Source organism: Clostridium vitabionis (assembly GCF_015351765.1).
In the GTDB taxonomy this organism is placed as follows: domain Bacteria; phylum Bacillota; class Clostridia; order Lachnospirales; family Lachnospiraceae; genus Clostridium_R; species Clostridium_R vitabionis.
The window spans coordinates 57,672-114,997 of record NZ_JADKQA010000004.1; the positions used below are offsets into that span (position 1 = coordinate 57,672).

Consider the following 57,326-nt stretch of genomic DNA (forward strand, 5'->3'; position numbering starts at 1 on the left):
CCCGAGATCAACCTCCGGGAGGTCAGCGCCCCCGGCTCCTACTGGGAAAATGGGCACTGGGTGGAGATCCCGGCGATGTCCGTCAAGAGAACCTACGATTTCCCCGAGGTCGGGGAGAAGGATATGTACCTCCTGCACCACGAGGAGATCGAGGCGCTCGGCGCACACATGCCGGAGGTGAAGCGCATCCGCTTCTTCATGACCTTCGGCCAGAGCTATCTCACCCACATGAAGTGCCTGGAGGATGTGGGCATGCTGTCCACAACGCCGGTGAATTTTGAGGGGCATGAGATCGTGCCGATCCAGTTCCTCAAGGCCCTGCTCCCTGATCCCGCGACCCTGGGCAGGAGAACCGTGGGAAAGACGAACATTGGCTGTATCTTCACCGGGGAAAAGGACGGGAAGCCGAAGAAGCTCTACATCTATAATGTCTGCGACCACCAGGCGTGCTACCGGGAGGTGGGCTCCCAGGCGATCTCCTATACGACCGGCGTTCCGGCGATGATCGGCGCCATGATGGTGGTGACGGGAAAATGGCAGAAGCCGGGCGTCTACACCACGGACGAATTTGACCCGGATCCGTACATGGAGGCGCTGAACCGGTGGGGACTTCCCTGGACGGTGGAGGAAGACCCGCAGGTGGTGGAATGAGCGGCGCCGTCCGGGATCCGCGCCCTGCCGGCGGAGCGGCCTCCGAAGGGCCGGGGGCGCTGTGCCCTGCCGGCGGCGGGCTTAAGGCGCCGCGACCGATCAGCGGCCCTTTCGGAGGACTTAAGGATCCGCGTTCCCTCGGCGGCGTTCCCACGCCGGCGTATGTGATCGATGAGGCGGGAATCGAAGAAAACTGCCGGATTCTCCGCGGGGTCATGGAGGAGGCCGGCTGCCGGATCCTCCTTGCGCAGAAGGCATTTTCCGCATTTGCCTGCTACCCGCTGATCGGGCAGTACCTCTCCGGCACGACGGCGAGCGGCCTCTACGAGGCGCGTCTCGGGCGGGAGGAAATGCATAAGGAGAACCATGTCTTCTCCCCGGCTTATCGGGAAGACCAGTTTGACGAGATCGCCGGCCTGTGCGACCATATCGTGTTCAATTCCGTGCGGCAGCTTACGCATTTCGCCCCGCGGTGCGCGGGGGCGTCCATCGGGCTCCGGGTGAACCCGGAGTGCTCGACGCAGGATCATGCGATCTATGACCCCTGCGCGCCGGGAAGCCGGATGGGCGTGACCCGGGATGCGCTGGAGAAGGCGGTGGCGGGCGGATTTTCCCTCGGGCAGGTGGACGGCCTCCATTTTCATACGCTCTGCGAGCAGGGGGCTGACGCCCTGGAGACGACGCTTCAGGCGGTGGAGGAGAAGTTTCAGCCGCTCCTTCGCCGGGTCCGCTGGGTGAACTTCGGCGGCGGTCACCATATCACCCGGGAGGGCTACGATATTCCGCTGCTCATCCGCTGCATCCGGCGGATGCGGGACAGATACGGGGTCACGGTGTATTTAGAGCCCGGGGAGGCGGTCGCGCTGAATGCCGGGTATCTCGTGACGACGGTTATGGATTTTGTGGAAAATGGCGGGGTTACAACCGCGATTCTGGACACTTCGGCAGCCTGCCACATGCCGGATGTGCTGGAGATGCCCTACCGGCCGCCGCTCTTTGGCGCCGGGGAGGCCGGGGAGAAGGCATATACCTACCGGCTCTCCAGCTTGACCTGCCTCGCGGGCGATGTGATTGGGGACTACAGCTTCGATTCGCCGCTCGAGATCGGCAGCCGGCTGATTTTCGGCGATATGGCCATCTACTCTATGGTCAAGAACAACACATTTAACGGGATTCCGCTGCCGTCCATCTGGCTGGCGGAGAAGTCTGGGGCGCTCAGGGAAATCCGCGCCTTCGGCTATGAGGACTTTAAAGGGAGGCTTTCCTGATGGCGGAGAACGGGATGACCCGGCGGATGCCGGGCGAATACGAGCCGCACCTGGGGACGCTGATGATCTGGCCGGTGCGGCCGGGAAGCTGGCCCTACGGCGGGCGGGATGCCAAGCCGGCCTTTGTGGAGATCATGCGGGAAATCCTCCGGGGTGAGCGGCTCTGGCTGCTCGCGGATCGTGAACACCTCGCGGAGGCGGAGCGGATGGCGCCGCCGGGAACGGAGATCCTCCCGATTCCCACCGATGACGCCTGGGCGCGGGATGTCGGCCCGACCTTTGTCCTCGATGATCAGGGGAGGCCGCTCGGCATCGACTGGGCGTTCAACGCCTGGGGAGGAGAGGAGGACGGCCTCTACGCCGACTGGGCGCAGGATGATCTTGCCGCGTCCGCTTTCTGCCGGGCGGCAGGATTCCCCTGCGAGGATGCCCATCCCTTTGTGCTTGAGGGCGGCTCCATCCACAGTGATGGCGAGGGGACGATCCTCACGACAGAAGCCTGCCTTTTGAGCGCCGGGAGAAACCCGGGGCTTTCGAAGCAGGAGATCGAGCGGGAGCTTCTGCGCCGCCTGGGCGCGGACAAGGTGATCTGGCTGCCCCGGGGCATTTACCGGGATGAGACCAATGAGCACGTGGACAATGTCTGTGCCTTCACCGCGCCGGGCGAGGCGGTTCTCGCCTGGACGGATGATCCGGACGATCCGCAGTACGCGCTGAGCCGCGCGGATCTGGAGGTTCTGGAGCGGGAGCGGGACGCCCGGGGAAGGAAGCTCAGGGTGAGGCTTCTCCCGATTCCCTCCCGGCCGGTGACGGTGCGGGAGGAGGATCTGGCCGGCTACGAATTTGCCCCCGGAGAGGATGTCCGGGAGGCCGGGGAGAGGCTCGCGGCGAGCTATGTGAATTTTTACATCGCGAACGGGAGTGTCCTGGTTCCGCAGTTCGGCGATCCGAATGACGCGAAGGCGCTGGAGATCCTCGGTGGGTGCTTTCCGGGGCGGCGGATCTGCCCGATTCCGGCCCGGGCGATTCTTCTCGGCGGCGGCAATATCCACTGCATCACCCAGCAGATTCCCCGGGGAAGGAGAGCAAGATGAGAAAAGTGACGGTTTCGGCAGTTCAGATGGCCTGCGCCCCGTCCGTGGAGGAAAATCTCCGGACGGCGGACCGGCTGGTCCGGCAGGCGGCAGCGGCGGGGGCGGAGGTGATTCTCCTCCCGGAGCTCTTTGAGCGGCCGTATTTCTGCCAAGAGCGGCAGTATGGCTACTATGATTTCGCAAAGCCCGTGCGGGAAAATGACGCCGTGAGGCATTTCCTCCCGGTTTCGGCGGAGCTCCACACGGTTCTCCCGGTCAGCTTCTATGAGCAGGACGGCACAGTGCTCTACAACAGCTGCGCGGTGCTGGACGACGGAAAGCTTCTGGGGGTCTACCGGAAGACGCACATCCCGGACGACCACTGCTATCAGGAGAAGTTTTATTTTACCCCGGGTAATACCGGTTTCCGGGTTTTTGAGACATCGAAGGGGAAGATCGGCGTCGGGATCTGCTGGGACCAGTGGTTCCCGGAGACCGCCAGGGCGCTTGCCCTGAACGGTGCCGAGCTGCTCTTTTATCCGACGGCGATCGGCTCCGAGCCGATCCTCCAGGTGGATTCCATGCCGCACTGGCGGCGGGTGATGCAGGGGCATGCGGCGGCGAACCTGATGCCGGTGATCGCGGCGAACCGCTTCGGGCCGGAGATCGTCAAGCCCTGCCCCGAGAACGGCGGGCAGACGTCCGCGCTGACATTCTACGGGTCGAGCTTTATCACGGACAATACCGGGAAAATTCTTGCCTCTGCCGGGCGCATCGGGGAAGAAGCTCTTACCGCGTCCTTCGATCTGGACGAGCTCCGGGAGGAGCGGCTTTCCTGGGGGCTCTTCCGTGACCGGCGGCCGGAGTGCTATCATGATCTTGTCCGGTAATATCCGGGATAAAAGTGATCTTGTCCGGCAATATCCGGGATAAAAGTGATCATGTCCGGCAAATATCCGGGGTGACGAGGAGAGATCAGGGGGAGTTATGATCGGTTCGGGGATTGGCAGCTTTCGGAAGATATGCGCGGCGGGATTTCTGGCGGCAGCGGGGATTCTTATGGCACTGCCCGGGCTCTGTGCCTGCGCAGGGGCTGGGGATGCCGCGGCGGTGGCGGCATCCGCGGGGGCTGCGGAGACCGCGGGGGCTGCGGAGACTACCGCGGCTGGGGAGACTACCCGGCCGGTGATCCGGATTTCCTCGGAGACCGGCGGAAGTTTTGCGTCCCCTGCCGGCGCCGGCGCGGATACCGCTTCTGAGGGATCCGCTTCCTCCGCTGATGCGCCGGTGGGCAGCGCAGGCGCAGCTGGCGCCGGGTCTGACACTGCTACGCGGGAGGTTCTCCTCACCTTTGTGGGGGACTGCACGCTCGGCGGCGATCCGACGATCGGCTCCGGGGAGCTGTTCTCCTCCTTGTATACCAGGTACGGTCCGGACTATTTCTTCCGGAATGTGCGGGACGTCTTTGCCGCCGATGACCTCACGATGATCAATCTCGAGGGGACGTTTACCAGGGAGGAGACGCGGGCGGACAAAAAATATTGTTTCCGCGCCGATCCTTCGTGCGTGGATGTCCTGACCGGGAGTTCCGTTGAGCTCTGCAATCTGGCGAACAACCACAGCAGGGACTACGGGCCGAAGAGCTACCGGGATACAGTGAATGCCCTGGACGGGGCAAGGATCCGGTGGGTCCGCGATGAGGATGTCTGCCTTGTCGAGGCGGGCGGCGTAAAGGTCGGCATCGCCGGCATTTATGAGCTTCCCCGGCATATGGATGCGGACAGCATTGTCCAGGAGGACATCAAAAAGCTGAGGGAGCAGGGCGCGGAATTGGTCTGTGTGGAATTCCACTGGGGGATCGAAGGGGAAGACGTTCCTGACAGGAACCAGGTCGCCCTCGCCCACAGCGCCATCGAGGGCGGGGCGGATCTCGTGGTCGGCGCGCACCCGCATGTCCTGCAGGGGATGGAGATCTACCGGGGCAAGCCGGTTGTCTACAGTATGGGGAATTTCTGCTTCGGCGGGAACCGAAACCCGAAGGACAAGGACACGATGATTTACCAGCTCCGCGTCCGCTTGGACGGTTCTGGGCAGGTCGTGTCCCAGATGGAAAATGTGATCCCCTGCCGGATCTCCTCGTCGGGGAAAAGCAATGATATGCAGCCGGTGATCCTCACCGGGGACGAGGCGGAGTGGGTGCTCCGGAAGATCCGGGAACGGTCGGACCTGCTGGCGAAGACGTATGGGACGGGCGGTTCCGGACCGGGTTGGGAGTAACAGGAAAATGAGAAATACAAGGGATTCCGGCGGAGGCCGGAGAAAGGACGGAAAAATGAAGATTTCTGCGGTGAAGCTTTTTGCGGATGGGTACATGACCCAGCCATTTGCCTTCGGCGGCGAGGAGGGGCCGGCGGCGTTTGACCCGTCTGTCCGCTACCGCTCGGCGCTCACCAACTACGTGATTGACACCGGGGATGAAGTGATCCTTGTCGATACCGGCATGCCGGATGCTTTCCCGGAGCAGGTGCCGGATGAGAAGACGCCGATCTATATGGGCAGAAAGGCGGATCTCTATGTCGATGCCCTGAAAAAGGCGGGATATACGCCGGAGCAGGTTTCCCGGATCCTGATTACGCACAAGCACGCGGATCATACCGGCGCGCTGGGGGCTTTTCCGAACGCGAAGATTCTCTGCTCGGCGGAGGAAGCAAAGGCGGATGAACTGAAAAATCTGCCCAATGTTGTCCCGGTGGAATTTACCGACGGCCCGTTCGATGTGTTCCCGGCTTCCCAGACGATTGCCCCGGGCATCCACTATATCTTTGCCCCGGGCCATACGAAGGGGAACAGCATCGTCATCGTGGAGGACGGCGGCCTCTTTTACATGATTCATGGAGATATCACCTACACGGATGAAGCACTTTATCAGAACAAGCTCTCCATGGTCTTTGAGGATATCGCGGCGGCGAGGGATACGCTCGACAAGGTCCGCGCATTTATCCGTAAGCATCCGACGGTCTATGTATCGACGCACACGCCGCTCGGCTATGAGAACCTGGAGGCAAAGCGGGTGGTCGACCTGGATCACATGCCGGAGCCGATTCCGCCGAAGGCGGTGGAGGCAAAGCAGGCCACCGGAAAATACGTCTGCCCGGTGTGCGGCTATGTCTATGATCCGGCGGTTGGAGACCCGGAGCACGGCATCCCGGCGGGATGTGCCTTTGCGGATCTTCCGGAGGACTGGAAATGTCCGCGCTGCGGGCAGCCGAAGCAGGCGTTTGTGAAGGCATGAGTTTCCGCTGAAAATATTATCCCGCAGAGGTTGTCACGCCTCTGCGGGATAATTGTCTGTGGGGGCGGCAGTTCCCCTGCGGGAGGACTGCCTGTGGGCGCTTTCCCTCTCCGCGGCGGCCTTACTGCTTGCGGGCAGGGACAATCTCAATCCAGTAGCCGTCCGGGTCTTCGATGAAATAAATGCCCATCGCGGGATTTTCGAAGCAGATGCAGCCCATTTCCTTGTGGCGGGCATGCGCCGCATCCATGTCTTCCACGGCCATGGCAAGGTGAAATTCATCTTCCCCGAGGTCATATGGCTTGGTGCGGTCTTTCAGCCAGGTAAGTTCCAGCTCGAAGCCGGTTTTTCCGTCACCGAGGTAGGCCAGCGTGAAGTCATCCGTCCGTTTATAGCGGACCGGCGTTAAACCGAGGGCATCCCGGTAGAAGGCGATGCTCCGGTCAAGGTCGAGGACATTGAAGTTAAAGTGGGCAAATTGAAAGGACATGGCAGTTCTCCCTCCTGAAGGCTGTGCGTTTGCGGTTGTCTGCTTATTGTACCACAATTCCGGTACCCGGTAGCGGAAATCCAGGTCACGGGTTTTCGCTGTCCGTCACGATCAGAAATTTTTCAAACCGTCCGGCAGCACCGTAGAGTGCCTGGGATTTCAGCGAGGTGAGGAAGATTTTCCGCGCCGGAACCTCGGACGGGAGCGGGCACTGCCGGAGGGTAGCGCTGATCGCCTGGCTTCGGGGAACGATGGCATAGCCGAAGTGGTAATCAACCAGTGTGCGGATGTCGTCATCCCCCGGTGCCCGGTAGCGGAAATCCAGGGTGATCTGCTGTTCTTTGGCAAGATTTTCCAGGGCCCGGTCCATGACCGAGCCCTTTTTGTAGCCGATCAGCGGGAGGTGGCTTAAGCTCTCCCAGGAATCCGGAACTACCGTCTCGGAAATCAGTTTTCTGGAAATGATTTCCCGGGGCTCATCCCCGCTGAACAGCGGGGTCAGGAAGACCAGGGGCTCCGCCTGGATCATTACCTGCCGGAGCTCGGGATCGTCACTCTCCGAGCAGATGAGAAGATCATATAAGCCGGCCTTCAACCCGCGGACAAGCTCCGGCGTGTCGTTGGTCTGAAAGGAAAAGTGCAGATGGAGATTTTCGGATAATTGCATAAACTGCTGCATCTTTTGAGGAAAGTAGTGATGCATCAGCGGGGGAATGCAGCCGATCCGTAGCTCATGTTCGTGATTTTCGGCGAGGCGCCTCATGTGAATCCGCGCCTCATCCACATCTCTGAGGATGATGTTCGCGTGCTCTAGGAAAGCTTCTCCTTCCCTGGTGATCTTCAATTGCTGATGGGCGTGGATAAACAGGGGAACGCCGAGATCCTTCTCCAGGTTTCGGATGGCTGTGCTGAGGCTGGACTGCGCGATAAAGAGCTCCTCCGCCGCCTGCCGGAGATTGCCGGTTCTGGCGATGGCCTGAAAATAGATCACCTGATTTAAAGTCATGGAAAATATCCCTTTCTTCGATAAAAACGAACAAATGATCAGCTGTTAGAGACAGGATCATCTGACCTGACATCATGGCTTGGTGTAAGGGAAAGCCTGGTTATATTGTTAGGAATAGCAGAACAAATTTTATAATTATTGTATTTGAACTATCATAACACAGTTTTTATACTAAAGCTATCAGTGAATTGCTTCTGGATGCTGACTTTTGAGAGGGAAGAAGGGGAAAATGATGATGGAGACAATGAACAGACCGGTTGTGATCGGCACTGTGGGGGCCGGCTATGCGGCGCATCTGCACGGCAACGGATACCGCAGGGTGAGCGGCGTGCCGTTCCGGCTGAAGACAGTCTGCGATGTGAAGACGGATCTGGCGGAGCAGATAAAAGAAGCGTATGGCTACGAAAAGGTGACCGATGATTTTGAGGAAATGCTCGCCGACCCGGAGATTGATGTGATTGACATCGTCACGCCGCCATTTCTCCATATTCCGATGGCGATCCGGGCAATTCAGGCGGGAAAACATGTGATCTGTGAAAAACCGCTGACGGGATATTTCGGCCGCCCCGGGGAGGAGAATGTCGGCAGGACGACAAAGAAATCGGTCATGTACGCGGAGTGTGTAAAACAGATGGATGAACTTCGTGAGGCCCTTACGCACAGCGGCAGGAAGTTCCTCTATGCCGAAAATTTTGTTTATGCCACTCCTGTCCGCAAGGCGGCGGAGATCATCCGCGCGAAAAAATCCAAGATTCTTTTTATGAAGGGCGAGGAGAGCCTCAAGGGATCAAGTTCCCCGGTTGCGGGAAAATGGAATAAGACCGGCGGCGGAATCCTGGTCCGGACAGGGACGCACCCGCTGAGCGGCATGCTCTGGCTCAAGCAGCAGGAAGCCGTGGCGAGAGGGGAGGAGATCTCCGTGCGCAGTGTGACGGCGGATGTCGGCGTGACCACGGCCTGCCTGAATGCGTATGAGCACCGGCACATTGCGGCGAGGCCGGAGGACGTCGAGGACTATGCGGCGGTGACCGTGACATTTTCCGATGGGACAAAGTGCCTGACGATCGCCAGCGATACCGTGCTCGGCGGCTCGAAGAACTATATCGAGGTCTATGCCAACGACAACGCGCTCATCTGCAACATCACGCCGAATGACCTGCTGAACACGTACTTTCTGGATGAGGACGGCCTGGACGATGTCTATATTTCCGAGATGCTTCCCAGAAAACTCGGGTGGAATAAGGCATTTGTCAATGATGAGATCATCCGCGGCTATATGGGGGAAATGCAGGATTTCCTGGAGACCATCGCCTTTGACCGGACACCGTCTTCCGGATTCGATATCGCGTACCAGACGACAAAAATCATGTATGCGGCGTATGTCTCCGCGGAGGAAGGCAGGAGAGTCAATTTTACCGGCTGAAAGTAAATGCCAGAAAGTTCTGTAAAACTCCAAACCTACGCAGACAGGGCTGTAAGGAAACCGGAAAAATGGTTCCTTACAGCCCTGATATTTTTTGCCTTTAGCTCCAGCTTTCCGGCATCTCAGATTATCCCGATCGTCCGCAGGAGGACGATCCAGCAGAAGATGGTTCCGACGGAGAGCACCGTGCTCAGGACAACCAGCTGCCCGGACAGCTCCCCGTCGCCGCCGAGATTCCGGGCCATGGGGTAGGAGGCGGCAGCCACCGGCGTCGCGAAGAGGATCAGCACAATGAAGGTCTCGACCTGGCTGAATCCGAGCGCATGTGCGACGAAGACCGCAATCGGAGGAATGAAGACGAGGCGCGCGAGAAGCACCGGAACCAGATACCGGAGATTCTTGCCGATCGCGTTAAAGTGCAGCGTGCCGCCGAGCGTGATGATGGCGATCGGGGTAGCCAGGGAAGAGAGCTTGCTGACCGGATTCAGGATGCAGGTGGGTACCGGGATGTGAAGCAGCAGGAAAATGGATCCGCAGATGGCGCCGGAGATCAGCGGGGTGGTCAGAACATCGATGATCAGTTTTCCGGGATGAACGTCTCCGCCGTGGAAATATTCCAGGATGATGACGCTCATCACGTTGTAGATCGGGATGACAAATGCCAGGATAACCGCGCCGAGTTTTGAGCCTTCCTGGCCGAAGACAGCCTCGGCCATGGGGACGCCGAACAGCAGATAGTTGCTGCGGAAGACTGCCTGGATGATCGATCCGCATTTCGGCCGGTCGCTGACCAGCCGGGGAACGATGAGGCAGCTGATTCCCATCACGGTGTAGACGGCGGCGACACAGTAGACGGCAAAGCGGGTATCGAAGCCATCTTCCACACGGATATTGTAAAAGTTATAGAACATCATGCAGGGGAAAAACAGCTTGAAGGTGAAGGTGTTCAGTTTATTGAAGAAGTCCTCGGAGGCCAGACGGCGCTCCCGGGAGATGTATCCGATGCCGAGATAGATAATGTATGGGACACAGGCGTTCAGGGCGATAATCAGAGTGGCTAACATGTGGGGGCCTTTCTATGGCGGAGCCTCAGGAAACACCCCCTATTCTAGCATAAAGGGGCGTAATGCGGTAGAATGATATCCAGATGTGCGCCATTTTCCCGCGGACGAGGCGGGCCGCGCGCCGCGCGGAAGATGTGTGGGTCCGAGCGCCTGCGGCGCCTGGCCGCATGCGGGGGAGAATCCGCAAGGCCGTCCGCGGGCGGCCGGTCTGCGGGCTCTCTTGCCCGCATGTTCTGAACAGAAACAGGAAAGGAGCTGTCGCATGAGCTACCGCTTTTGTTTTGGCCCTTCGGGGGCTGGGAAGACCAGGCTGCTGCAGTCCCGGATGCTGGAGCGGGCGGAGGACGCCCTCCGTGCATTTGCCCGGGGCGGGGAAAATGGGGAAGCGGCGGCTTTTCCGCACTTCCTCTACGTGATTCCCGAGCAGTACTCCATGCAGACCCAGATGGATCTGGTCACCCGGAGCGCGTCCCGGGGGATCATGAATGTGGACGTGCTGAGCTTCGCCCGCATGGCGTACCGGATCTTCGGGGAGACCGGCGCGGATGAGCGTTCGGTGCTCTCCGGCGTGGGCAGGGGCCTTCTTGTCCGCCGCGCCGCGGCAAAGCACAAAAAAGACCTTCATGTCCTGGCGGACCGCATTGACCGGGTCGGGTATATCAGCAGCATCCAGGCCATCCTGACGGAGTTTATGCAGTACCAGCTGTCGCCGGAGGATGTCGGGGAAATGGCGGATTTTGCGGCAGCGAATGGCCAGCGCGCGCTGGAAGCCCGCCTCCGGGACCTGATCGTGATCTACCGCGGATTTCTGGAGGAGGAGAAGGATCGCTTCATGACCGGGGAGGAGCGGCTGGGTATCCTCGCGGAGCAGATCCCCAAGTCGGAGACGGTGCGGGACAGCGTTGTGGTGATCGACGGCTTTACCGACTTCACGCCGGTGCAGTACCGCGTGATTGCCTCGCTCCTCCTCAGCGCGAAGGAGGTTGTGATCAGCCTTACCTTCGGGGAGGACGGAGGACCGGAGCCCGCGGAGATCCGTGCGGACAGCCGCCCGGCGGAGCAGGAGCTGTTTTCACTCTCCCGGCTCACCGCGGCGAAGATTATGCGTCTCGCGGAAGAACTCCGGGTTCCCCACTCGGCGGAGCCGGACATTGTCCCCGCGGGGGATGTGCCCGGGCGCTTTCAGGGCAATTCTGCCCTGGCCTTCCTGGAGAAATCCCTGTTTCGCTTCCCGACAGCGGAGTACCGCGGGAAAGCGGCGGGCGCGGTGGCCGTGTGGAGTGCGAAGGATCCGGAGGCGGAGGTCCGCCGGATGTGCGCGCTCATCAGCCGGATGGCGAAGGAGGAAGGCTATGCCTACCGGGATTTCGGCGTCATCGTGGGGGATCTTGACCAATATCAGAACCTGGTCTGGACGGTGGCTGCGGAATACGGCCTTCCGGTTTATATCGACACGACGAGGCAGATCATCCACAATCCGGTGATTGAGGCGGTTCGGAGCGCGCTGTCGATCGCCGCCGGCGATTTCTCCTACGAGATGGTCTTCCGGTATCTCCGGAGCGGCCTTTCTGGGCTTGCCCCCCGGGACGTCGACATTCTGGAAAATTACTGCCTGGAGCACGGGATTTCCTCCCGTTCCCGCTGGGCGGCGCCATTTGCGAACGAGGAGATGGAGGTGTTCCGGAAGCAGTTTCTGGAGGAAATCGAGCCGATCCGGCTTACCGGGAAGCACACCGCCGGGGAGAGGACGGAGGCGCTCTATGCCTTTCTCGTCCACATCGGGGCGGAGGAAAAAATCAGGGCCTTTGCCGAGGCGTTCGAGCAGGCGGGAGATACCGTGCGGGCGCAGGAATTTGACCAGATCTACCGCGCTGTCGTGAATCTCATGGACCAGATCTTCGACCTCACCGGGGCTGAGGAGATCGGGGCAGCGGAGTATCTGGAGCTCATGGAGGCGGGCCTTTCCGAGATCAGCCTAGGCACGGTGCCGCGCCTGGCGGACCGGATTCTGGTCGGCGATGTGCAGCGGACCCGCATGAATGAGGTGAAGGTGCTCTTTTTCCTCGGGGCAAATGACGGGAATGTGCCGAAAAATACCTCCCAGGGCGGGTTTATCTCCGACCTGGAGCGGGAATTCCTTCTGACGTTCCGGGACGAGCTCGCCCCGACGCCGAGACAGAAAATGTACATGCAGCGCCTGCACATTTACCTGAACCTCACCCGCTGCACAGACCGGCTGTACGTGTCCTATGCCGCGTCGGACACCGATGGGTCGGCGCTCCGCCCGTCCTACATGATCGGCCTTCTTCTCCGGATGTTCCCGGATATCCGCGAGGAAAAACCGGAGGAGCTGCCGGTGACAGAGCAGATCGCGGGAAGCGCGGACGCGCACCGGGTGCTGGCGGGACAGATCCGGTCATACGCCGACGGTGCCATGAAGGCGGGCTCGGAGGAAGAGCGGGAGTTCCTCACGCTCTACGGTGTCCTCGCGGCGGACGATCTCGCGAAGGGGCCGGCGGAGGCGCCGAAAATGACCGTCTGGCGGATGCGGAAGGCGGCATTTCTCCGCTACGATCCCAAGCCCATTACAGGGGAAACTGTGGAGAAGCTGTATCACGGGAATCTCTACGGCTCTGTGTCGTCCATGGAGACGGCTGCCCAGTGCTATCTCCGCTATTTCCTCCAGCGCGGGCTCGGGCTCACGGAGCGGAGGCTGTTCACCTTTGAGAGCAGTGACCGGGGAACCGTGATGCACGACAGCGTGAAGAAGTTCGGAGAGCTTCTCCGCGAGCGCCATCTCCGCTGGCAGGACATCAGCGACAGTGAGGGGAAGGCGCTCGTCCGCGAGGCGCTGGCCGGGGCGGTCAATGGCTACCGGGGGGATCTTCTCACCGTGAGCAGCCGGAGACGGGCGCAGACCGTGCGGATGGAGAGGCTTCTGGAGCGGACAGTCCGGACGATCCGCGCCCAGCTGAGAGCGGGGGTCTTCACGCCGGTGCTGTTCGAGTACCTCTTCGGCATATCCGGTGAGTATATTCTCCCCCTGGAAAATGGCGGGACGCTCCGTATGCTTGGCCGGATTGACCGGGTGGATCTCTATGTGGAGCTGCCGGGGGGACAGCCGGAGAGCGCGGAGGAGAGTACGAAGCTTCCGGAAGGCCTGGACGGCGGTTCGGTGGTTCATGTGAAGATCGTGGATTATAAGTCGGGCATGCAGAAGCCGGATTTTGACCGGATGGCCGCCGGCCTGCAGGTGCAGCTCCTGATTTATATGGATGTCATGTGCCGGGAAATTTCCCGGAGAAATCCGAAGGCGCGGGTTGTGCCCTCGGCGGTGCTCTATTCCTGGTTCCACGATCCGGTGCTCAGGGACAAGGACGCGGTGTTCGCCGCCGTTCCTGCGGGGGAGGACGATGCCGGGCGGAATGCCGGCAGACGGGAAAAGGCAGAGCGGGAGGCTGAGGCGCTGGCGCTTCCGGCACTCACCCGGGCGCTCCGGCCGACCGGGCTTGTCTGCGGGGAGGAGATCGGGAATCTCGACCGCACGCTTGCGGCGGATCCGGCAGCCCGTGCCTCGGACTACATCCCGGCGGCGAAGAATAAGTCGGCAGACGGGAAGCCGGTCACCTATCGGAAAAGCGAAAAAGTCCTGACGGGGAGGTCTTTTGAACTCCTGATGAAGACGGTCCGGGATGCCGTCGCGGAGATTGCGCAGAACATCCTTGCCGGCAATATCACTGCCAGCCCGGTCATTCTGGATGCGGGAACCAGCGCCTGCACCTGGTGCCCCTACGCCGGGGCGTGCGGCTTCGACCCGAGGATTCCGGGGTGCAGCCGGCGTATCGTGGAAAAATGGGACCGCGGCGTGCTCGCGCCGTCAGCCGGGGACGCGCCGTCCCCCCGGGGCTCCGGAAAACCGGATGCGGGGAAAGTGGCCGATGGGCGGCCCGGACAGCCGGAACGGGGCTCCGGAAAACCGGATGCGGGGAAAGAGAGGTGAGATCATGGCCATCACATTTACACCGAAGCAGACGAAGGTACTGAATGCGCGGAATCACAATATTCTGGTGTCCGCCGCCGCGGGCAGCGGTAAGACCGCCGTCCTGGTGGAGAGAATCGTGCGCATGATCTCCGACCCGGAAAAGCCGCTGGACATCGACCGGCTGCTGGTGGTGACATTTACCAGGGCGGCCGCCGCCCAGATGCGGGAGAGAATCGGAAAGGCGATCTCGAAAAAGCTGATGGATGACCCGGGAAACCGCCATCTCCAGAAGCAGGAAATCCTGCTGCACCACGCGCAGATCACGACGATCGACAGTTTCTGCAGCACCCTTCTGCGCAATAATTTCAGCGAGATCGGGCTGGATCCCGCCTTCCGGGTCATGGATGAGAATGAGGCGGAGCTGCTGGAAAAGGACGTGATGGAGGCATTCCTGGAGAAGGCCTACGACCGCCACATGGGGGACGGCGGGGAGACCCCGGAGGGGTTCGACGACGGGCTGACCGATGACGAGTTCCGGGAAATGACCGACTATTTCTGTGATCAGATCGACGATGACCGTCTGTCCGGCTTGATGTTTACCCTGTACAGGGCGGCGGCCTCCCATCCGGGCATGGAACGGTGGCTCAGGGACAGGGAGAAGGACTATGCCTGCGGCTCGGAGGAGGAAATGTTCTCCTCGGCATGGATCAGGGAGCTGCTGGAACCGGGTCTTCTCGCCCTGCGGAGTGTCTATGCGGCGTATCTCCGGATGGAGGAAATCTGCCTGTCCCCCCTGGGACCGGGAAAATATTATGCGCCGGAGGATCCGGGAAAGAAGCCGTCCGGGCTGCTGATCCGCGGGGAGAAGGAATATCTGGAACGCCTTTTCGGCGGGGCGGATGTCCCGGCAAAAATTGACGAAATGCTCCGGGAGCTCCGGGATCCGGCGGCGGACTGGCGGAAAATCCGCGCGATGGCGGAGGTGCTCTCCGAGGCGGCGGAGCTTCCATTTGAATCCCTTCCGCGGATGGTATATAAGAAGAAGGAGAAGGAGGCGGCGGACTTTGCCGAGCGGCAGCGGCTCCAGAACCAGGTGAAGGAGCTGCGGGATCAGGCGAAGAAAACCTGCGCGGATTTCGTCCGCTATACCGCGCTGGCCGAGGAAATCCCGCCCGCCGGAGGCTCCGGCGGATCCGGCAGCGGAAACCTGGAAAATCCATCCCGCCAGGCATCCGCCGAGCTTCACCGGATGCGCCGGGCGGCGGGGCCGGCGTCCTCCCTCGCGAAAATCACGCTGGCCTATCTCCGGGAGCTTGATCAGGCGAAGAAGGACAGGAATGTCATCGATTTCGCGGATATGGAGCGGTATGCGCTCCGCGTGCTGATCCGGGAGGAGGACGGCGTTCTCCGCCCGACCCCGGCGGCACTCGCCTGCCGGCGGTATTACGAGGAGGTCCTGATCGACGAGTACCAGGACAGCAACGAGGTGCAGGAACTTCTTCTCGGCGTCATCGGCGGGGATCTGGATATGTGCCGCGGCACCGGAAAGGAGGACCAGCGGCGCTACGCCCGCTTCATGGTGGGCGATGTGAAGCAGAGCATCTACCGCTTCCGCGGGGCCTGCCCGGAGCTCTTTATCGAGAAGTTTTCCAGTTACCGGGAAAATGATCCCGTGACGGAGCGGATCGACCTGGACCAGAACTTCCGGAGCCGTCCGGAGGTGCTGGACGCGGCGAACGCGGTTTTCCGGCACATCATGCGCCGGGAGATCGGCGGGGTGGATTATGACGGGGCGGCGTCCTTAAAGGCGGGCGCCTCCTATCCGCCGGGGGAGGTTCCCGGGGCGTATACCGCGGAGCTGATCGCGGTGGAGACGGAGGAGGATGGCACAGGCGCGGATTCCGCAGAGAGCGACAGCGCGGGCGCGGAGGCGGGCGGAAAGCGCGCGGAGGCCGCAGGCGCTGCGGAAAATGGCGCGGATGCTGCGGAAAATGGCGCGGGCGCGGAGGCGGATAACGCCGAGAGCATTTCCTCGAAGGAGAAAGAGATCCTTGCCATCACCCGCAGGATCCGGCAGCTCACCGGCGCGGATCCCGGCGAGGACGGAAGAAGCGCCCGGCCGCTCATGGTGACGGATGAGGAGACGGGGGAACTCCGCCCGGTGAGATACAGCGACATCGTGATCCTGCTGCGCTCGCAGGTGACCTGGAACGATGAATACCGGAAAATTTTTGAGCAGGAGGGGATCCCGATCCTCATCGAAAACCAGGCGGGGTATTTCGAGACCGCGGAAATCCGGGAGATTCTCTGCCTCCTGGAAACCCTGGACAACCCCAGGCAGGATATTCCGCTGTATGGCGTGATGCGGGGATATTTCGGCGGATTCACCGAGGACGAAATCGGGCAGGTCCGGGCCGCGGCGCCGCGGGGGATGCTGCTCTGCGGCTGTCTCGAGAGCGCGGCGGGAAGAAGCGCCGCGGAGGAATCGTCAGACGGCGAAGGGGAAAGCGCCGCGGAAGAACCATCAGGCGGTGAAGGAAGAAGCACCGCGGAGGAATCCGAAAAAGCGGCGGGAAGCGGGATTTCCCCGGAGCTCAGGGAGAAATGTGCCCGGCTTCTCGACAGGATCGATGCGCTCCGGAAGGAGGCGGAGGCCGTGTCGATCCACGAGCTTCTCGGCCATATCCTCTATGATTCCGGGTTTGCCGCATTTGCGGCGGCTCTTCCCTCGGGAAATCAGCGGAGCGCCAATCTCCGCTTCCTCGTGGAGAAAGCGCAGGATTTTGAAAAAACATCTTATACCGGACTTTTTCAATTTTTGCGCTATATCGACCAGATCAGAAAATACAGCGTCGATTACGGCGAGGTCAGCGTCCGTGACGAGAAGGCAGAGGGCGTCCGCGTCATGACGATCCACAAGAGCAAGGGGCTGGAATTTCCGGTCTGCTTTGTGGCCGGGCTCGCGTCCCGGTTCTCGGCGAAGGACACCGGCGGTCCCCTGCTGTTAGACGGGGAACTGGGCATGGGCATCGACTATTTTGAGGAGGAGACCCGCTCCATCTGCCCGACGCTCAGGAAGGAGGCGATTGCGCAGAAGATCCGCCGGGATTCCCTGGGGGAGGAACTCCGGGTGCTCTATGTGGCGATGACGAGAGCGAAGGAGAAGCTGATCCTGGTGGGGAATGTGAAATCTCTCGGGAAGCGGCTCGGGGAGCTCACCTCCGGCGGGCTTCGCATGAACGCGGGCGGAAAGCTCCCGGCGGAGATGATCGCCGGATCGGGAAGTTTTCCGGCGCCCCGGTCCTATTTTGACCTGCTGCTCATCGCGCTCAGCGCGGAGCTTCTCGCCGCGGGCGGGGTGGATCTGCTCCCCGGCACGGAGGGCGAGGCTGCCCCGGAAGATCTGATATCCGGTATGCGTGAGGGCACGGGAGGCCTTCCTGTCCGGCTCTCCGTGGTTTCCGTGAAGAATCTCGCTTCCTCCCGGGAGGAAGGGCAGAGAAGTATCTCGGACCGGATCAGCCTCCTGATGGAGCTGGAAAATGCCACCGCAGACGCCCTTCCGGATCCCGCCCTCGCAAAGCGGCTCCGCCGGCGGTTCTCCCGCCAGTATTCCCACCAGAATCTGGACGGCCTGTGCCTGGTGACCACGGTCAGCGAGATCAAGCAGGCGGCGATGGCAGGAAGCGAGGAGGAGGGCGGAGAGACCGCAAGGGATTTCTACCGGAAGCACAAGCCGGAGGAGTATATTCCGCGGTTTGCCCGGGAGGCGGAGACCGCAGGCTGCGGGGATGATATTTTCCCGGACGCGGTGAGAGCCGCGGAAGGTTCCCCGCTGCCCGGCGGCGCCGGACAGCAGAACCCCGCCACCGATGCGGGACGGGAGACATCACCCGGCGGCGCCGGACGGCAGAACCCCGCCGCCGATGCGGGACAGGAGACATCGCCCGGCGGCGCCGAGCGGGGGACGGCCGTCCACCGCGTCTGCGAGCTCATGGATTACCGGCGGTTTCCGGAGCCTGCGGCGGTGACGGAGCGGGAATATGAGGACTGGAAGCGTGAGCTTGTCCGGAAGGGAAAACTTACCGGAAGGCAGGCAAAGCTCGTTCCCTTTGCCGCGATGCGGCGGTTTCTGGCATCGGGGATTGCCGCCAGGATGGCGGCGGCGGACAGGGCGGGCCTTCTCCGCCGGGAGCAGGTCTTCGTCCACGGGATCAATGCTGACCGGCTGTATCCGCATTTCCCGAGGGAGGAGACCATCCTCGTCCAGGGAATCATCGACGCCTTTTTTATCGAGGCGGTGGAGAAGGGAAGCCGCAGGCTTGTCCTGATCGATTACAAGACTGACCGCGTGAACTCTGGGGAAGAACTGCTTGACCGCTACCGGATCCAGCTTGAGCTGTATTCTGATGCCCTGGCGGATATGTTTCATCTGCCGGTGTCGGCGGAGATCTTTTCCTTTGCCCTCGGCAGGGAGGTCCCGGTTCCCGCGGAAGGAAAGAGACTGGAGGAATTGACATGAGAATTGCACTAGCGCAGATGGCAATGAGCGGGGATAAACAGGGCAACCTGATGAAAAGCCTGACCATGCTGGAGAAGGCGGCGGAGCGGAAAGCGGATCTCATCCTCTATCCGGAGGTCCAGCTCTCCCCGTTTTTCGCCCAGTTCCCGGGAAATGTCGGCGGCTGCTGCGGCGGGGCGATGGGACCGGAGGCGATCGGGGCGGATGACCCGGTTTTCCGGATGTTCCGGGAATTCTGCCGGAAATACCGCATCATGGCTTCCCCGAACTTCTATTATCGGGAGAATGGGAAGAATTACGATGCGAGCTTTCTGATTGCCCGGAACGGCGACCTGCTGGGCTGCCAGAAGATGGTCCATGTGGCCCAGATGCCGCAGTTTTATGAGCAGGACTACTACACCCCGTCGGATGACGGTTTCCATGTCTTCGACACGGAATTCGGGAAAATCGGCATTGTCGTCTGCTTCGACCGGCATTTCCCGGAGAGTGTCCGGACCGAGGCGGTCCGCGGCGCGGAGCTGGTCCTGATTCCGACGGCCAATACCGCCGCGGAGCCCATGGAGCTCTTTGAACAGGAGGTCCGGGTCGAGGCGTACCAGAACAGCTGCTTTATCGCCATGGCCAACCGGACCGGCGTGGAGGCGGCGATGGAATTTGCCGGGCAGTCGATCGCGGTGAATCCCGAGGGGGATACGATCGCAAAATCGAATCAGGATGAAGACCTTCTGCTGGTGGATATCGATCTCGGCGAGGTGAAAAAAGCGAGAGAGAAGCGGCCATATTTCCCGCTCCGGAGGAAAGAATGGTATGCGTGAGAATTTTTGGCTGAGAAAGGTCAAGCATTTATCCAGTTTCCAGGTGATCCTGTTCGGATTTCTGGGCGTGATCCTGCTGGGCGCCCTGCTGCTCATGCTTCCGGTCTCGTCCTCGGCGGGCACGGTTACCCCGTTTTCCGACGCGGTGTTCACCTCAACCTCGGCGGTCTGCGTGACCGGCCTGGTGGTCCGCGACACGGCCCGCTGCTGGTCCCTGTTTGGGAAATTCGTGATCATCACGCTGATCCAGATCGGCGGCCTGGGGGTGGTGACGATCGCGGTGACACTGACGATGTTTTCGGGGAGGAGGATCTCCCTGATGCAGCGCAGTGTCCTGCAGGAATCGATCTCGGCGAGCCAGGTGGGCGGGATTGTCCGGCTGACCCAGTTTATTTTGAAAGTCACGTTCTCGATCGAGCTCATCGGCGCGGCGGTCATGTGTCCGGTGTTTTGCCGGGATTTCGGGCCGGTTAAGGGAGCCGGCTATGCCCTGTTTCACTCGGTTTCCGCTTTCTGCAACGCCGGGTTCGACCTTATGGGCGTCCGCGAGCCGTTTTCCTCGGTGACGGCGTACCGCGCGAATCCCGTGATCAATCTCACCCTGATGTGCCTCATTATCATCGGCGGGATCGGGTTTCTCGTATGGCAGGATCTTGTGCGGAACGGCTTGCATTTCCACCGATACAGGCTGCAGACCAAAGTGGCGGTCACGGCATCGGCGGTGCTGATCTTCGCGCCTGCCGTGTGGTTCTTTTTCGCGGAATTTGCCGGGCTTCCGGTGGGGGAGAGGTTCTGGGCGTCGCTTTTTCAGTCGGTGACGGCGCGGACGGCCGGATTTAACACGGAGAATCTTGACGCGCTCTCCGACAGCGGGAAAATGCTGATGATCGTCCTCATGCTGATCGGCGGTTCTCCGGGCTCTACAGCCGGCGGTATGAAGACGACGACCGTCGTGCTGCTGCTCGCCTCGGCGGCAGCCGCATTTACCAGCCGGAAGGACACCATCCTGTTCCGGCGGCGGGTGGAGGACGGCATTGTGAGGAGGGCCTCAGCGATCCTGACGATGTATCTCGAGCTGTTTCTCCTGAGTGCCATGATCATCAGCAGGGTTGAGGGGATTCCCCTGCAGACCTGTATGTTTGAGACCGCCTCGGCCCTGGGGACGGTGGGACTTACGCTGGGCATCACGACGAAGCTGGGATGGATTTCCCGCGCGATCCTGATTGTGCTGATGTTTTTCGGGAGAGTTGGCGGGCTCACCATTATCTATGCCGCGCTCGGCATGCACCCGCATCTTGCGGAATATCCTCACGAAGATATGATGGTGGGATGAGCGGAAGGGAGAAATTATGAAGACAATTTTGTTGATCGGGCTCGGCCGCTTCGGCCGCCACGCCGCCATGCGCCTCCATGCGCTCGGGCATCAGATCATGGCCGTGGATAAGAGCGAGGACCGGGTCCAGGCGGTCCTGCCCTATGTGACGAACGCGCTGGTGGGTGATTCCACCAGGAGAGATTTTCTTGAGTCCCTGGGGATCCGGGACTTCGACCTCTGCATCGTGGCGATCGGCGATGATTTCCAGAGCTCCCTGGAGACGACGGCATTTCTCAAGGAGCTCGGGGCAAAGCGGGTGGTCGCCCGCGCCTCGCGTGACGTCCACGCGAAGTTTCTCCTGAGAAATGGTGCGGACGACGTCGTCTACCCGGAAAAGCAGATGGCGGAGTGGACGGCGATGCGCTACAGCTCAGAGCACCTGTTCGACTATTTCTCTATGGGGGACGGCTATGCGGTCATGGAGATCGGGGTGCCCGCGGAATGGGTCGGCAAGTCCATCCGGGAGCTGGATCTGCGCCGGAAGGCCGGCATGAATATTCTCGGGGCGAAGCAGAACGGGCATATCAATATGAAAATTCAGCCGGATATGGTTCTTTCCGACAAGGAGACCCTGCTGGTTCTCGGCCAGGAGGATGATTTTCAGAAGATTATCCGCGGATAACGGAAAGGAGTGGTCATCATGGCACTGGAGGAAATTGAGAAGGAGAGCTATCAGGCGGTCACGGAGATCTGTGAGGCGGCGCATCTTGCCCGGGGAAATGTCTTCGTGGTGGGCTGCTCGACCAGCGAGGTCCTCGGGCAGAAAATCGGGACGAACACGAATATGGATGTGGCGGAGGCTTTGTACCGCGGCATCACCCGCGCGCTGGATGAGCGGGGAATTTTCCTTGCCGCCCAGTGCTGTGAGCACCTGAACCGGGCGCTGGTTGTCGACCGCGCGGTCATGGAGCGCTATGACCTCGAGCAGGTCAACGCGATCCCGCAGCCGAACCACGCCGGGGGCGCATTTGCGACAGCTGCCTATAAAAACGGGGCGGATCCGGTTCTCGTGGAGAGCCTGGATGCCCGGGCGGACGCCGGCATTGACATCGGGGATACCCTGATCGGCATGCATATCCATCCCGTGGCCGTGCCGCTGCGCATTTCCCGAAAGACGATCGGGGAGGCGCATATCACCTGCGCGAGGCGCCGTCCGAAATACACCGGCGGACAGAGGGCAATCTATGACCCGAAACTGATGTGAGACCGGCTGCGCGGAACCCTGTGCCGGGAATATCCTGGGCGGGGATCCTTATCCTGCTGTTTGATTATTGGAGGAAAATTTTATGGGACTGATTCGAGGACTTGTTTCCGGTGCGTCATCTACACTGGCGGACCAGTGGAAGGAATATTTTTACTGTGAGGCGATCCCCGCGGACACGATCGCGGTTCGGGGGCACAAGCGGGTAAGCGCGCATTCCAGCAACCGGGTTGATGATAATATCATCACCACCGGTTCCGTCGTGGCGGTAGCGGACGGGCAGTGCATGCTGATCGTGGACAACGGCAAGGTCGCGGAGGTCTGCGCGGAGCCCGGGGAATACCGCTATGACGCATCGGCGCAGCCGTCGGTTTTCGCCGGAAAGCTGGGGGACAGCATCGGCGAGGTGTTCCGGGAGATCGGGAAGCGCTTTACCTTCGGCGGCCAGCCCGCGACGGACCAGAGGGTCTACTACTTTAACACGAAGGAAATGCCGGGGATCAAGTACGGGACGGCGAACCCGGTGCCGTTCCGGGTGGTGGATCCGCACGCCAATCTGGATGTGGATATCGAGGTCCGCTGCTTCGGGGAGTACAGTATCCGGGTCACGAATCCGGTGCTGTTCTATACCAATGTCTGCGGAAATTTCCGGGACACCTACAAGGTCAGTGAGATCAGCGACCAGCTGCGGTCGGAGCTTCTGACTGCCCTTCAGCCGGCCTTCGCCGAGATCAGCGCCCAGGGCGTGCGCTACAGCGCGGTTCCGGCGCACGCCGCCGAGCTGGCGGATTCCCTGAACCACCAGCTGGACAGCAAGTGGCGGGATCTCCGCGGGATTGAAATTGTTTCCTTCGGCGTCTCCTCCATCAGCGCATCCGAGGAGGATGAGCAGATGATCAAGGATATGCAGCGGACGGCGGCGCTCAAGGATCAGAGCATGGCGGCGGCGACGCTGGTTGCCGCGCAGGCGGAAGCCATGAAGGAGGCGGCGAAGAACCCGAATGGCGCGATGGCGGGATTCATGGGCTTCGGCATGGCGCAGAACGCAGGGGCGAATAACGGCATGAATGTCGGACAGATGTATCAGGCAGGCCAGGCGCAGAACGCGGCGCGGCTTGTGAAGTTCTGCCCGGAGTGCGGCTATAAGATTCCGGATCCGGAGAACCCGCCGAAATTCTGCCCGAACTGCGGAAAGCCGGTGCTGTAAGCGGGGAAATTCCCAAAAAACAGGGAGTGTGCATGTGCGGTGATCGGACATCCGGGCGGAATCCCGCCCGGGAGATACCCGGCGCTCAGCCTGCGGCATGAACGCTGTGCTATTTCTCCGAGGATCCCGGCGCTCAGCCTGCGGCATGAATGCTGTGCTATTTCTCCGCGGATCCCGGCGCTCAGTCTGCGTCCTCTTTCCCGGGATCCCCCGCGTGGATTTCTCCGGCAAGCTCGAAACCCTTCTTTGCCGCAAAAACGGCGATGATCTCATTGATCACGGCGGCAGCGGCGATCGTCCCCTGGATGATCTTTGCGAGATCAGGAAGCGGGGACAGGGTAGCGCAGGCAATGCCTGTGAATACCAGGGAGACGCCGGAATGGGGCAGGAGTGTCAGGCCGAGGTATTTCTGCACGGTGTCTGGCAGATGGGTTACCGTGGCGCCGAAGCGGGCACCAAAATATTTGCCAAATGCGCGGGCGGCGATATAGATGAAGGTGTACAGGCCGGCGCCGAGAATCAGGTGGTAGTCCAGCGGTGCGCCGAGGTTTACGATCGTCGCGAGCAGTGAGACGCCGAGGAACGGCGAGAAGCCATGGGTCAGGATGTCCACCTGTTTCTGGGGGAGCAGGTTGGAAAACACGGCCGCGAAGGAAACTCCCATCAGGGTGTAATTGAGGGAGATGCCGGGGAGGAGCACCGCGTTGAAGACCCAGCCGGTGAGTTCGACCACTGTGATGCCGGCGAGGAGCGTGAGGAGGCCAAGGCGGACATTTTCCAGATGCTTCAGGATCAAGGCAAAGGGAAAGCCAACCGCAACACCGAGCAGGACAGGCAGGAAAATGAGAACGGGGATCAGAAGCGGGCTTCCGCTGCTGCCGGACACTTTTCCGGCGATCACGGCGTTCACGGTGAAGAAGACGGCGATGCCAACCACGTCATCCATGATGGCCATCGGGAGGAGTGTGTCCGTCACCGGGCCTCTGGTATGAAATTCGGTCACGATGGAGACCGCGGGAGCCGGGGCGGTGGCGAGAGCAATGCCGCCGAACACGAAACCTAGCCAGAACGGAACGCCCCGGATGGCGAAAATTACGCAGAATGCCAGGGAGACAACCGCAAAGGTGCCGAGGGACTGGGTCAGCGTCGTGATGATCAGCGCCCGTCCGTAGCTCCTGATATTGTTCCAGACGAGCTCGGCGCCAAGCATGATGCCGAATGCGGTGGCAAACCAGTTGATGAGAACAGAGTAAACGGAATTTTTGAGCAGCGTATCGGGCATCAGGCTGAGCGCATGCGGGCCGAGCAGCATGCCGGCGATCAGCCATCCCAGGATGGCCGGCATTTTGAATTTCCGTATCAGCTGTCCGGCGAGAGCGGCGAGGACAAGTGCCATCATCCAGCGAAGAAAATCTATCGTCATCATAAACCCTCCAGAGTATGACTTTCTGACAGCGATTGTCATTGTTCAGCACAAGCCGGGGAAGCTCTGCGCAATGACCGCGGAAGACGGTACCGCGGCTCCTCCCCCGGCCTGAACAGATACCGGCGTTCTTTATTTTCCGGAAGCCTGGGGATTGTCCGGGGCTTTGGCGATCCCGAACAGGATCCGGTCCAGAATCTCCGGAAGCACCTGCTCGTGCAGGCGCATTTTTTCCGCCAGGTCACGGAACCGCAGTTTCGGACTGCTGAAATAGCCGTTCAGCAGTTCCTGCATCAACGCGAGCCAGTCCACGGCCTTTTCCGGGGTAACGCCCTCGCGGAGGGTCATGCCGGCGATCAGGTTCCCATAGGCTCTCCGGTTCAGCATATCCAGTGGGAGGAGAATCTCCTCGATCCGGCCGGCAAGATTCGGCGCAGGATTCAGCATGCCGTCAAAAAAGATCCGGGCTTCCTCCGGGTACTGTTCAAAAAAAATCAGCCTGGCGTTCAGGCAATCCCGGGAATCCTCCACATGCGGGGTGAGAAATTGGACGAGATGATTTACGCAGATTTCCAGGCAGGCGAGATAGAGCTCGTCTTTTCCTTTGAAGTGATGATAAAAAAGGCCTTTTGTGATGCCATGCCCGCAGATGCGGTTGACTGTTCCGGCGGCATAGCCGTTCTGCCCAAATTCCTGGAAGGCCGCGTCCAGAATCTTCTTCCGGGTAATTTCCGAGCGTTCCTCCTGTGTCATAGCTCTCCTCCCTGAAAAGATAAAATAGACCAACCGGTCAATTTTATAGCACAGATCAGCGGGGGAGTCAAGAAAGAAAGGTAGAGATGAAGTTCCAAAGCATTTTTGATGTGATTGGGCCAAATATGATCGGGCCGTCAAGCTCCCACACCGCCGGGGCGGCCCTGATCGGGCTCATGGCGAGGAAGCTCTTTAATGAGCAGATTGTGCGGGCGGATTTTACCCTCTATGAATCCTTTGCCAGGACAGGCCGGGGGCATGGCACCGACCGCGCGCTGCTCGGCGGCGTGATGGGATTTGCCACCGATGATCTCCGGATCCGGGATGCCTTTGCCTGCGCCGCGCAGCAGGATCTTTCGTACACCTTCACTTTTGACACGGTGATGAGGATGTCCCACCCGAATACGGTGGATATCCTGCTCACCGGTGTGGATAACAGCCGGATGGCCGTCCGTGGAGAGTCTCTGGGCGGAGGAAAGATCATGATTACCCGGATTGACGGGATCGAGGTGGAATTTACCGGCGAGTACCCCACGCTGATTGTCAGGCATACGGACACCCCCGGGGTTGTCGCTTCCATCACACGGGTACTTGCCGAGCGCCGGGTGAATCTGGCGTTCATGCGCCTGTTTCGGGAAAAGCGCGGGGAAAACGCCTGCACGGTCGTGGAATCTGACGACAGGATTTCCCCGGAGGCGGTTGAGGAGATCAGGAAGAATCCGGCGGTTCGAAAGACAATTCTGATTGAGATCTGAGGAGAGAGGGCAGGATGAAGGAGCAGAGGACAGATTTTCAGACCGGGGCGGAGCTTCTTGCGATCTGTTCGGAAGAGCAGATGAAGATCCCGGAGGTGATGATGCGAAGGGAGATTGTTCACGGGGGCAGGACAGAGCAGGATATCCGCGGCAGATTCGGCAGGGTTCTCTCCATCATGCGCAGTGCCGTCCGGGATCCGGTGGATCATCCGAGAAAATCCATGGGCGGGCTGATCGGTGGGGAGGCGGCAAAGGTTGCTGCTTTCGGCGATTCCAAGATGAGCCTGTGCGGCCCGCTGATGAACAGGATGATCACCTATAGTCTTGCTGTGCTCGAGGTCAACGCCTCCATGGGGCTGATTACGGCGGCACCGACCGCGGGTTCCGCAGGCGTCCTCCCGGCAGCCCTCCTCGCGGTCAGCGATGAAAAGGGGCTTCCTGACGAACAGGTTTACCGGGGGATGCTCACGGCATCCGCCATCGGCTATCTGCTGATGGCAAATGCCTCGGTTTCCGGCGCGGAAGCCGGATGCCAGGCGGAAATCGGATCCGCCTCCGCCATGGCCGCGGGCGCCCTTGTCGAGGTGATGGGCGGCTCCCCGGAGCAGGTGCTCAGTGCCGCGGCGGTGGCGCTGGCCAATGTCCTGGGGCTGGTCTGTGATCCGGTTGCCGGGCTGGTGGAGATTCCCTGCCAGTCCCGGAATGTGATGGGGGCGCTGAATGCGGCTGCCTGTGCGCAGATGTCGCTGGCCGGAGCCGGATTTCCCATTCCCTTTGATGAGATGGCGGACGCCATGCTGCGCGTCGGAAAAAGTATCTCGTACGAGCTGAGAGAGACCGCGCTGGGCGGAACGGCGGCCACGAAGACCGGCTGTGCCCTGAAGGAGCGCCTTTTCGCGAAAAAATAAAAGCTGTGCCGAAAACAAAAATCAGACCTGTTTGGAAGGGGCTGTTGCAATTCCACTTTTTGATGGAATCGTGACGGCTCCTTTTTTTGTATCCAATTATGGAAGGTGCGGGGCATAAAAAGTTGTTAAAAGCCATGGAATTGCACATAATATCTGCTAAAATGTAAGTATGCGCATAAAAATCGGATAAAAACAATAAAATGACATCAATTTCACAAAAAGGAGGTGATGGAAGGATGGACAAAAAAACCGTCCTTTACGACACACATGTTGCTCTGGGCGCGAAGATGATCCCTTTCGGGGGCTATATCATGCCCGTGCAGTATACCGACATTCTCAAGGAGCATATGGCGGTCCGGACAGCGGTTGGGCTCTTTGATGTCTCCCATATGGGGGAAGTGACGCTGAAGGGACCCGACGCGCTGAAGAATCTCAATGCAATCCTGACCAATGATTTCACAAACATGAAGGAGGGCAGGTGCCGTTACAGCCCGATGTGCAATGCGGACGGCGGGGTGGTCGATGACCTCATTGTCTATAAGATGGGGGAAAATGATTACTATATTGTGGTCAATGCCGCCAACCGGGAGAAGGATGATAACTGGATCCGTGACCATCTGGCCGGAGACGTTGTTTTTGAGGATATCGGGGATCGCGTCGCGCAGATTGCCGTCCAGGGGCCAAAGTGTGCGGAGCTGCTCACGAAGCTTACGTCGGAGGAAAATCTTCCGCAGAAATACTATACGTTCTATAAGGACCGCGTGGTCGGCGGCGTGAACTGCCTGATCTCCCAGACCGGATATACCGGGGAGTACGGGTTTGAACTGTACTGCGATGCCGGCGACGCAGTGCGTCTCTGGAACGCGCTCATGGATGCCGGGAAGGATCTCGGGGTTCTCCCCTGCGGGCTCGGAGCCAGGGATACCCTGAGGCTGGAAGCGGCAATGCCGCTCTATGGACATGAGATGGATGATACCGTGAGCCCGCTGGAAACCGGGCTCGGATTTGCCGTGAAAATGAACAAGGGGGATTTTATCGGCAGGGAGGCGATTCTCCGGAGGGGAGAGCCGAAGATCATGCGGGTAGGCCTCCGGGTCACGGGGAAAGGAATTGTCCGCGAGAAGGCGGAGCTTCTGGCGGAGGACGGGACAGCCGCCGGGCATACGACATCGGGGACCTATCTGCCGTATCTTCAGGGCGCCTACGCGATGGCGCTTGTCGACAGGGCATACGGCGTGCCGGGGACAAAGCTTACCGCGCTTGTGAGGGGCCGGCAGATTTCCACGGAAGTGGTTCCGCTGCCGTTCTATAAAGCAGCAAAACATTGACGGATATTTTTTAGGGGAAAATGTGATTTCAGGAGGAGGAAAATTTATGAACACACCGGCAGAATTACTGTATTCCAGGACACACGAGTGGGTAAAGGAGGAAGCGGACGGAACGTTAACCGTCGGAATTACGGACTACGCGCAGGATAAGCTGGGAAGCCTCGTCTTTATCAATCTGCCCGCGGAGGGGGATGAGGTGACGGAGGATCAGGCATTCTGCGATGTCGAGAGCGTCAAGGCAGACTCCGATATCATTTCCCCGGTTTCCGGGACCATCAAGGAGGTCAATCTCGACCTCGAATCTGAGCCGGAGAAGCTGAACAGCGATCCCTATGGCGCCTGGATCGCGAAAATTACGCCGTCGGCGAAGCCCTCCGCGCTGATCACAGCGGAGGAATATCAGAAATTCTGCGAGGAGGAAGATGGCTGATGGGGAACTATCTTTCGGTAAATCAGGAAGACCAGGAGAAGATGCTGTCCGCGATCGGCGTGGACAGCCCGATGGGCCTGTACAGGGATATCCCGGAAGACCTTCTTCTTCATCGCGAACTGGATCTCCCTGCGGGAAAAAGTGAGCAGGAGGTTCTGGGGATATTGAAAAAGACGGCCGCGAAAAATAAGGTCTATCCGACGATTTTCCGCGGTGCGGGCGCCTATCGGCATTATATCCCCTCGATTGTGCGGGAGGTCACCGCGAAGGAGACGTTCCTGACCTCCTATACGCCATACCAGGCGGAAATTTCCCAGGGGGTTCTCCAGTCAATTTTTGAGTACCAGACGATGATCTGCGAGCTGACCGGGCTTCCGGTTTCCAATGCCTCGGTTTACGACGGGGCGACAGCGGCGGCGGAAGCGGCGGCCATGTGCCGGGACAAGAAGCGCGTCCGGACATTGGTGAGCGCGGCGGCGCACCCGGATGTCCTCCGGGTCATGGAGACCTATGCGTGGGGGCATGGAACGACGATTGAACAGATCCCGCTGAGGGACGGCGTGACAGATTTCGACGCGCTTGCCGCGATGATGGATGACACCGTAGGTTCGGTTTATCTGGCGCAGCCCAATTTCTACGGACAGATTGAGGATGCCGCGAAGGCTGCGGAGATCGCCCACGCCTCGGGAGCCAAATTTATCCTCGGGATCAATCCGATTGCGGCGGTTCTCCTGAAATCCCCGGCGGAATGCGGGGCGGATATCGCCGTGGGGGAAGGACAGCCGCTCGGCATACCGCTCTCCTGGGGCGGTCCGTATCTTGGCTTTATGGCGGCGTCAAGCGCGATGATGAGAAAGCTCCCGGGCAGGATTGTCGGCGAGACCGTCGACCAGGCGGGAAGGAGGTGCTTTGTCCTCACCCTGCAGGCAAGGGAACAGCATATCCGGCGGGAGAAGGCGAGCAGCAATATCTGCTCCAATGAGGCGCTGTGCGCGATGACGGCCGCCGTCTACCTGGCGGCAATGGGGAAGGACGGTATGCGGGAGGCAGCCGTGCAGTGCACATCCAAAGCCCACTATTTCGCCGGAAGGCTCGCTGAAGCGGGCTTTACGCGCTGCTATCCCGGCGAATTTTTCCATGAATTTGTCACCGAGAGCGACATCCCTTCCTCGGAAGTTGAAAAACTTCTGGACAGGGAGGACATTCTCTCCGGCCTTCCCCTGGATGAGCGGAGAATCCTCTGGTGCACCACGGAAATGAACACGAGGGAAGAGATGGATCGTGTGGCCGAGATCGTCAAAGAGGGGAGGGGGTGCAAGGCATGAAGCTTCTGTTTGAAAAAAGTGTACCTGGGACAAGCGGACAGTACATCGCGCCGATGGACGTCCCGGAATACCGGCTGGATGCCTCCGTCCTGCGGGAAAGTGCGCCGGTTCTTCCGGAGCTCTCCGAGAATGATTTGTCCCGCCATTATACCCAGCTGGAAAAGCGGGCCTTCGGCGTCAATGACGGCTTTTACCCGCTGGGCAGCTGTACCATGAAATATAATCCGAAGGTCAATGAGCAGGCCGCGTCGCTGGAAGGATTCACCGATGTGCACCCGCTGCAGCCGGACAGTACCGTAAAAGGATGTCAGGAGGTCATTGACCAGATTTCGAAGGCGCTGATGGAAATCACGGGCATGGACGCGATGACCCTGACCCCGGCGGCGGGGGCGCACGGGGAATTTACCGGAATCATGCTCATCCGGAAGTATCATGAGATGCGCGGGGATACCGCCCGGACAAAGGTGATCGTCCCGGACAGCTCCCACGGAACGAACCCAGCCACCGGCACGATGAACGGGTTCACGGTTGTCAGCGTGCCATCGGGGGAGGACGGCTGTGTGGATCTCAAGGCACTTCGCGCCGCTGTCGGTCCCGATACCGCCGGGCTCATGCTGACCAACCCAAACACACTCGGGCTTTTTGACAAGAATATCCGGGAGATCACGAAAATCATCCATGAAGCCGGCGGCCTGTGCTACTACGATGGGGCAAATCTCAACCCGGTGATGGGCATTTCCCGGCCGGGGGATATGGGCTTTGACTGCATCCATCTGAACCTGCACAAGACCTTCTCGACGCCGCACGGCGGCGGAGGACCGGGTGCGGCGGCGGTCGGCTGCCGGGCGTTCCTCAGGAATTATCTTCCGGAGGCGTTCTCGGACGCGGAGGAAGATGCGGAAGGGAAGAAGGCGGGCTGCCCGGAGAGCATCGGGAAAGTCCGGGGATTCCACGGCAATTTCCTTGTCGTCGTGCGCGCGCTTGCCTATATCCTGAGCCTTGGTAAGGATGGAATCCGGGATTCCGCGATCCAGGCGGTCATGAACGCGAATTATTTCAAGGTGCTGCTCGCCAAGAAGTATACGATGGCGGAGCCGGGGCTGTGTATGCACGAATTTGTCATGACGATGGAGCGCGAGAAGAAGGAAAATGGCATCACGGCGCTGGATATCGCGAAGGGGCTGCTCGACGAAGGGATCCACCCGCCGACCATCTATTTCCCGCTGATCGTCCATGAGGCGCTGATGGCGGAGCCGACGGAGACGGAGAGCAGGGAGACGATTGAGGACGCGGCGGAGAAATTCCTCCGGGTATACGACCGGGCGATGAAGGATCCGGAGGCGGCGCACGAGTGGCCGGAGACAACGGTGATCGGGCGGCCGGACGAGGTGATGGCGGCCAGGAAACCGCACCTCCGCTGGGAGCCCTGAGCTTTCGGCAGCCTTCTTCGTCCGGATTAGGCATAGGAGACAGGAAAATGAGGGAAGTGCAGTACGATATCATCATCATCGGGGGCGGCCCGGGCGGATATACCGCGGCATTTGCGGCGGCGCGCCGCGGGATGTCCGCGGCGCTGATTGAGCAGGACCGCGTCGGGGGAACCTGCCTGAACCGGGGCTGTATCCCGACCAAGACGCTGCTGCATACGGCAGAGCAGCTCTCGGCGGTTCGGAACTCCGCGGCGCGGGGGATTCTCGCCGGGGCGGAATCACTCCGCGTGGATATGCGGAAATTGTACGAGGAAAAGGCGGAGGTCACGGCAAAACTTTCAGAAAATCTCGAAAAATCGCTGAAATCTGCTAATGTCAGCCTCCTGACAGGGCATGCGGAGATCACCGGGCAGAATACGGTCGCGGTAAAGACGGAGGGAGGGGACATGCTCACCCTCTCCGGGAAAAATATCCTGCTTGCTGCCGGCTCCCGGCCGGTTCGCCTTCCGATCCCCGGGGCGGATCTCCCCGGGGTATATACGAGCGATGAATTTCTTGACCGGCCGCCGGAAAACCTGAGAAAGCTGGTGATCATCGGCGGCGGGGTGATCGGCGCGGAATTTGCCGAGTGTTACCGCGCCCTCGGCGCCGAGGTGACGGTTCTGGAGATGATGCCCCGGATCCTCCCGACGCTTGATCCGGATCTTTCGAAAAATGCCGGGATGATCTTGAAAAAGCGGGGCGTGTCCGTCGTCACCGGCGCGGTGGTGAGGGAAATCCGGCGGGACGGGGAAGCCCTCGTCTGTGACTATGAGGTTAAGGGGAAAGTGCTGTCTGCGGAGGGGGATGCCATCCTTCTCTCGACAGGGCGGAGGCCAGCGGTGGAAAATCTGTTCGCCGACGGGTATGCGCCGGTGCTCTCCCGGGGCATCACCGTCAATGAACATTTTGAGACGTCACTTTCCGGTGTTTTTGCCGTCGGCGATGTGACAGGGCCAGGGACACGCGGCGGCTTGAAGCTTGCCCACGCGGCGGCTGCGCAGGCAAAAAATGCGGTCGCCTTTATGGCAGGCGAGGCGGAGCCGGTGAACCTGTCGGCAGTTCCCTCCTGCGTCTATCTTGACCCGGAGATCGCCTCGGCCGGGATGACCGAGGAGGAGGCAAAGCAGGCGGGTATCGCCGCGGAGAGCGTGCGGGGCGTGATGCACAGCAATGCCCGGACGCTGATCTGCCACGCGGAGAGAAGCTTTGTGAAGCTTGTCTTTGCCCGGGATACCGGGGTGATTCTCGGGGCGCATCTTATGTGTCCGAATGCGAGCGACATCATCAGTGAGTACACGGAGGCGATTGTCCAGAAGAGCCGGGTTTCCGATCTTTTGTCGGTGATCCGGCCGCATCCGACGTTTGAGGAAGCAGGAAATGACGCGCTCGAGGCTGCGCTGGGGAAGATGAAACACTGACTATATCTGTTCAGAGCGGGGTTTTGGACAGATACCTCTGATTCTTTAAAGGAAACTGCGTAACCATGGGTATTGAGAAGTGTCGAGTTTTTCAGACAGATGTGATCGACCCGTACCGAAATCTCGCGGCAGAAGAGCTTCTGCTCCGGGAGGTCCGGCCGGATGAACTTGTCCTGTATCTCTGGCAGAATGACAATACGATTGTCATCGGCCGCAACCAGGATGCCTACCAGGAGAGCGGCGTGGACGAGTTCCGGGCTGCGGGCGGTCACATCGCCCGGCGCCTTTCCGGAGGCGGGGCGGTGTTTCACGATCTGGGAAACCTGAATTTTACTTTCCTGGTCAATTCCGCGGACTATGATCTTCCCCGGCAGATGTCGGTCATTCAGAAAGCCGTCGGGCAGTTCGGTATTCTTGCGGAATTTACCGGGAGAAATGATCTGGTTGCCGGAGGCAGGAAATTTTCCGGAAATGCGTTTTACAGTAATGGAAAACAGCGCTATCATCACGGGACGATTCTGATTGCCGGGGATGTCAGCAGGATGAAGGCGTTTCTTACGCCTTCTAAGGAAAAGCTGGCCTCGAAGGGAGTGCAGAGTGTGGAATCCCGCATCGTCAATCTGCGGGACTTGAACCCGGCGGTAACCCCGGACAGCATGCGGACGGCACTGATCCGGTCGGCTGAGGAGGTTTACGGGGTTTCCGCGGAGAACGGGAGCTGGTCCGATCTTCCCGGGAAAAGCTGGGAGGAGAAAACCGCGGTGTATGGCTCAGATGACTGGGTTCTCGGAAAGAAGAGCCGTTACAACCGTGAGTTCAGAATGAGGGTTCCGGAAGGCGATGTCACACTGAGGCTCTTTATCCGCCAGGGCAGGATCATGGAGGCGGAGGTGCGGACAGACTGCATGGATCCGGACTGGGCATCGGGAATCCGCCGGAAACTGGTGGGAACAAGCTTCCGGCAGACCGATCTGCGGAATGCCGGGGTTCCCGGGGAAATTGTCGCGAAGATGGCGGAGTGAGAAGAAGAGTTGCCTTCGGCACGCCAGTTAGAGAAGAGTACCGGATGCCGAAGACAGTTGATAACACTGAAACCTCAAATTTTACGTTAATAGAAATGCGGCTAAATTAGCCGTTATATCATCCCAAGATGATGTGCGGCAGTGGACGGGAGATGGGCGCCCACCAGCGGATGCTGGCGGCCGGAATGGTACACATAATCCCTAAAAATATTGCTTCATTTCCCCGATTCTTAATAAATACATGACTGAGTATTAGCTAATTTATGTTATAGTTAAATTAGCTAACACGAAAGGAGGCGGTTATCATGGTAGAAGCAATGGCAACCGCTACAGAAATGAAAAATCAGTTTGGTAAATATTTGCAGATGGTCATAAATGGAAATGAAGTTATCGTAACTAAGAACGGACAGGAAGTAGGCAGATTTATTCCAAAAGCTAAAACAGTATCTTATCTTACAGATTCCCTCACAGGACTTTTAAAGGGTAACTATGATTATGAAGATGCTAGAGAGGAAGCTTTAAAGGAAAAATATGAAATTACTGATTGATGCAAATATAATACTCGATGTTCTTCAAAAGAGAGAACCGCACTATTTTTATTTCTGCGGAAAGAAAAATGCACCCGGCGTTTGTACCGAGTGCATTTTCTTATTTTCCAAATAAATCGCTGTGCGTTCCTGTTCGGGATAATGTCAAGACGAGCAAATCATTCTCAATCCGATAGACCAATAGCCAATCCGGTTGAATGTGGCACTCACGATGTCCGACCCAGCTTCCAGTTAAAGCGTGGTCTTTATGCTTTTCTGGAAGCTGTTCGCTGCTTGCCAGTTTGCGAATGATGTCATCCAGAAGGTCAATATCAAGATGACGTTTCATCGCCAGCTTGTAGTCCTTCTTAAATTGATTTGTCCAAACAATGTCTAAATGGTTACTCATTCTTTTAACGCCCTCAATGCTTCCTCTACATCAGAGTAGCGTTTTACAGACGGATCACGGGCAATGCGTTCTGCTTCCAGCATTGCTGCCATCGTTTCCTTGTTCGGCTGCTCCATGCGAACATCAAAAGGAAAACCGCCGACACGGAGCGACTGGCGAAGAAACACATTGATAGCGGTAGTAAGGTTGATACCTAATTCACCATACATTGCTTCGCACTGTTTCTTAATGTCGCTGTCTATACGGACACTGAAATTAGTTGTGGTAGCCATGAATATCAACTCCTTCCCTTGCTTTTGCACTTATATTATATGCGTTTTGCATTGCACAGTCAATCTATTAGACCAGACAGTCATGAACCTTCCCATGAAAGCGATGGAGCGCAAACCAAATGCGCTCCAAACACCACAAGATTTTTAACACGCCGTGAGCAAGAAATCCCCCACCTCTACAGGTGGTGGGATGAATTGCGATAAACACGGCGTTTTATTGACTTTTGCATCTCATAGTATTAGAATCATAGTGTAATCAGTCGTAAGCGCTGTAAATGTTATAAATTATATGAAATTAGATAATAATAATCATTCGGTATTCATGCTACATTATCACCTTATTATGTGCATTAAATATCGTAATAAAGTGATAGATGATAAAATCTCAAACCGTCTCAAAGAAATATTTGAGAAGATAGCCCTTTCCTATAACATCACGTTAGAGGAATGGAATCACGACATAGACCATGTACATATACTATTTCGAGGACAGCCCAATACAGAAATAAGCAAATTTATCAATGCTTATAAATCTGCAAGCAGTAGACTTATCAAAAAAGAATATCCTCAGATACGGAAATCTCTCTGGAAAGAGATGTTCTGGTCGCAGAGCTTTTGTCTGTTAACCACGGGCGGTGCTACGGTAGATATTATTAAGCAATACATCCAATCTCAAGGTAAGAAAGATGGCAAACAGAGCAATCAAATACAGAGTGTATCCCACAACTGAACAGAGTATTATGTTTGCTAAGACCTTTGGCTGTTTGCTTATGTGTGATAAAGAAGCAATAGAAGTGCAAAAAATTTTGCCGTTCCTATCCGACACTTGGCCATTGTGTCGGATAGGTCGGGCGGTTATTCGGGCAAGTCAATCTTGCCGACAAAGCTGTAATAAATCTCAATGTCCTGCCTGCGGGTGCCGTTCTCATCATAGCTGCACTCATGCACCACAATTTTCTCGATCATTTCCCGCAAGAGAGTGGGGGTCAGTTCTTCAAAGGCAAGGTGCTTGCGGACAATGCCCATAAATTTCTCGGCGTTGACGGTAGCTGCCTGTGACTTGTCCAGTTCGGCTTGCAGGGCGGCGGCTCTCTTTTTCAGCTCCGCTTGCTCGGCTTCGTAGTCAGCCGACAGTTCCATGAAACGCTCATCGCTGATTTTGCCGTTTACATTGTCCTCATACAGCCGCTTGATAATGCGGCTGATTTCAGAAATGCGTTCCTGCGCCTGTTCAAGCTGCTTGATGGCTGCGGCGGTCTTTCGCTTGCCGCCGATCTCGTTCTGCTGGACAAGTAGTTTCACAAACCGGCTCTCATGCTTGGCTGCGTATTCGGTCACTTGCCGGAGATTTGCCAGGACACCAGCGGTCAACAGATCGGTGCGGATAAAGTGCGCCGTACAGTTGCGGGTGCGCTTCTTGTAGCTGCCGCAGATGTAGCAGTCCTGTTTGCGGTCTTTGTTCTGATACCGCTGCTGATACAGCACATGGCCGCAGTCGGCGCAGAACAAAATCCCGGAGAACAGCCCCACTTCATCGTAGCGGTTCGGGCGTTTGCGCTGTTTGCGTAACTCCTGCACCCGTTCCCATGTTTCCTTGTCGATGATCGGCTCATGGTGGTTCTCGAAAATGGCCTGCTTCTCGACGGGGTTCTCTATGCTGTGCTTGACCTTATAAGAAGGCTTTTCCGTTTTGAAGTTCACCAGACATCCGGTGTACTCTCGGTTTTCGAGGATATGAACGACGGTGTTGGTCGCCCATTTGCACTCATAGCCTGGGTGATAACGGCGGGTGCTGCCTGTCCGCTGATATTCCAGCGTCCCCGGCGTGGGGATTTGCTGCTCCGTCAGCATACGGGCAATCTTGGTCGGGCCGTTCCCGGCAAGGCAAAGCTGGTAAATCTGCTGCACCACCGGGGCGGCTTCCTCGTCTATAATAAAATTCTCGTCCTCGTCCATCACATAGCCGTAAACCGGCTTGCTGGTAACAGGCTTGCCGCTCATGCCTTTTGACTTTTTCACTGCCTTGATTTTCTTGCTCGTATCTCTCACCAGCCATTCATTGAACAGATTTCGCAGCGGGGTAAAATCGTTGTCCATGCCCTCGCTGGCACTGTCCACATTATCGTTGACAGCGATAAAACGCACACCCTTTTGAGGGAACAGCATTTCCGTGTAAAACCCTACCTGCAAGTAGTTTCGCCCTAACCGGCTCATGTCCTTGACGATGACCGTACCCACTTTCCCGGCTTCAATGTCCGCAAGCATGGCTTGAAATCCGGGCCGCTGGAAGTTCGCGCCGGAAAAACCGTCGTCGGTGTACCAGCGCAGATTGGTAAAGCCGTTCTGTTTTGCGTAGGTTTCGAGTATCCTTTTTTGGTTCGATATGGAATTACTCTCGCCTTGCAATTCATCCTCGTGGGACAATCTCGGATAAAGGGCGGTAATGAGGTTTTGGGTGGCTTGTCTTAACATAAAATCCTCCGTTTCCGACAGCCAGCCCCACTATTCCGTGGTTTCATTGTACCACGGAACGGCGGGGGCTGTACAGCGGCAAAAGCGTTAAATTTGCTTCTTTACAGCTTTTCAATTTTCCGATTTTTATGGTATGGGTTGTCGTCCCATATTTGCAGTAGAAAAGTTCATAACTCCGTGGTATACTCTGATTTAACAAAAAAATCAGAAGTTAAAGGAGAAAACATGAAGTATACAATAGATGAATTAACCGCGGCCAAAAGGCAAATTGATTCAACTCTGCACAAGCTAAGAGAAACAGTAAAAACATTTGAATCAAAGGATAATTCCGAGCGTTATAAATCACAAATCACATTGGCAAAGAGAAGAATAAAAGCCTTTGAAATTGCAAATTATTTTATAGAGAATGAGATTAAGAATTGCTAAAGCACTTCCGATTTTCGTTCCAGCGGTCATGCTCCCTGGCATGGCCGCTTTTCCATGCCCCGGTTCACGCCGGATAAGTCGGCTCCTGTGTAGCAGCGGCTTCCGCTTCCAGTACCCGCGCCATTTTGTCGGCGGCTGTGGTTGTGGTGTCTTTCTTGAAATAGCCGGACACGACAAGGACGGAATTGCCCATGCGGATTTCCGTCACACAGTCAGGGCGGCGGGTGGTGCGGGTGTCGTGCTGCTTGTTATCTGCCATAGGCAATACTCCTTTCAGTCGGTAATCAGTTTCTTCATGCTCTCCATTTTCCGCTTGGCGGTTTCCTGCCGGAAGTTGTCGCCGGTAAAGCGTACCGGGACGCACATGGAAAGCAGGCGGTCATAAATCCGGGAATGGGCGGTGTCCTCCGGGTTGTGCAGGTCGTCCAGCGTAAGGTTGGTCGTGACGATCAGCGGCTTGCCGCTGCGGTAACGGCTGTCAATCACATTGAACACCTGTTCCAGCCCGTATTCCGTCCCGCGTTCCATGCCGAAGTCGTCAAGGATCAGCAGCGGATAACGACAAAGGCGGGAAATGTACTCGTTGCGCCCCTCAAAGCTGGCGGCAAGGTCATTGAGGATAAGAGCAAAGTTCGTCATGCGGACGGGGATTTCTTTCTCCATGAGGGCGTTTGCGATACAGCCTGCAAGGTAGCTTTTGCCGGTGCCTACGCCGCCCCAGAACAGGCAGCCGATATTGTCTGTCCGCATATCTTCCCAATGCTCCACATACCGGCGGGCAAGCCCGGTCTGCGGGTTCCTGCCGTTGTCGTTCTCGAAAGTCCAGTCCCGCATGGTGGGGTCGGTAAAGCCCCGGCGTTTCAGTTCTTCCACGGTGTCAAGGTGTCTGCGCCGCTTTTCGGCGGCTTCCCGTTCCTCGCGGGCGGTTCTCTGGCAGTCGCACTCTGCCGGGTGGCGGTCGCGCCCGAAGATAGCGGCCTTATCCGGCGCAAAATAGGCTTCTTTCGGCTTGCGGCACTTGCCGCAGTACAGTAAACCGTCCTCGCCGGTGTAGTCCTCCGGCTCCGGGATGGTGGTCGTCATATTCTCCAAAACCGCGTTGATTTCATTCTTCATAAACTCTCGCCCTCCTTGCATGAGTAGTCTGGTATGCCCTTTTTAGGGGCTTCCTTTTTGTCGTTCCCCGCCCATATCCGCAGGGCGGCGGCATAGTTCTGGTAGCTTTTCCCGTTGGCGGCAAGGTAGCGGCTCATTTCCTCGATGAACCGTTCCAGCCTGTCAGGGTACTCTGCCTGCAACTCGTCGTATTCGGTCTGTGACAGAAAAATATTTCCATATCGGCCATAGGGCGCGGACGGCCCCCCACTCACTCCCTTTGTTTGGCTCTCTGTAAGGTTGTTTATAGTAGTTTGGTTAGGGGACGGTTTTCCGACCATCATAAGGTCGGTTTTCTGACCATCAGTAGGACGGTTTTCCGGCTCTATGAGGGGCGGACTTCCGGCCATCAGTTGGTCTGAAAACTGTACCTGTGGCACTGGCGGTACTTTGACATAAAGCCGGTTCGGTGCGGAGAAGCCGCCCCGTTCCCGTTCCAACAGCCCCGCCGTGTCCAGTTCATTAAGCGCCCCCTTGATGGTGGTGCTGCCTTTATCCAGTATTTCTGCTATCTCCGCGATGGGATAGATAATATAAATCCTGCCCTCGTCGTCCAGCCACTTGTTTTTCTGGGAGAGGGTGGAACGGTCTAACAGCAGCGAATACAGCAGCTTGGCGGTCTGTGAAATCTCCATTTTCAGCAGGAAACGGGGATACGGCAGATAGGCGGGCAGCCGCGTGTCTGCCCTGATATAATCAGCGATAGGATCACCTCCCTGTGTTCGGGTTGATTTTGGCGTATTGTCACGCATTAAAACGCCGTTTCCGGGGGAAAAGGATAAATGTATCGCGTACCCTTTGACACCCACGAAAAAAGCCTTGATTTATGCGGGTTTGAAAGGCTCTAAAGCGTGACATCTCTGCCTTTGTTTCCGCTTTCTCTCGGCGGCTTTGATTTTCTTCATGCGCCCGGCGCAGTCGGGGCAGTATTTTCCCCGGTTGGATTTGGGGACAAAGGCCGCCCCGCAGACGGCACACCGTTTCCGGCTTCCCCGGCACAAGAGGGCTGCGGCCAGCTCCCCGTCAAGGGGCAGGACAGCCACACGGAACCAGTGGCACATGAGGGAAAAGGAAATGCTCTGGACGCACACGCAAGGCTCCCCGTCGTCCAATAGCAGGCAGTTCCCCTCATCGTAGTTACAGCACTCATGTACCAGCCGCCGCGCCCGCCGGTGCTGGCGGTAGTCCATGTGGGGCAGGTTATCGCTCATGGCTCTGCTCCTTTCTGCGGTGCGGCTCGTCCCGGCGCAAAATCTGGTCGATGTTCCGCTTGACGGTCTGCAACTCCTTGAACCGCTGTTTCTGTTCGTGATAGGTGTTATACAGGCCGTCTTTCTCGGAGATAAGCTGCTCGATCTCGGCCTGCAACGCTTTCCGGGCGGGCAGCTTGGTAATGCCATGCGCCTTGAAATACCGGGCTGCTGCGTCGGCTATGATAAAATCGCTCTCATGGGCCTGCCGGTATGCGGCGCGGGCTTTCTCGGATTTCTGTGCCCGCAGCCCGTCGCGGGCGGCCTTGGTCTGGGCGTAGGCCAACACCTGCCGCTGCAACTTCTTTTTCCCTTGCAGCTTCGTTTCCAGTGCTTTCAGTTCGCCGCTGGTCTGGCGCATTTTCTGATAGGCGGTGTCAACGGCGGCTTCTAACTGCTCCGGGGAAGTAAAGCCGTATTGCTGGTAGACGGACAGCGTTTTGGCGGCCTGCTTCAGATTGTGTATCTTCGCCCAGCGTTCATAGCCCCGGCCTTTGCCCTCGGCCATTTTCTGCTCAATGTCCACAAGCCGCTGCACTCCGTCCTGTTTCGGGGCGGCTATCTCGGCTCTGGCAACCTGCAAGCGGTCTTTTATGGTGCGTGGGGGATCGGGGGATCTGGCTGGCGCTTCGGCTGCTCTGGCGGCGTTTTGCTCTAAAACGGCAAAGACAGCGGCGCGGTCAAAATCGTCGCCCAGCTTCCGGGCGGTAATTGGCTTTGTCCTGTCCGGCGTGAGGTAGGAAAGCCGCCCCCGGCTCTCCTTGACGGTCACACCCTCCTGCAGCAACAGAGAGGAAAACTCGTCAAAGCTGGCGGCGGTGGCAAGGGCTTTCCGTAGGGTCTGCCGCAGCTTCTCCTTGTTCGTTTCAAACTTGGTCTGCCGGGGCGTGATACTATCGGCAATCATGGGGGCGTTCTGCTTGTCCAGCGCGGCCTGTCCCTTTTTCTGCGCCCAATACTCCCGGTCGGTGACGCGGTTCTTGCTGCCGTTCAAGAGGTCGATTTGATAAAGCCCCTCCCGGTGGCACATCTCCATGACTTCGGATTTGAAGTAGCGCAGGGCAGCGTCGGTACATCGGTGCTTGCAGCCGACTTTCGTATCGGCCGGCCTGTCCATGTAGGGCAGGAACGGCACTTCCTCAATCCGCAGGCTGTTTATGACGATATGCACATGAATGTTGCCGCTGTGGTTATGCCCGTCCGGGTGGGTGCAGACAAGGGCCTGGTGGCCGGGAAAATGCTCTTTACAGAATTGTTCCCCCAACGCCTGCGCCCGGTCTACGGTCAGGCCGTTGTCCGGCCCGTCCCGCGGGTCAAAGCTGATGATGTAGTGGTGGCTTTTCACATCTTCCCGCCGCTGGTTTTTCTGATAGCGGAGATTGGCCCGCATACACGCAACGGCAAAATCCTCCCCGTCGCAGTTCAGCGTGGACAGCCGGTAGTCCTCGCGGGGGATAAGCCTGCCGGTTTCATCAAGGACGGGCTTCATGGTAAACTCGTCATGCTCAAAGAGAAGATATTGCTCGGCGGCTCCGTAGTCGGCGTTTTTAGAGTTGATATGCTTGAGTGTTGCCAACCGCGTCACCTACTTTCTTGAGGACTTCATACTTGAGGACGGCAAGGTCGGATATGGCGGCGCGTACCTCGCCGGAAAGGGTGTTGTAGGGTACGCCGTATTCGTTCAGATACCGGGCAATCTGATTGAGGTTGCCGCCGATCCTGCCGTACTCGGCTGTCAGCTTCCCGACAGCGGAAAGCAACTCGTCATTGACCGACGACACATGGACAACCGGGCGTATGGTCGCCCGCCGTATCGCCTGCCGGAGAAATTCGGACTGGCTGATACCATAGGGCGCAAGCCGCGCTGTGAAGTCGGCATACTCATCTTCGGACAGCCGGGTTTTCACAACGCGGCTGCGGTGGGGCGTGTTGTATTTCTTTCGCATGGTGTGACCTCCTTTCTCGCCCGTAAGGGCGCATGAGCAGGGTTTGGGGAAGGCACTCCCCAACAAGTTTCCCGCGAGGGGCAAAACTGCAGAATTGCGGATTTTGGCACCGTGGTAGAAACTTGCTCTCCGTGACTGCAAACTTTCTCTCACTTCCGTCCGCCACTTTTTTGGAAAACTGCAACCACAAAAGTTTGTTTCTCTTTTTCTGCTACTACTAATCCTGTAAAGGGCATTCCTGCCCGCTTTCGCTAAAATGACACCGGACGCAGTGGTTTCTACCCGGTGTTGGAGAAATCCTTTCTCTTTGCCCTCTACTACGGGTAAATGCTCCAAATGCCAAACACCAGGGCAGAAAAATTCCCTCCTCGCTTACTACTACAACCGGCAGGGGGCAAAATGGCCGGGAGCGGAGCCGGACAACAAAAAAAGCAGTAAATCTTTTTCAAGACTTACTGCTTTCGCTGGCCGCGTCGGTGGCGGCTGGTATTCAGTTTTTATGACTTGTCCGGTGGTTCGTCAAGCCGGAACTTGAATTGACAGTCAATTAACCGCTGCTTTACATAGTCCTCCACCTCGGCGTTGACCTGCCCGTTCACTTTTGAGAAATAGCGGATATATCCGGCGTAGTGGAGCAGGACAGCGTTCACGGCTTCTGGGTCGCCCTCACGGGCTTTGAGGATTGTTTCATAGGGGAGAAGTCTACTCATACCGGCTCACCCCCATTTCTTCGCGTAGCCGCTGCAAGGCAAGCTGGATATGCCGCCCCGCTGTGCTGCGTGACCGGCCAATACACGCGCCGATCACGCGCTGCGGCTGGCGCAGAAAGTAATAGCGCAGGATTTCTTCCCGCGTCTGCTCCGGCAAAACAGAGATCGCGTCGGCAAGGGCGGCGTTGCAGAGCAGGACGGTCTGACCGCAGACGGTAAATGGGTATTCCTCGTCCGGCTCCGACGCGGCAAACTGGACAAACTTCTCGTTCATCAGATAGTCAAGGGAAACTTGCCGTTCCCATTGCCGTTTAAGCTTCAAAATCTTGTCCAAGGCGGCACAGCGGATAACAGTCTTGCAAAAGGCGTTGTACCTGCGCTGGATATATTCTTGATAGGCTATCTGGTCGGTCATGGAAATTCCCCTTTCTGAATAATAGTGCGGGGCGGTGGCACTTCTTGCTGTCGCCCCTTGATTGCCTACCAGCAAAGGCGGGCGGGGCTGTCAACGGCTGCGCATATGCGCCGTTCATCTTGACCGTTGACTGGCTCGGCTGGGTTTGCTATTTACCCGACAAACTTGAATTTATTTTAAGCTATCACGTTTTACCTTCTTAAGCCTTACTATCATTACCATAGGAATTTCTTTGTTGGTTTTAAAACATTCTTCATAAAATCCATCAATGACAAATCCAGCTCTAAAACAAAGGTTAAAAATATCTTGTATGGAACGATGATAATAAATCTGCTCTTTCGGTTGCCCTTCAATCGCTATATCATAGTAACTGTGCGGTGTCATATATTTTTCAGTCAACGTGACAAAACAAGGGTGTTGCGTTGCAAAGACAAAAATTCCGCTTTCCTGCAACAGTTCATAAACAGCCATAAGAAGTGGTTCAATATCCGTAATATCCATAATTGCCATATTAGAAACTGCTTTCGTAAAGGCTCGATTTCTTTTTAATTCTAATATACTTTTTCTATCGGTCGCATCCGCCACACAAAATTCAATTTGTTTTGCATATTGTGATTGCCGTCTTTTAGCCAATTCTATCATTTTTTTGCTGTAATCAAAAGCGACAACCGAAGCGCCTCTTTGTGCAAGATACGAAGAATAATTTCCATTGCCACACGCAATATCCAAAATGTAATCCGCAGGATTAGGAGATAGAAGTTCCGTTACTTTGGGACGCACTACCTCTCTGTGAAATTCATTAGATTCGTCACCCATTGCATTATCCCAAAATTGTGCGTTCTCCTCCCAGATTTTTTTACTTTCCTCTGTTCCCATGTTCTCTCCCACTCCCCAAATTTGCTTTTTTGCTTCCATTAAATCTTCCTTACTATATTCCATTGTTACCCTCCATAACTTCTGATTGTTGCCGTCTTGACGATTATGTATCTTTACATTACCTTCTGAAACATATGGCGCACCTTGTCCAGGCGGCTGTTTGGACGGCGGGGCTGGATGACCGGCTGACCGACAGCGGCCTGATATCCTTTCAGCTCTGTAAGGCATACGCTCCGCCCGTTGGTGTAAAAGGCCAGATCAGTACGGTATGCCTGTATACAGCGGGCGGGAATCTCGCCAGTAAAGACAACTTCATCCTTTTTTACCTGGGCCGTTTCGATGGTGGCACAGTATTTCGGTGCATCATGATAAGCCCTGGAAAGGTATTCCTGGGGCGCATAGAGGATGAAGGAGAGATAAGGTTCCAGCAGCTGCGTCCCCGATTCCTTCAATGCCTGTTCCAATACAATCGGGGCCAATGAGCGGAAGTCCGCCGGCGTGCTGACCGGACTGTAATAAAGCCCGTATTCAAAGCAAATCTTACAGTCCGTTACGTTCCAGCCGAACAAGCCCTGCTCCAGCCCGTAACGGATACCATCCCTGACAGCGTTTTGAAAACTCTGGTTCAAGTATCCCAGCGAAACCCGGCTCTCGTATTGTACACCGGAGCCAAGCGAGAGTGGTGTAACAGACAGTCCTATGGATGCCCAAAACGGGTTGGGCGGCACCTCGATATGGATGGTGTGGCTGGCTGCTTTGAGCGGCCGCTCCATATAAATGACGGAGGGTTCCTTTACCACTGTTTCAAGCTTGTATTTTTCCGACAGCAAAGCGGAAACAACCTCCAACTGCACCCGGCCCAAAAAAGAAAGAATGATCTCATGGGTGATGGAATCCACTTCGCAACGCAAAAGCGGGTCAGTATCCGCAAGTTGCGTAAGAGCGTCCAGCAGCCGTTCTCTTTGCGCTGCCGTTTTCGGCGCAATCGTCGTCCGCAGCATGGGGAGGGGGTCCTCGCGCCACCTTTTACGAGGGAGCCGGGTTTGGTCCCCTAATACATCGTTTAACCTCACGCTGTCGCTGGGAAGGATAACAATTTCACCCTGATAAGCGGTGTCTGTCCGAACAATTTCCCCTTTGGATGGAATACGCATCTCTGTGATTTTCAGCTTTTCTCTCCCGGCCAGGGCCACCGTATCCCGCAGGCGCAGCGTTCCGCTGTATAACCGTAGATAGACACGCCGCTGGCCGCAATCGGTGTACTCAACCTTGAAAACGCTGCCGCATAGGGCGGCGCCCCCCTGTTCCCCAATCGGTTGGAACAGCCCTGTCACCGCATCCATCAACGGTTGAATGCCAAGGCCATTTTTGGCGCTGCCATGATAGACTGGGAACAGGGAGGCGTCTTGAACCCGCTGCTGTTCCTCCCGCGCAAGTTTTTCCCGGCTGATTGGTTCTCCTGCGATATACTTTTCCAATAATTCATCGTTATTTTCGATGACCGCATCCCATGCTTCTATGTCGGTATTTTCCTCCAGGACTATTTCCGGGGACAGCGACACCGTCTGCTTGATGATAATATCGGCGGAGAGCTTATCCCGAACAGACTGAACCACGCTCTGCAAATCAACGCCAGCCTGGTCGATCTTGTTGATAAAGATAACGGTGGGAATGTTCATTTTCCGCAGGGCATGGAACAGAATACGGGTCTGGGCCTGCACGCCATCTTTAGCGGAGATCACCAAGATGGCCCCATCTAAAACAGCCAAAGAGCGGTACACCTCCGCCAAAAAATCCATGTGGCCGGGCGTATCCACAATGTTAACTTTACATCTGTGCCACTGGAAGGAAGTGACTGCCGCTTGAATGGTAATCCCACGCTGCCGCTCCAAAAACATGGTGTCCGTCCTCGTTGTCCCTTTTTCGACGCTCCCCGGTTCTGAAATGGCTCCGCTGGCATATAGCAGGCTCTCCGTCAAGGTCGTCTTTCCAGCGTCTACATGGGCAAGAATTCCAATATTGATTATTTTCATGTGATTGTCCTCCCTTTACAGCCCCAAAGGGCATAAAAACCCCCAGCAGTAAAATACTTTTACCACTGGGGATTATAAGTTGCGGACATACACATATACAGCATACACCTGTTTGTGATTGCTGTTTTTGGGGATATGTCAAAATTGATAAGGCAAAAGTATTTTTAAATTGGGTACAAAAAACTAAGCCCCTACAAAAGGAGCTATCATAATCCTTTGTTCCCACTATTTGATTATAGTTTTATTTAAGAATACCTTGCCGCATATTTTTTACTCCTTTTCTGGATTAAATCATTGTATCACATCAGTTTTAGGAAAGCAAGTACCTAAAAGAAATTTTTCTTCCCCTTATATGTAACAATCATACCGGCTTCCTAGCGTTCAGAATGTTTTCTGCTGTCTGCTGTGGTGTTTGGTTGGAATTGTCCAACCAAAAGCCGATCCGTGGTGTTGTCTGCATTTTACTAAATACAAATTCAATGTATACAGAAAGATATAAGGAGTGGGAGGGATTCCGCCGTAGTTGGCATTGTAGGAAAATCCAAAAGTTTAGATTTTCCCACAATGCTTATCTTTTGGTCTTTGGTTCGGAATAGTGTAGTGCTGGCGGTCTATCTCTTGTTTTCGGTTGCTTGCTTCCTTACCGTACATGAGCATTGTCGTAAGGTCTATAATCTTATGCTTTCCGATAAAATTGACGGCTACAAAGCTACAGGCAAATTTCCTACTGTTACGCCTGCCAAATATAAGAACGATTATCCTTATCTTAGAGAAGTAGACAGCCTTGCTCTTGCCAATAAGCAGATGGACTTACAGGAGGCTTTTCGTAATACATTTAGTAAATCTCGTAAGAAGAAAAACGGTTTTCCTAAATTCAAGTCTGCCAAACATAGTCGTAAGTCCTATACTACGAACAATCAACATGGGACAGTTGCCATTATAGACAACAAATATATCAAGCTTCCTAAGATTGGAAAGGTAAAAGCTGTTATCCATCGTGTGCCTGACGATAGTTGGACAATTAAATTGGCTACCATATCACAGGAATCTGATGGCAAATATTATATCTCCGTACTCTTTGAGTTTGAGAATATCGTAAATCCTTATGTAGCCGATAAAACTAATGCCATCGGGTTAGATTATGCTTCCGACGGCTTATACGTAGATAGTAATGGCAATACAGGTACTAATCATAAGTATTATCGTGAAAGCCATGACAAACTTGCCAAGGCACAACGTAGGCTGTCACGCATGCAAGGCTCTAAGAAACACGAGGTTAAGTCCAATAATTATATAAAGCAACTTCGTAAAGTGAATAAGATACATAGGCATATCGCTAACCAGCGTCTGGATAACCTGCATAAAATATCTACGAAGATAGCCAATTCGTATGATGTTGTTTGCGTGGAATCCTTAAATATGAGGTCTATGGCAAATCATGGCTTCGGTAATGGCAAAGCTACTCTTGATAACGGTTACGGTATGTTCCTGTCTATGCTTGAATACAAGCTATCTGATAGGAATAAGTATCTTATCAAGGTAGATAAGTGGTTCCCGTCATCACAGATATGTCATTGTTGCGGAACAATACATCCAGAAATGAAGGATTTAGACATTCGTAAAATGGTATGCGATTGTGGTCTTACGATGAATCGTGACCAGAATGCCGCTATCAATATCTTACGTGAGGGATTACGACTACTGACTGAAGTAGCCTAAAACTAAATATTACAGTAGGGATGGAATAGCCCAAACTCATACGCCTGTGGACACTGTGTAAGACGAGCCGTTACGTATCATCGTAGCCAGCGCAGTAGTGGTTGAAGCAGGAAGCTCCGACTTCTATAAGTCGGAGTAGTTCACTATCTGGAAAGATGAAAGCTTGAAAGATCCCGTTATCGGAGAGCAGTTTGATCCCGACCGTACTATTGTCACTTTATCGCTTGAAAAAAAAGCAAGCGATAAAAACAAGCGATAATATATCGCCAAGGGCAAAAAGGACAGCCGAAAACCAAAAGAAAATTCTGATTTACGATTATTTGAAACGGGACAAGAAAAAAAGAGCCGTCTGATTAAAGCATCTGTAAACAGACACCGATCAGAAGACCCTTTTAGCATCGAAATCGATACACCTTGTCAAATTAGCATCTGCATGCAGACACCTTTTTGACACAGCGTATTACATTCGATGAACAACCTAAATCTAATTCATTTGGCAAGATTAGTCAAATCCGCTGTTCCGCGTTGTGCAAAAACTGAAAAGATGAGCCGCAGCGCTCCCGGTGAGGGTTCCCCCCGCCGGGGGCTTTTGTTATGCCTTTCCCCGCCATCGCCCATGGAGCTTCCCCGGAAAGCGCCGGAAATGGTGATAGACAGAGAAAAAATCAGCGGTGGGAAAAGACAGCGATCAGGAAGACACCAAAAGACGCAAAGCGGAAGACATAATTAGTGTCTGCTCAACATTGGGTCCAATTTTAGCAAACTGCAAAGGTATCTGGACGGCTGCCAACCGTACAGTGCAGCCCGGAATTCTGGCGAATTGCTCACGTTGCATCGTCCATTTCGATGAACTGCGCTGTTTCCGGCCCGTATCCGCAGTCCGCAAAATAAAGCACAAAAAGATTCCCTGTAGGAATTGCGAAGAGGTTGGTGACATAGACTGATAATGCGATAGATGCCAGTGTTGTTTCAGCCAGTCTGGTCATAATGAGACCAGCGCCGTTACAACGCTTCTCCCTGCTGAAGAAGCGCTCTACCTCGATCCGGTCAGTGTTGTCTTTATACTCCTCCCGGTTAGCCTTATGATCGGCTGCGGGACGCCCCAGTCTCGGGCCGGAGATGCGGATGCCGTGCTCTTTACAGTAAGCACGGTTCGCCCTTGTCCTGTAGATCTGGTCAACAAGAACCCGTACCGGATAATGCCCGGTGCGTTCCTTATAACGTTCTACCGCATCCTGCAGGACAGAGCTCTCATTGTAAGGATCAAACTGGAGCTTCTCCAGGCGGGCGTGGCCCTTTTCGTCAATGCTGACATCATACTTGGCGCCAAACTCCACGGGAGACTTGGCTTTGCCGCGCACGATGGGACGGATATACGGCTGGCTGATGCTCACAATCCGGTCATCCACTCTGTGAGTGTTGTTATCAAACATGTACTTCTGCTGTTCGTACAGCTTCTGGACGGTCAGATAGCAGTCAATATACTTCTGTGGCAGGGCATAGCCTTCTGTCATGTATGCCTCCAGATACCGCAGATCGCGATTCAGGCAGCCAAGCTGCTTACGGATCAGGCTCCGGAGCTTCTTCGTCGGGCGTTTTTTTGGCTTTCGCCATGGCAAGATATTCTTTTCTTGCGCGCCTCCGGTATGTTCTGGGCTTCGTCCATGGATGATACTGGTGATGGAAATAGTCAATCATCTCTTCGAGCTTCTCCCTGGCATCATTGAGAAGCACAAAGTCCTGAGGATACTTGATGTTGGACGGAGAACAGGTGGCATCCAGAATGAAAGTCCCCACGTTCTCCCCGTCGGCGGATTTTTCCGGTTTATCGCCGGCATGTTCCGGCGTGGCAGCGCCTGCAGCAAGGTATTCTTCATTCGCCATCATCAGAAAACGGGAATCCAGCCTGCGGCGAAAATACACGAGAACTGTCGGCTTGAACGGGCAGGTGTCCGAAAACCGGTCCATACCAATGAAGTACTGGTAATACGGGTTTTGGGCGACTTCCTTAACCAGCCTGCGGTCAGAAAGCCCCTCACGTTTCTGAATGATCAGAGCACCGAGAGCAACACGCAGAGGAAAGGCCTGCCGTCCTTCGTGTGAGGGAAAGAGAGAAGCGTACACTTTTTCCAGGCTTGTCCAGTCGATGGCATTTGCAAGCCGGACCCATTCATTGTTTTCATCCAGCGGTGTTCCACAGCTCTGGTTGAAATCAAAAATCGAAATCTGGTGCTCGGACGGTTTTTTGTACATGGCGGACTGCCTCGGATATATCAATAAGTGCAAAGAAATTAGGAGAAATTGCAAAAATCTTTGCACTTATTATACCGCAATCCGCCGTTATTGTCAGTAAATATTGCATTCTACGCTATTGAGCAGACACTAATTAGAAACAGAGAGAACTGGCAGGCACATGTTCTGAGAGGAGAGTGTGTTTTTACACTGAAACCTCAAATTTTACGTTAATAGAAATGCGGCTAAATTAGCCGTTTTACGCATCCACCCATGCTGCGGGTAGTATCGGACACCTGGAAAATCCACATAGAGGAAAACCCGCAAAAGCCGGAACAATCAGCACCGGTATTTTGCGGGTTTTCTCATGCCAGTATTTACAGCTCCTCCGCGTGATCCAGAATCTCTCCACCCGCTGTGCAGGCCGGGCATACGCAGTACTTTCCGCCGGCAGCCTTGGATGCCTTGGCAGCCTTGACAATGCCGGCCGCGGCCTCCTCGCCGAGATACTTCTTCGCGGCATCGCTCCCGCCGAAGGCGATGGCATCGTCCACGCTGCAGACATCATCTTTAAGCTCAGCAAGCAGCGCCTTGGCTGCCTCTGCCTGGCCCGGGGTGCCAGCTGCCTTCAGATAAGCCTCGCCGGCAGCCTTCGCCTCGGCACATACCGAGGAGGCGTTGACAAGTTCTGTAACCTTAGCTTTCATATCCATAATGTTCGATTGCCTCCATTCTTAAAAGAATCCCTTTCCGTTTCACCAGCCGCCGGCGAAAATATTCCCGGCGTGGTTTCCAGACAAGAACAGTGTAGCATTATTCTGCGGGAAAAGGAAGCGTGCCGGGAAATTCACTGGAGAAAAGTCTGTCTTACATGAAATTTGCAGAATCTTTCCATCATTCTTTACATTCGTTTGGTATAGAGAAGACAGGGAAAATCATACAGGCGCCTGTCTGCGCTGGCAAATGGGCGCGGAAAGGGAGCCCATGTCTGAAAAACGCCACACCTATCTTCTCGATACCAACATTCTGATGAATTATCCCACGGCAGTCTATGGCTTCGACGATAATGAGGTCGTCGTCACGGCGACCACCATCGAGGAACTGGACAGCCTGAAACAGGGGAAAACCGAGCGGGCCTGCCAGGCCAGGGAGGTATTCCGCCAGTCACTCACGCCGCTTAGGCAGAAGGCGCTGCGAAGCCATGCGGATCTTGCCGAGGGGGTGAAAATTAACCGCGGCAGGGGAATCTTCCGGGTGGAAAATGACAGCGTCGACGCCGTGGTACTCCCCCAGGGGTGGGAGCTTTCCAAGGCGGACAACCGCATTCTCGCGGCGTGCTGTTCCCTGGGGGCGATCCTGGTCACGGAGGATCAGTCGCTTCTCTTCAAGGCGAGCGAAATCGGTGTTCCGGCGCAGGAGTACCGGAATGCCCAGATTCCCGTGGACGAAAACTGCGCGGATCGGGCAGAGGTGTATGTGAGCGCGGAGGAGATGAATATCCTTGCGAGGGAAGGACAGATGAAGGCAGATGGCCGCAAGACAAGGGATCTTGTGGAAAATGAATACCTGATTCTCCACGACCGCTGCGATCCGAAGCACACTTTTCTTGCCAGGTTTCGCGGCGGGATGTTCCACCGCTTGTATACGCTCTCAGATTCCTGCCGGGTCACGCCGCGGAATGTCAGCCAGCATTTTGCCATCGATGCCCTGATGGCGCCTCCTGAGGAAATCCCTTTGGTCATACTTCAAGGGGAGGCGGGGACAGCCAAGACCTTCCTCACGGTTGCCTGCGGCATGGATCAGATGGAAGACAGGTACGAGCGGATGATCGCCACCCGGAACAATGTCGAATTTGACCGGGATATCGGGGCGCTACCGGGCAGCGAGGTGGAGAAGGTCGGGCCGCTTATGCGTGGTGTCACGGATAATCTCAGAACCTATCTGAAAATCCAGGGCGGAGGAATGCATACGAAACGCCCTTCCAGAATCGATGCCGGCGAGGTCGACCAGATCATGGAGGATTATCTGGAGAGTGGGCGGATTTCCATTGAGAGTATGGGATTTATGCGCGGCAGGTCCATCACCAACAGTTATATCATCATCGATGAATGCCAGAACGCGACGCCGGGACAGATCATGGGAATTGTGACCAGGGCGGCGGAAGGCAGCAAGATCGTGCTCTGCGGCGATCCGAACCAGATCGATAAGCTTTCCCTGACGGCAAATACGGCGGGTTTGACGTTCGCAGCCCGGGCAATGGCGGGGTCGCCGGCCTGCGTCCGCAGCTTTTCCGCGGCTCGATCAGAGATCCCGCGCGGCGGAACCGTTTTTCTTTCCCTCCGGGATATGGTAAGATGAGCAAAAAGGTATACGGAGGGGAAATGATGTTCAGGGCAGTGATCATGGATATGGATGGGACGCTGTTCGACACGGAGAGAATCTCCCAGAATGCCTGGATCCGGGCTGCAGTCGAGACCGGCTGCGGGGTCAGCCGGGAGGATCTGCTGTCCTTCCGGGGGCGGACGAGGGAGGCCAACGCGGAGCGGTTCCGGTCGATGAAGGGCACGGAGGGATTTGACTATTATGCGCTGCGGAAGATCCGCGACGCGTATTTTGCGGCGTATATCCGGGAACACGGCGTCCCGCTGAAAAAGGGACTATTTTCTCTGCTGAACCGGCTGCAGGATCATGGGATCCTGATCGGGATCGCGACCGGGACAGCGCGGGAGACCGCGGAAAAGCTCTGGGCGCAGAGCGGCATCCTGCCCTATATCCGGTTTTCCGTCTGCGGAAAAGAAGCCGGCGCCGGGAAACCGGCGCCGGACTGTTACCAGCATGCGGTCGGGAAAGCGGCCGCGGTCTTACGTCGGCAGGATCCCGCGGCGCCGGAACTCACGACGGGGGAGTGCGCTGTCCTTGAGGACGCGGAGACAGGGGTGCTCTCGGCGTCCGCGGCGGGCTGCTGTCCGATCGTGATCCCGGATCTCACGCCGCCCACAGAGACGATGAACAAGCTGGCCTTTGCGGTCTGCGGGGATCTCGACGAGGCGGCGGGGGTGATCCTGTCCCACGCGGCCTTGCGATGATCCTGTCTCATGCGGCCTTGCGCTGATCCTGTCCCATGCGGATCTCGGGAAATCTCCGGGTGCGCTGTTTTCCCGGCGGGGGCGTAGACGGTTCCCTTTTCTGCGGGAAGCAAGCTGGAAAATAGGAGCAGGCCATCAGAGGATAATCAGGCTCTTGTCAGACTTGTTGAGAATCTCCCGCTGTCCGTCGCCGTTGATCAGGACGACATCCTCGATCCGGATGCCCAGGTCGCCGGCAAGGTAGATACCCGGCTCAATGGAGAAGGCCATGCCGCGCCCGAGCTTCCGCCGGTCAGACTGCTTGATTTCCGGCTGCTCGTGGATCGTGTAGCCGACCCCGTGGCCAAGGCGGTTGATGAGCGTGTGGGCGAGGCCCTTCTCGTCGAGAACTTCCCGTGCCTTGGCGTCGATGTCCGGGATCCAGGCGCCCTCGACGCACAGCTGCTCGGCTTCCTCATTTGCCCGGCGGACAAGCTCGTAGTACTCCCGCTGGCGCTCGGTGGCGCCGCCGACGAAGACGGTTCTCGTCATGTCCGAGTACATGCCGTCCACGGTGCAGCCGTAGTCCATGAGGACGGTGTCCTGCTCCCTCACGATGCCCTGATTTTCATTGTAGTGCGGATAGCTTGCGTTCGCCCCGGCAGCGACGATGCATTCCGGGGATTTTCCACCGAGCTCGGCCATGCGGGCCAGCAGGAATTCCTGCAGCTCCTTTTCCGTGGCGCCGGGATGGATACGGCACTGGATTTCCGTGAAGACCCGGTCAACCAGCGCGGCGGAGTCGCGGAGCGCCTGCATTTCCCCGGGCGTTTTGCTGATGCGGATCTCCTCAAAGAGGAGTTTCGCGTCCCGGAAGCGGATGTCCGCCGCTTCCCCGACGGCAAGCATGGAAAATGCGGGCACGGAGGAATTGACACCGATGGTCTTTCCGGCGAGGCCGTGTTCTTTCAGGATGCCGCTGACGACGGTGACCATGTCATCGTTGTCGAACCAGCTGTATACCGGGATCGTCCCCGGCAGCCCGCCTGCGATCTGCTCCCTGTAGAGGAGGTTGCAGATGTAGAAGATTTCCCCGTCCGCTTTGACAAACATACCCTGAAACCGCTCGCACATCATCGGGGAGATGCCGAACAGAAAGGCGAGCTCCTCGCCGGGCGCGATCAGGACCGCGTCTAGTCCGGCGCCCGGCAGTGCCGCGATCAGTTTTTCCACATAGTCATTTCTCATTTTGAGCCTCCAGATGTTTTTCCTGTTCTCAGGCAAAGGTAAGTTCCTGTGGTCAGCAAAAGAGCATAGTTCGCACGAAACATGCGTTCCGCCCCGGCTTGCGCGTGTTCAGTGCTCTGCATAATAAAGACGCCTGCCTGCCGGAATCAGACATTCACGGCGGGCAGGCGCGGGATTTACAGCTCGATCAGTTCCTTTGTGGCATTGGTCAGGTTTTCACAGCCGTCCTTGGTGATCAGCGTGGTGTCCTCGATGCGGACGCCGCCCCAGCCGGGGATGTAGATTCCGGGCTCGACGGTCATGACCGTGTTCTCCGCGAGAATGTATTCCGACTTCGGGCTCATGAACGGCATCTCGTGCACAAACATGCCGATGCCGTGGCCCATGCTCGGGTAGTGGTAGTCAAGGTATTTTGTGCCCTCGATGGCCTTCCGGGAGACATAGTAGGCGTCGCGGGAGGAGACACCGGCCTTGAGAAATGCCTCGGTGTCGGCGACCATCTGCTGCTCGAGTTCATAGACATGCTTCTGCTCCGGGGTCGCCTTCCCGACCACGAGGGTGCGGGTCATGTCGGAGAGATAGCCGTGGTACTGGCAGCCGTAGTCCATGAGGACGAAATCCCCATATTCGACGGCCTTGGCGGACGGGATACCGTGAAGGAGCGAGGTTCTCGCGCCGGAGATCAGGATGTTGCCGTAGGGCATGGTGTCGGAACCGTTCAGCACCATGTAGCGGGAGAGGTTAGCGGCGAGCTCTTTCTCGGTCACGCCGGGGCGGATGTCCTTCTGAATCTGCTCGTAAGCCCGCGCGGCGATCTCGCAGGAGGCGCGCAGATACTCAAGCTCCTGCGGGTTCTTGTGCATCCGGAACTCCTCGACGACGTTGGTCTCCGGGACAAGCTCGGCCTTGGTCTTTTCCTGGATGTGCTGGTAAATGTCAACGGTCAGGTGGTCAGCCTCGAAGGCAAGATTTTTCAGGTGATCCTGGTTGGCCAGAAAAGCGGCAGTGCCGGGGACCGAACCGATCTCCGCGCGCCAGTCGACGATGGTGTAATCCGGGCATTCGATGGAAACCTGCTCGGTGTAGCGCGGATCCGTGATGAAATATTTCGCCTTCTGCGTGATCAGCAGGTAGGAATCCTCTCCGGTGTAGCTGCTGATGTACTTTACATTGACCGGGCGGCTGATGAAGAAGCCGTCCAGCTTCTGTTCTTCCATGTACTTTCTGAGCTTTTCCTCTGCAATCTGGCTCATGATGTGAAATCCTCCTTTGACGATGTTGGATAGAAACATTCTGCCGTATCATCCGGGAAAAGGCCGGTGGGGAACCGGCTTCCTGCCGGCATCCGTCAGCTGTTGATCAGATGGCAGGCGACGGCGTGTTCTTTCCCGACTTTCCTGATCTGTGGCATCTCCTTGTGGCAGCGCTCGGTTGCGTAAGGACAGCGGTCCGCGAACTGGCAGCAGTCCTTCGGGTTGATTGGGCTCGGGATCTCGCCGGTGATGGGAATCCGCTTTCTCGATCGGGTGAGCTCCGGATCCGCGATCGGGATGGCCGAGAGCAGGGCCTGGGTGTACGGGTGGAGCGGGTGGGAATAGAGCTCATCCGCCTCGGCCTCCTCGACGATGGTTCCCAGGTACATGACGATGACGCGGTCCGAGATATATTTTACCACACTCAGGTCGTGGGCGATAAAGAGATACGTCAGCGAGAACTGTTCCTGGAGATGCTTCAGCATGTTGATGACCTGCGCCTGGATCGAGACATCCAGCGCGGAGATCGGCTCGTCGCAGACGATAAATTCAGGATTGACGGAGAGCGCGCGGGCGATGCCGATTCTCTGCCGCTGGCCGCCGGAAAATTCGTGCGGGAAGCGGGACATGTGGTCCCGGCCGAGGCCGACCAGGTGCAGGAGCTCCTCGACTTTGTCGTCGAGCTCCTTCTGGCTGTAATGGCCGTGGAGCGCCATGCCCTCGCCGACGATTTCCTTGACCGTCATCCTGGGGTTCAGCGAGGAGTACGGGTTCTGGAAGATCATCTGCACGTTGCTGCAGAATTCCTTCTTTTCTGCCCGGTTTAGCTTGCTGACGTCCTTGCCCCTGTACCAGACGGTTCCCCTGGTGGGCTCGTAGAGGCGGACAAGGCAGCGGCCGGTGGTGGATTTTCCGCAGCCGGACTCGCCGACGAGGCCGACGGTCTCGCCCTGGCGGACCTCAAAATTCACATTGTTGACGGCCTTGAGGACCTGTCCGCGGGCGACGTGGAAATACTTGCTGATGTGATCTGCCCATACCAGGGGAGTATTCTTCTCTGTTTCATTCGGATTTGCCATCGGGCGTTCCCTCCCTTCGGGTGCGGAGATCAATTT

Annotated in this window: 50 protein-coding genes and 2 pseudogenes (2 of these 52 cut by a window edge); 28 read left to right on the forward strand and 24 right to left on the reverse strand. The window is 56.9% G+C overall.

From position 1 onward, the window contains the following. From ISF27_RS08740 to ISF27_RS13625, 6 genes are all read left to right on the forward strand, one after another. Positions 1–651: the 3' portion of a saccharopine dehydrogenase family protein gene (locus tag ISF27_RS08740; RefSeq protein ID WP_194611130.1), read on the forward strand. It extends 609 nt beyond the left edge of the window; the window shows 651 of its 1,260 coding nt (coding positions 610–1,260); its start codon lies off the left edge, out of view; the stop codon is at positions 649–651. Further along, positions 648–1,919 carry a carboxynorspermidine decarboxylase gene (gene nspC, locus ISF27_RS08745; RefSeq protein WP_194611131.1) on the forward strand — a complete coding sequence of 424 codons (1,272 nt, stop codon included), beginning with the start codon at positions 648–650 and terminating at the stop codon, positions 1,917–1,919. Before ISF27_RS08740 ends, nspC begins: the two co-directional genes overlap by 4 nt. After that, positions 1,919–3,013, forward strand: coding sequence for an agmatine deiminase (gene aguA, locus ISF27_RS08750; RefSeq protein ID WP_194611132.1), 1,095 nt, complete (start codon positions 1,919–1,921; stop codon positions 3,011–3,013). Before nspC ends, aguA begins: the two co-directional genes overlap by 1 nt. Next, positions 3,010–3,882 (forward strand): N-carbamoylputrescine amidase, encoded by an 873-nt coding sequence (gene aguB / locus ISF27_RS08755; RefSeq protein ID WP_194611133.1) that lies wholly within the window; start codon positions 3,010–3,012, stop codon positions 3,880–3,882. The genes aguA and aguB overlap by 4 nt, the downstream gene beginning before the upstream one ends. A gap of 97 nt (positions 3,883–3,979) precedes the next feature. Further along, the gene (locus ISF27_RS08760; RefSeq protein ID WP_194611134.1) at positions 3,980–5,269 is read left to right on the forward strand and encodes a CapA family protein; all 1,290 of its coding nucleotides are present in this window, start codon (positions 3,980–3,982) and stop codon (positions 5,267–5,269) included. Positions 5,270–5,276: 7 nt separating this feature from the next. Beyond that, positions 5,277–6,284, forward strand: a complete 1,008-nt coding sequence (locus ISF27_RS13625) for an MBL fold metallo-hydrolase (protein WP_235986208.1) — start codon at positions 5,277–5,279, stop codon at positions 6,282–6,284. A gap of 121 nt (positions 6,285–6,405) precedes the next feature. Here ISF27_RS13625 and ISF27_RS08770 read toward each other — a convergent pair whose 3' ends face one another. Next, the gene (locus ISF27_RS08770) at positions 6,406–6,774 is read right to left on the reverse strand and encodes a VOC family protein (protein WP_194611135.1); all 369 of its coding nucleotides are present in this window, start codon (positions 6,772–6,774) and stop codon (positions 6,406–6,408) included. An 85-nt stretch (positions 6,775–6,859) separates the two neighbouring features. Beyond that, positions 6,860–7,780, reverse strand: coding sequence for a LysR family transcriptional regulator (locus ISF27_RS08775; protein WP_194611136.1), 921 nt, complete (start codon positions 7,778–7,780; stop codon positions 6,860–6,862). Positions 7,781–8,024: 244 nt separating this feature from the next. Here ISF27_RS08775 and ISF27_RS08780 point away from each other — a divergent pair, with 244 nt between their 5' ends. Further along, positions 8,025–9,203, forward strand: coding sequence for a Gfo/Idh/MocA family protein (locus ISF27_RS08780; protein WP_194611137.1), 1,179 nt, complete (start codon positions 8,025–8,027; stop codon positions 9,201–9,203). 122 nt (positions 9,204–9,325) lie between these two features. Here ISF27_RS08780 and ISF27_RS08785 read toward each other — a convergent pair whose 3' ends face one another. Continuing rightward, positions 9,326–10,267: an AEC family transporter gene (locus ISF27_RS08785; protein ID WP_194611138.1), complete on the reverse strand. Its 942-nt coding sequence runs from the start codon at positions 10,265–10,267 to the stop codon at positions 9,326–9,328. Positions 10,268–10,529: 262 nt separating this feature from the next. Between ISF27_RS08785 and ISF27_RS08790 the strand changes: the two genes are divergently transcribed. The 7 genes from ISF27_RS08790 (at position 10,530) to ISF27_RS08820 (ending at position 23,369) form a co-directional block, all read left to right on the forward strand. Then, positions 10,530–14,267 carry a PD-(D/E)XK nuclease family protein gene (locus tag ISF27_RS08790; RefSeq protein WP_194611139.1) on the forward strand — a complete coding sequence of 1,246 codons (3,738 nt, stop codon included), beginning with the start codon at positions 10,530–10,532 and terminating at the stop codon, positions 14,265–14,267. After that, on the forward strand, positions 14,188–18,771 hold the full coding sequence (locus ISF27_RS08795) for a UvrD-helicase domain-containing protein (RefSeq protein WP_194611140.1): 4,584 nt from the start codon (positions 14,188–14,190) through the stop codon (positions 18,769–18,771). The genes ISF27_RS08790 and ISF27_RS08795 overlap by 80 nt, the downstream gene beginning before the upstream one ends. Further along, a complete protein-coding gene (locus ISF27_RS08800) occupies positions 18,768–19,586 on the forward strand; it encodes a carbon-nitrogen hydrolase family protein (protein ID WP_194611141.1) in 819 nt (272 codons plus the stop codon). The genes ISF27_RS08795 and ISF27_RS08800 overlap by 4 nt, the downstream gene beginning before the upstream one ends. After that, positions 19,579–20,919 carry a TrkH family potassium uptake protein gene (locus ISF27_RS08805; RefSeq protein WP_194611142.1) on the forward strand — a complete coding sequence of 447 codons (1,341 nt, stop codon included), beginning with the start codon at positions 19,579–19,581 and terminating at the stop codon, positions 20,917–20,919. Before ISF27_RS08800 ends, ISF27_RS08805 begins: the two co-directional genes overlap by 8 nt. 16 nt (positions 20,920–20,935) lie before the next feature. Next, positions 20,936–21,583, forward strand: coding sequence for a potassium channel family protein (locus tag ISF27_RS08810; RefSeq protein ID WP_194611143.1), 648 nt, complete (start codon positions 20,936–20,938; stop codon positions 21,581–21,583). An 18-nt stretch (positions 21,584–21,601) separates the two neighbouring features. Beyond that, positions 21,602–22,165: a TIGR01440 family protein gene (locus tag ISF27_RS08815; protein ID WP_194611144.1), complete on the forward strand. Its 564-nt coding sequence runs from the start codon at positions 21,602–21,604 to the stop codon at positions 22,163–22,165. A gap of 82 nt (positions 22,166–22,247) precedes the next feature. Next, a complete protein-coding gene (locus ISF27_RS08820) occupies positions 22,248–23,369 on the forward strand; it encodes an SPFH domain-containing protein (RefSeq protein ID WP_194611145.1) in 1,122 nt (373 codons plus the stop codon). Between the two features lie 181 nt (positions 23,370–23,550). On the opposite strand, the gene ISF27_RS08825 is transcribed toward ISF27_RS08820, so the two are convergent. Both ISF27_RS08825 and ISF27_RS08830 read right to left on the reverse strand, forming a co-directional pair. Further along, positions 23,551–24,792, reverse strand: coding sequence for a cation:proton antiporter (locus tag ISF27_RS08825; protein WP_194611146.1), 1,242 nt, complete (start codon positions 24,790–24,792; stop codon positions 23,551–23,553). A gap of 132 nt (positions 24,793–24,924) precedes the next feature. Continuing rightward, the gene (locus ISF27_RS08830; RefSeq protein ID WP_194611147.1) at positions 24,925–25,545 is read right to left on the reverse strand and encodes a TetR/AcrR family transcriptional regulator; all 621 of its coding nucleotides are present in this window, start codon (positions 25,543–25,545) and stop codon (positions 24,925–24,927) included. An 86-nt stretch (positions 25,546–25,631) separates the two neighbouring features. On the opposite strand from ISF27_RS08830, the gene sdaAB reads away from it, so the two are divergent. The 9 genes from sdaAB (at position 25,632) to ISF27_RS08875 (ending at position 34,751) form a co-directional block, all read left to right on the forward strand. After that, positions 25,632–26,300 carry an L-serine ammonia-lyase, iron-sulfur-dependent subunit beta gene (gene sdaAB, locus ISF27_RS08835; RefSeq protein ID WP_194611148.1) on the forward strand — a complete coding sequence of 223 codons (669 nt, stop codon included), beginning with the start codon at positions 25,632–25,634 and terminating at the stop codon, positions 26,298–26,300. 14 nt (positions 26,301–26,314) lie between these two features. Then, positions 26,315–27,208, forward strand: coding sequence for an L-serine ammonia-lyase, iron-sulfur-dependent, subunit alpha (gene sdaAA, locus ISF27_RS08840; RefSeq protein ID WP_194611149.1), 894 nt, complete (start codon positions 26,315–26,317; stop codon positions 27,206–27,208). A 236-nt stretch (positions 27,209–27,444) separates the two neighbouring features. Beyond that, positions 27,445–28,536 (forward strand): glycine cleavage system aminomethyltransferase GcvT, encoded by a 1,092-nt coding sequence (gcvT, locus tag ISF27_RS08845; RefSeq protein WP_194611150.1) that lies wholly within the window; start codon positions 27,445–27,447, stop codon positions 28,534–28,536. A 46-nt stretch (positions 28,537–28,582) separates the two neighbouring features. Further along, complete coding sequence (gene gcvH / locus ISF27_RS08850; protein WP_194611151.1) at positions 28,583–28,966, forward strand: glycine cleavage system protein GcvH; 384 nt, start codon at positions 28,583–28,585, stop codon at positions 28,964–28,966. Further along, positions 28,966–30,291: an aminomethyl-transferring glycine dehydrogenase subunit GcvPA gene (gene gcvPA / locus ISF27_RS08855; protein WP_194611152.1), complete on the forward strand. Its 1,326-nt coding sequence runs from the start codon at positions 28,966–28,968 to the stop codon at positions 30,289–30,291. Before gcvH ends, gcvPA begins: the two co-directional genes overlap by 1 nt. After that, complete coding sequence (gene gcvPB, locus ISF27_RS08860; RefSeq protein WP_194611153.1) at positions 30,288–31,721, forward strand: aminomethyl-transferring glycine dehydrogenase subunit GcvPB; 1,434 nt, start codon at positions 30,288–30,290, stop codon at positions 31,719–31,721. Before gcvPA ends, gcvPB begins: the two co-directional genes overlap by 4 nt. A 47-nt stretch (positions 31,722–31,768) precedes the next feature. Next, positions 31,769–33,181 carry a dihydrolipoyl dehydrogenase gene (gene lpdA, locus ISF27_RS08865; RefSeq protein WP_194611154.1) on the forward strand — a complete coding sequence of 471 codons (1,413 nt, stop codon included), beginning with the start codon at positions 31,769–31,771 and terminating at the stop codon, positions 33,179–33,181. Between the two features lie 65 nt (positions 33,182–33,246). After that, entirely contained in the window at positions 33,247–34,203 is a 957-nt protein-coding gene (locus tag ISF27_RS08870; RefSeq protein ID WP_194611155.1) for a lipoate--protein ligase, read from the forward strand. Between the two features lie 305 nt (positions 34,204–34,508). Further along, entirely contained in the window at positions 34,509–34,751 is a 243-nt protein-coding gene (locus ISF27_RS08875) for a type II toxin-antitoxin system Phd/YefM family antitoxin (RefSeq protein WP_194611156.1), read from the forward strand. A 100-nt stretch (positions 34,752–34,851) separates the two neighbouring features. Here the strand turns inward: ISF27_RS08875 and ISF27_RS08880 are convergent, their stop codons facing one another. Both ISF27_RS08880 and ISF27_RS08885 read right to left on the reverse strand, forming a co-directional pair. Beyond that, positions 34,852–35,139, reverse strand: coding sequence for a type II toxin-antitoxin system YafQ family toxin (locus tag ISF27_RS08880; protein ID WP_194611157.1), 288 nt, complete (start codon positions 35,137–35,139; stop codon positions 34,852–34,854). Next, positions 35,136–35,411 carry a type II toxin-antitoxin system RelB/DinJ family antitoxin gene (locus ISF27_RS08885; RefSeq protein ID WP_194611158.1) on the reverse strand — a complete coding sequence of 92 codons (276 nt, stop codon included), beginning with the start codon at positions 35,409–35,411 and terminating at the stop codon, positions 35,136–35,138. The genes ISF27_RS08880 and ISF27_RS08885 overlap by 4 nt, the downstream gene beginning before the upstream one ends. 289 nt (positions 35,412–35,700) lie before the next feature. Between ISF27_RS08885 and tnpA the strand changes: the two are divergent. Further along, positions 35,701–36,096: pseudogene (gene tnpA, locus ISF27_RS08890) on the forward strand (IS200/IS605 family transposase); the annotation flags it as partial. 170 nt (positions 36,097–36,266) lie between these two features. Here tnpA and ISF27_RS08895 read toward each other — a convergent pair. Further along, positions 36,267–37,883 (reverse strand): recombinase family protein, encoded by a 1,617-nt coding sequence (locus ISF27_RS08895; RefSeq protein WP_002596236.1) that lies wholly within the window; start codon positions 37,881–37,883, stop codon positions 36,267–36,269. A gap of 225 nt (positions 37,884–38,108) precedes the next feature. On the opposite strand from ISF27_RS08895, the gene ISF27_RS08900 reads away from it, so the two are divergent. After that, complete coding sequence (locus ISF27_RS08900) at positions 38,109–38,309, forward strand: hypothetical protein (RefSeq protein ID WP_002596235.1); 201 nt, start codon at positions 38,109–38,111, stop codon at positions 38,307–38,309. A 64-nt stretch (positions 38,310–38,373) separates the two neighbouring features. Here ISF27_RS08900 and ISF27_RS08905 read toward each other — a convergent pair whose 3' ends face one another. From ISF27_RS08905 to tet(W), 10 genes are all read right to left on the reverse strand, one after another. Next, complete coding sequence (locus ISF27_RS08905; RefSeq protein ID WP_002596234.1) at positions 38,374–38,568, reverse strand: transposon-encoded TnpW family protein; 195 nt, start codon at positions 38,566–38,568, stop codon at positions 38,374–38,376. Between the two features lie 14 nt (positions 38,569–38,582). Then, positions 38,583–39,425 (reverse strand): ATP-binding protein, encoded by an 843-nt coding sequence (locus tag ISF27_RS08910; protein ID WP_002596233.1) that lies wholly within the window; start codon positions 39,423–39,425, stop codon positions 38,583–38,585. Then, entirely contained in the window at positions 39,422–40,273 is an 852-nt protein-coding gene (locus ISF27_RS08915) for a replication initiator protein A (RefSeq protein ID WP_002596232.1), read from the reverse strand. The genes ISF27_RS08910 and ISF27_RS08915 overlap by 4 nt, the downstream gene beginning before the upstream one ends. 15 nt (positions 40,274–40,288) lie before the next feature. Next, entirely contained in the window at positions 40,289–40,675 is a 387-nt protein-coding gene (locus ISF27_RS08920; protein WP_002596231.1) for a cysteine-rich VLP domain-containing protein, read from the reverse strand. Further along, a complete protein-coding gene (locus ISF27_RS08925; protein WP_002596230.1) occupies positions 40,665–42,290 on the reverse strand; it encodes a relaxase/mobilization nuclease domain-containing protein in 1,626 nt (541 codons plus the stop codon). The genes ISF27_RS08920 and ISF27_RS08925 overlap by 11 nt, the downstream gene beginning before the upstream one ends. After that, positions 42,262–42,660 carry a plasmid mobilization protein gene (locus tag ISF27_RS08930; RefSeq protein WP_002596229.1) on the reverse strand — a complete coding sequence of 133 codons (399 nt, stop codon included), beginning with the start codon at positions 42,658–42,660 and terminating at the stop codon, positions 42,262–42,264. The genes ISF27_RS08925 and ISF27_RS08930 overlap by 29 nt, the downstream gene beginning before the upstream one ends. Before the next feature lie 497 nt (positions 42,661–43,157). Further along, the gene (locus ISF27_RS08935) at positions 43,158–43,370 is read right to left on the reverse strand and encodes a helix-turn-helix domain-containing protein (protein ID WP_002586615.1); all 213 of its coding nucleotides are present in this window, start codon (positions 43,368–43,370) and stop codon (positions 43,158–43,160) included. Further along, complete coding sequence (locus tag ISF27_RS08940; RefSeq protein ID WP_002586616.1) at positions 43,363–43,785, reverse strand: sigma-70 RNA polymerase sigma factor region 4 domain-containing protein; 423 nt, start codon at positions 43,783–43,785, stop codon at positions 43,363–43,365. The genes ISF27_RS08935 and ISF27_RS08940 overlap by 8 nt, the downstream gene beginning before the upstream one ends. 171 nt (positions 43,786–43,956) lie before the next feature. After that, complete coding sequence (locus tag ISF27_RS08945; RefSeq protein ID WP_002586626.1) at positions 43,957–44,724, reverse strand: class I SAM-dependent methyltransferase; 768 nt, start codon at positions 44,722–44,724, stop codon at positions 43,957–43,959. 50 nt (positions 44,725–44,774) lie between these two features. Beyond that, positions 44,775–46,694, reverse strand: a complete 1,920-nt coding sequence (gene tet(W) / locus ISF27_RS08950; protein ID WP_002586627.1) for a tetracycline resistance ribosomal protection protein Tet(W) — start codon at positions 46,692–46,694, stop codon at positions 44,775–44,777. Between the two features lie 678 nt (positions 46,695–47,372). Here tet(W) and ISF27_RS08955 point away from each other — a divergent pair. Next, on the forward strand, positions 47,373–48,413 hold the full coding sequence (locus tag ISF27_RS08955; RefSeq protein ID WP_194611322.1) for an RNA-guided endonuclease TnpB family protein: 1,041 nt from the start codon (positions 47,373–47,375) through the stop codon (positions 48,411–48,413). 824 nt (positions 48,414–49,237) lie between these two features. Here the strand turns inward: ISF27_RS08955 and ISF27_RS08960 are convergent. Together ISF27_RS08960 and ISF27_RS08965 are read right to left on the reverse strand one after the other, a co-directional pair. Then, positions 49,238–50,666 (reverse strand): annotated as a pseudogene (locus ISF27_RS08960) (IS5 family transposase). Positions 50,667–51,022: 356 nt separating this feature from the next. Beyond that, positions 51,023–51,352, reverse strand: coding sequence for a hypothetical protein (locus tag ISF27_RS08965; protein ID WP_207727422.1), 330 nt, complete (start codon positions 51,350–51,352; stop codon positions 51,023–51,025). Positions 51,353–51,629: 277 nt separating this feature from the next. Here ISF27_RS08965 and ISF27_RS08970 point away from each other — a divergent pair, with 277 nt between their 5' ends. Continuing rightward, positions 51,630–53,003, forward strand: a complete 1,374-nt coding sequence (locus ISF27_RS08970; RefSeq protein WP_194611161.1) for a PhoH family protein — start codon at positions 51,630–51,632, stop codon at positions 53,001–53,003. Further along, a complete protein-coding gene (locus tag ISF27_RS08975; protein ID WP_194611162.1) occupies positions 53,000–53,731 on the forward strand; it encodes an HAD family hydrolase in 732 nt (243 codons plus the stop codon). Before ISF27_RS08970 ends, ISF27_RS08975 begins: the two co-directional genes overlap by 4 nt. Positions 53,732–53,866: 135 nt before the next feature. Here the strand turns inward: ISF27_RS08975 and ISF27_RS08980 are convergent, their stop codons facing one another. The 4 genes from ISF27_RS08980 to ISF27_RS08995 all read right to left on the reverse strand — a co-directional run. Next, on the reverse strand, positions 53,867–54,958 hold the full coding sequence (locus ISF27_RS08980; protein WP_194611163.1) for a M24 family metallopeptidase: 1,092 nt from the start codon (positions 54,956–54,958) through the stop codon (positions 53,867–53,869). A 176-nt stretch (positions 54,959–55,134) separates the two neighbouring features. Next, entirely contained in the window at positions 55,135–56,211 is a 1,077-nt protein-coding gene (locus tag ISF27_RS08985; RefSeq protein WP_194611164.1) for a M24 family metallopeptidase, read from the reverse strand. A 95-nt stretch (positions 56,212–56,306) separates the two neighbouring features. Next, a complete protein-coding gene (locus ISF27_RS08990; protein ID WP_194611165.1) occupies positions 56,307–57,290 on the reverse strand; it encodes an ABC transporter ATP-binding protein in 984 nt (327 codons plus the stop codon). After that, positions 57,274–57,326 carry the final stretch of an ABC transporter ATP-binding protein gene (locus tag ISF27_RS08995; RefSeq protein ID WP_194611166.1) on the reverse strand. 982 nt of this gene lie beyond the right edge of the window, so the window shows 53 of its 1,035 coding nt (coding positions 983–1,035); its start codon lies off the right edge, out of view; its stop codon occupies positions 57,274–57,276. Before ISF27_RS08995 ends, ISF27_RS08990 begins: the two co-directional genes overlap by 17 nt.

What these genes read in the sequence shown, in the direction of transcription:
- aguB (WP_194611133.1), top strand. Translation starts at nt 3,010, where the DNA reads ATGAGAAAAGTGACGGTTTCGGCAGTTCAGATGGCCTGCGCCCCGTCC.
- ISF27_RS08920 (WP_002596231.1), bottom strand. Translation starts at nt 40,675, where the DNA reads ATGAGCGATAACCTGCCCCACATGGACTACCGCCAGCACCGGCGGGCG.
- ISF27_RS08770 (WP_194611135.1), bottom strand. Translation starts at nt 6,774, where the DNA reads ATGTCCTTTCAATTTGCCCACTTTAACTTCAATGTCCTCGACCTTGAC.
- ISF27_RS08880 (WP_194611157.1), bottom strand. Translation starts at nt 35,139, where the DNA reads ATGAGTAACCATTTAGACATTGTTTGGACAAATCAATTTAAGAAGGAC.
- ISF27_RS08795 (WP_194611140.1), top strand. Translation starts at nt 14,188, where the DNA reads ATGCGGGGAAAGTGGCCGATGGGCGGCCCGGACAGCCGGAACGGGGCT.
- ISF27_RS08895 (WP_002596236.1), bottom strand. Translation starts at nt 37,883, where the DNA reads ATGTTAAGACAAGCCACCCAAAACCTCATTACCGCCCTTTATCCGAGA.
- gcvH (WP_194611151.1), top strand. Translation starts at nt 28,583, where the DNA reads ATGAACACACCGGCAGAATTACTGTATTCCAGGACACACGAGTGGGTA.
- ISF27_RS08975 (WP_194611162.1), top strand. Translation starts at nt 53,000, where the DNA reads ATGAGCAAAAAGGTATACGGAGGGGAAATGATGTTCAGGGCAGTGATC.
- sdaAB (WP_194611148.1), top strand. Translation starts at nt 25,632, where the DNA reads ATGAAGTTCCAAAGCATTTTTGATGTGATTGGGCCAAATATGATCGGG.
- ISF27_RS08780 (WP_194611137.1), top strand. Translation starts at nt 8,025, where the DNA reads ATGAACAGACCGGTTGTGATCGGCACTGTGGGGGCCGGCTATGCGGCG.
- ISF27_RS08775 (WP_194611136.1), bottom strand. Translation starts at nt 7,780, where the DNA reads ATGACTTTAAATCAGGTGATCTATTTTCAGGCCATCGCCAGAACCGGC.
- ISF27_RS08900 (WP_002596235.1), top strand. Translation starts at nt 38,109, where the DNA reads ATGAAGTATACAATAGATGAATTAACCGCGGCCAAAAGGCAAATTGAT.
- aguA (WP_194611132.1), top strand. Translation starts at nt 1,919, where the DNA reads ATGGCGGAGAACGGGATGACCCGGCGGATGCCGGGCGAATACGAGCCG.
- ISF27_RS08940 (WP_002586616.1), bottom strand. Translation starts at nt 43,785, where the DNA reads ATGACCGACCAGATAGCCTATCAAGAATATATCCAGCGCAGGTACAAC.
- ISF27_RS08985 (WP_194611164.1), bottom strand. Translation starts at nt 56,211, where the DNA reads ATGAGCCAGATTGCAGAGGAAAAGCTCAGAAAGTACATGGAAGAACAG.
- gcvPA (WP_194611152.1), top strand. Translation starts at nt 28,966, where the DNA reads ATGGGGAACTATCTTTCGGTAAATCAGGAAGACCAGGAGAAGATGCTG.
- ISF27_RS08990 (WP_194611165.1), bottom strand. Translation starts at nt 57,290, where the DNA reads ATGGCAAATCCGAATGAAACAGAGAAGAATACTCCCCTGGTATGGGCA.
- ISF27_RS08760 (WP_194611134.1), top strand. Translation starts at nt 3,980, where the DNA reads ATGATCGGTTCGGGGATTGGCAGCTTTCGGAAGATATGCGCGGCGGGA.
- gcvPB (WP_194611153.1), top strand. Translation starts at nt 30,288, where the DNA reads ATGAAGCTTCTGTTTGAAAAAAGTGTACCTGGGACAAGCGGACAGTAC.
- ISF27_RS08910 (WP_002596233.1), bottom strand. Translation starts at nt 39,425, where the DNA reads ATGAAGAATGAAATCAACGCGGTTTTGGAGAATATGACGACCACCATC.
- ISF27_RS08800 (WP_194611141.1), top strand. Translation starts at nt 18,768, where the DNA reads ATGAGAATTGCACTAGCGCAGATGGCAATGAGCGGGGATAAACAGGGC.
- ISF27_RS08815 (WP_194611144.1), top strand. Translation starts at nt 21,602, where the DNA reads ATGGCACTGGAGGAAATTGAGAAGGAGAGCTATCAGGCGGTCACGGAG.
- ISF27_RS08955 (WP_194611322.1), top strand. Translation starts at nt 47,373, where the DNA reads ATGCTTTCCGATAAAATTGACGGCTACAAAGCTACAGGCAAATTTCCT.
- ISF27_RS08810 (WP_194611143.1), top strand. Translation starts at nt 20,936, where the DNA reads ATGAAGACAATTTTGTTGATCGGGCTCGGCCGCTTCGGCCGCCACGCC.
- ISF27_RS08905 (WP_002596234.1), bottom strand. Translation starts at nt 38,568, where the DNA reads ATGGCAGATAACAAGCAGCACGACACCCGCACCACCCGCCGCCCTGAC.
- lpdA (WP_194611154.1), top strand. Translation starts at nt 31,769, where the DNA reads ATGAGGGAAGTGCAGTACGATATCATCATCATCGGGGGCGGCCCGGGC.
- ISF27_RS08945 (WP_002586626.1), bottom strand. Translation starts at nt 44,724, where the DNA reads ATGGAATATAGTAAGGAAGATTTAATGGAAGCAAAAAAGCAAATTTGG.
- sdaAA (WP_194611149.1), top strand. Translation starts at nt 26,315, where the DNA reads ATGAAGGAGCAGAGGACAGATTTTCAGACCGGGGCGGAGCTTCTTGCG.
- ISF27_RS08980 (WP_194611163.1), bottom strand. Translation starts at nt 54,958, where the DNA reads ATGAGAAATGACTATGTGGAAAAACTGATCGCGGCACTGCCGGGCGCC.
- ISF27_RS08820 (WP_194611145.1), top strand. Translation starts at nt 22,248, where the DNA reads ATGGGACTGATTCGAGGACTTGTTTCCGGTGCGTCATCTACACTGGCG.
- ISF27_RS08870 (WP_194611155.1), top strand. Translation starts at nt 33,247, where the DNA reads ATGGGTATTGAGAAGTGTCGAGTTTTTCAGACAGATGTGATCGACCCG.
- ISF27_RS13625 (WP_235986208.1), top strand. Translation starts at nt 5,277, where the DNA reads ATGAGAAATACAAGGGATTCCGGCGGAGGCCGGAGAAAGGACGGAAAA.
- ISF27_RS08785 (WP_194611138.1), bottom strand. Translation starts at nt 10,267, where the DNA reads ATGTTAGCCACTCTGATTATCGCCCTGAACGCCTGTGTCCCATACATT.
- ISF27_RS08790 (WP_194611139.1), top strand. Translation starts at nt 10,530, where the DNA reads ATGAGCTACCGCTTTTGTTTTGGCCCTTCGGGGGCTGGGAAGACCAGG.
- ISF27_RS08825 (WP_194611146.1), bottom strand. Translation starts at nt 24,792, where the DNA reads ATGACGATAGATTTTCTTCGCTGGATGATGGCACTTGTCCTCGCCGCT.
- ISF27_RS08970 (WP_194611161.1), top strand. Translation starts at nt 51,630, where the DNA reads ATGTCTGAAAAACGCCACACCTATCTTCTCGATACCAACATTCTGATG.
- nspC (WP_194611131.1), top strand. Translation starts at nt 648, where the DNA reads ATGAGCGGCGCCGTCCGGGATCCGCGCCCTGCCGGCGGAGCGGCCTCC.
- ISF27_RS08935 (WP_002586615.1), bottom strand. Translation starts at nt 43,370, where the DNA reads ATGAGTAGACTTCTCCCCTATGAAACAATCCTCAAAGCCCGTGAGGGC.
- ISF27_RS08965 (WP_207727422.1), bottom strand. Translation starts at nt 51,352, where the DNA reads ATGAAAGCTAAGGTTACAGAACTTGTCAACGCCTCCTCGGTATGTGCC.
- ISF27_RS08805 (WP_194611142.1), top strand. Translation starts at nt 19,579, where the DNA reads ATGCGTGAGAATTTTTGGCTGAGAAAGGTCAAGCATTTATCCAGTTTC.
- ISF27_RS08875 (WP_194611156.1), top strand. Translation starts at nt 34,509, where the DNA reads ATGGTAGAAGCAATGGCAACCGCTACAGAAATGAAAAATCAGTTTGGT.
- ISF27_RS08885 (WP_194611158.1), bottom strand. Translation starts at nt 35,411, where the DNA reads ATGGCTACCACAACTAATTTCAGTGTCCGTATAGACAGCGACATTAAG.
- gcvT (WP_194611150.1), top strand. Translation starts at nt 27,445, where the DNA reads ATGGACAAAAAAACCGTCCTTTACGACACACATGTTGCTCTGGGCGCG.
- ISF27_RS08930 (WP_002596229.1), bottom strand. Translation starts at nt 42,660, where the DNA reads ATGCGAAAGAAATACAACACGCCCCACCGCAGCCGCGTTGTGAAAACC.
- ISF27_RS08830 (WP_194611147.1), bottom strand. Translation starts at nt 25,545, where the DNA reads ATGACACAGGAGGAACGCTCGGAAATTACCCGGAAGAAGATTCTGGAC.